Raw genomic sequence first — 55,309 nt, 5'->3', positions numbered from 1 at the left:
AGGATGGCGTCGTACTGTCCCCGCTCCGAGGTCTTCCGAAGGTACGTGTCCGCGCCGGCCGCGATGGCGGCGGCCTCGACATCGGTGCCGCGACAGGTGGTGTGAAACACGGCGGGCACGTCGCTTCCGGCACGCCGGACGTGTCCGAGGAGTTCGACGCCCGTCCCGTCGGGGAGGCGCTGTTCGGTCACGACGCAGTCGGCGTCCTCGACCGACTCCATCGCCGCCGTCACTCGGTCCACCGAGCGGACGACGAACCGATCCGGAGCCTGGTCGGCGAACGCCGCCAACAGCTCCGCCACGCGCGAACTCGGTTCGACGTGCAGGATCTCGATCGGATCGGTCTCCCCGCGACCTTGGGAGGCGGTGGCACGGTCGTCGGTCGGGGGTGAAGGCGGGTAGGTGGTCATTAGTGGGTGGGCGAAGCCACAGCGCGGCGCAAAATGACTGTGGACGTTGCTCTTACGTCGTCATATCGAAGAGGGGAGACGATAATAGTTGTGAGACGGCCGTTGTCACGCCCCACGACGGCTGTTCACGCGAACAGATCGCGTGCCTCGCCGACGGCCTCGACGAGGGCGTCGATCTCTGAGACGGTGTTGTACACGTAGAAGGACGCTCGCGCCGACGCGGAAATGCCCAGTTCGTCGTGAAGCGGCTGGGTGCAGTGGTCGCCCGCGCGGATCGCGACGCCGTAGTCGTTCAGGATGCTCGAGAGGTCGTGCGCGTGGACGCCCTCGACGTTGAACGCGACGAGCCCGCCGCGGTCGTCACCGGGCGGACCGTAGATCTCGACGCCGCCGAGCGCGGACAGTTCGTCGTGTGCGTACTCGGCGAGTAGGCTCTCGTGCGATTCGATCCGGTCCATTCCGATCTCGTCTAGGTAGTCGATCGCGGCCGCGAAGCCGATCCCCTGTGCGATGGAGGGCGTGCCGGCCTCGAACTTCCACGGGAGGTCCTCCCACGTGGAGTCCTCGAAGGAGACGCGCCGGATCATGTCGCCGCCGTAGAGGTACGGCTGCATCGAGTCGAGGAGCGCCTCGCGGCCGTACAGGGCACCGATCCCGGTCGGACCGCACATCTTGTGGCTCGAAAACGCGAGGAAGTCGACGTCGAGGTCCGCCACGTCGACCGGCCGGTTCGGCACCGACTGCGCGCCGTCGGCGAATATCAGCGCGTCGCGGTCGTGCGCGAGGTCCGCCAACTCGCGGATCGGGTTGATCGTCCCGAGCGCGTTCGAGACGTGGACGACGGAGACCATCTCGGTGTCGTCGTCGATCAGGGCCGCGGCGTGGTCCATGTCGAGTCGGCCCTCGTCGGTAACCTCGACGAACCGAACGTCCGCACCGGTCCGCTTTCCGATCTGTTGCCACGTCACGAGCGACGAGTGGTGTTCCATCTCGGTGAGGACGACGTTGTCGCCCGGACCGAGCTCTTCGAGTCCCCACGCGTACGCGACGAGGTTCATCGCCTCGGTCGCGTTCTTCGTGAAGACGATCTCCTCGCGGCCCGCGGCGCCGACGAAGTCGGCGACGGTGTCGTGGGCTTCCTCGTAGGCGACGGACGCCTCCTGACTCAGCTGGTGGATCCCGCGGTGGACGTTGGCGTTGTAGCCGCGGTAGTAGTCCGCGATCGTGTCGACGACGGGGTCGGGCGTGTGCGAGGTCGCCGCGTTGTCGAGGTAGACGAGCGGCGTGTCGTCGCCCTCGCCCTGGCCGGGCGTCTCCGGGTCACCGCCGACCTTCCGATCGAGGATCGGGAAGTCGTCCCGAACCGCCTCCACGTCGAACGGGTACTGTTCTTGGACTCCCATTGTCCGATATGGGGGCCCGAGCACTAACACACCTTCGGTCCGGTACGTGTTGCCCGTATCGGAGACGGACGCTCTCGGGCACGCGCCGGCGACGCCGACCGCCTCGACCGTATTCCGATCGCGGCCGGATTTCACGCGCCGCCCGCGGTCGGGCGTGACGGCCGAACTAGTGCCCTTTTGAACGCGGGGGACCTCCGTTCGGGTATGACCGAGACACTCAGGCTCGCCACCCGCGGGTCGGACCTGGCCCTCGAACAGGCCGGGACCGTCCGCGACGCCTTATCGAGCCGCCGCCTCGACGTGGAGATCCGGCGCGTCGAGACGCGCGGCGACCAGATCCCGGACGAACTGATCCACCGACTCGGCAGGACCGGCGCGTTCGTCCGCGCGCTCGACGAGGAGGTGCTCGCCGGCGACGCCGACCTCGCGGTCCATTCGCTGAAAGACGTTCCGACCGAGGGGATGGACGACGTGGTCGTCGCGGGCGTCCCCGAGCGCGCCCCCTCAGGCGACGTGCTCGTCCACCCAGACGGGCTCGGCATCGAGGACCTCCCGTCGGGGTCCGTCGTCGGGACGGGGTCGCTCCGACGGACCGCACAGATCACGGCCGCGCGGCCGGACGTGGTCGTCGAGCCGCTCCGCGGCAACGTCGATACCCGGATCGAGAAACTACTCGCGCCCGGACTGCAGGCGGAACACGAGCGCCGACTGATCGCCTCGGGCGAGGCGAGCGCGATGACGGCCGAAACGGGAGGAGACGGTGCCGCCGGCGAGGGGACTCCCGACGCCGACGAGCCAAACTGGGACGCCCTCGACGACGATGCGGCCGACGCAGTCGGTGACGACGCGGGTGAGAGCGAGGGAGACGCGGACGGCTCCGAGGAGGCGTTCGAGCGCACCGTCGAGGAGTGGTTCGACTCCCTCTCCGAGTTGGAACGCGCGGCGATGGAGCGCAAGGTCGAGACGGAGTACGACGCGATCGTCCTCGCCGAGGCGGGCCTCCGCCGCTCCGATCTGTTTTACGAGGTCGAGACCTCGCGACTCCCCCGCGAGGAGTTCGTTCCCGCCGCCGGACAGGGGGCGATCGCGGTTACGGCGACCGACCCCGACGTGGTCGAGGAGATTCGGTCCGCGATCGACCACCCGCGGACGCGGGTGGCGGTCACCGTCGAGCGGACGGTCCTCGGCGAACTCAACGGCGGCTGCGTCGCGCCGATCGGCGTCTCGGCGCTCGTGCAGGGCGAACACGTCCACACACGGGTCCGCGTTCTCTCGACGGACGGGACCGAGGAAGTCGCGGCGACCCGCGATCTGCCGATCCGATCGCACGCGAAGGCCGCCGAGTCGTTCGCGGCGGACCTGGCGGACCGGGGCGCGGACGACCTGATCGCGGCGGCGCGCGAGGAGACGGCGGTCGACGAGGAGGCGGCGGCGCGAGAGGAGGCGGACGATGAGTGACGGTTCGCCCCTCGGTACCGTCTACCTCGTCGGCTCCGGTCCGGGCGACCCGGAGCTGCTGACGGTGAAGGCGGCTCGGCTGATCGAGTCGGCCGACGTGGTGCTCCACGACAAACTGCCCGGCCCGGAGATCCTCGGCGAGATCCCCGAGGAGAAACGGGAGGACGTGGGCAAGCGCGCCGGCGGCGAGTGGACACCGCAGGAGTACACCAATCGCCGGCTGGTCGAACTGGCCCGCGAGGGGAAGTCCGTCGTCCGCCTCAAGGGCGGCGACCCGTTCGTCTTCGGTCGAGGCGGCGAGGAGGCCGAACACCTCGCCGACGCCGGCGTCCCCTTCGAGGTCGTTCCCGGCGTGACCTCCGCGATCGCCGGGCCCGCGGTCGCCGGAATTCCGGTGACTCACCGAGACCACGCCTCTTCCGTTTCCTTCGTCACCGGCCACGAGGACCCGACGAAAGACGAGTCCGCCGTCGACTGGGACGCGCTCGCGGCGACCGGCGGCACCATCGTCGTGCTGATGGGCGTCGGCAAGCTCCCGGGGTACGCCGCGGCGCTCCGCGAGGCCGGGCTCGACGGCGACACCCCCGTCGCGCTGGTCGAGCGCGCCACGTGGCCCGAGATGCGCGTGGCGACGGGCACGCTCGATTCGATCGTCGAGGTCCGCGACGAAGCCGGGATCGAGCCGCCGGCCGTCACCGTGATCGGCGACGTGGCCGCGACCCGCGACCGGGTGGTCGCGTTCCTGCGGAACGAACTCGACGACTCCGACGGGGGTGACGTGGCGTGAGCGGCGCGAACGCCGATGACGCGTCCGGAGGCGGTGACGCTTCCCGCCCCAGTGTCGCCGTGTTCCGGCCGGCCGACGACCGGATCGACGCCGCCGCCGCGTTCCTTGAGTCGCTCGGCGCGAACCCGGTCACGGACCCGATGCTCGCCGTCGAGCCGACGGGTACAGTCCCCCGAGACGCCCCGTTCGTAGTCCTCACGAGCAAGACCGGCGTCGAACTCGCGGACGAGGCGGGCTGGGACCCCGGCGACGCGACGCTCGCCGCGATCGGTCCCGCGACCGCCGGTGCGGCCCGAGACGCGGGGTGGACCGTCGACGTCGTCCCCGACGAGTACACGTCGGCGGGGCTCGTCGCGGCGCTCGAAGCGCGCGTGGCGGGCGAGCGCGTCGAGGTGGCGCGCTCGGACCACGGCAGCGACGTGCTCTTGGACGGACTCCGCGAGGCGGACGCGAGACCGACCGAGACGGTGTTGTACCGCCTGACGCGTCCCCCGGAGGCCGGTGATTCGGCCGAACTGGCCGCCGCCGGCGAACTCGACGCCGCGGCGTTCACCTCGTCACTCACGGTCGAGCACTTCCTCGACGCGGCCTCGGAGCGGGACCTCCGCGACGCGGCGGTCGCGGGACTGAATACGGCCACCGTGGGTGCAATCGGACCGCCGACCGCGGAGACGGCGGCAGAGCACGGAATCGACGTCGACGTCGTCCCCGACGACGCCGAGTTCGAAGCGCTCGCGACCGCCGTCGTCGAGACGGCGACCCAGCGCTGACCGAATCGGCCGAGACGGTATTCGGTCTTCCGCCTGTTCTCGGGAACGATACCACCGGGCGAACTGCCAGTCACTCGAATCCCGTCAAACCGCTGTGTTCGGGCCGGGTGAGGAGAAAAGGCGCGTTCAGTATCTCCTCCATCTAAATATCACTTCTGAAAATGAGGTGCACGGATTTATTATCCGATAGCTGGGAGATAATGGCATGGAATCGAGCGAGCGCTGGACGCTGCGGGTCGACGACGAGATGCTCGTCATCGAGTTTCCGCACGGAACGGGGTTGAGCCCCGATGACGGCGAGGCGCTGCTCGATCGATGGCGGACCGTCACCGCTGACCGTCCGATCGACGCCGTCGTGATCGTCGTGCGGACGAGCCGCCCGTGCTCGGATGCCGGCCGGCGCGCCCTCCGCGAATCCGCCCAGATCGCGGTCGCTCGCGGTGTGAAGCGGTTCGCCGTCGTCGGCGAGCGGTCGAAGCGTCAGTACCTCAAACGGACTATCAACATCGACGGGGTCACGGTCGAGTCGTTCAACGACCCCGAGACGGCGAGTGGGTGGGCGCGAACGCCCTCGGGACGGTCGCCGCAGGTGGATTCGACGATCTGAGCGGCCGTCGTCACGCGGACACACGACACGGCCCGTTCGCGACAGGCGCTCGTCAGGTCCTCTCGTCGACGTGCGGTCGCACCCCGCGCACGATCTCGTCGACATCGTACGCATCGTCGGTCGCGTCGAAGATCGTCTCTCCGTCGGCGCGAACGACGAACACGCCATCGTCGCCGGTCACCAACGCGACCTCGTCGATCGACTCGCCGAACTGCCGGAGAACGGCCTCGGAGACGTCTCGGGCCCGGTTCAACATACCGCACGGTACGCAGTACTCGATCTCGACGCGGGTCATGCACCCGGTTGGGTCCGAGACAGGTTAAACGCGGTGCCGGCCGCGTGTGCCCCGTAGCCGAACACGACGACAGGTCAGATCACCAGCGCGTCGAAGACGACGGCGAACAACAGGAGACCGAGGTAGGCGTTCGACGCGTGGAACGCGCGGAACGCCGCGGCCTCGGTCTGCTCGTAGTGCAGTCGAACGACGGTCCAGAGGAACACCGCGCCGAGCGCGACGCCGACGGCGGCGTACAGCGCGCCGAGCGGATCGGCGGCGGCCGCGAGCGCGACCGCGGCGACGAGCGTCGCGCCGAGGTACCAGACGATGTGTCGCCGCGTCGCCGTCTCGCCGCGGACGACGGGCATCATCGGGAAGCCGCCGCGTTCGTAGTCGTCTTTGTACGCCAGCGCGAGGTTGTAGAAGTGCGCGGGCGTCCACAGGAAGATCACGAGCGCGAGCAGCAGCCCGCCGCCGCCGACCGTGCCTGTCACCGCCGCCCAACCGATGAGCGCGGGAAGCGCGCCGGCGGCTCCGCCGATGACGGTGTTTTGCACGGTGTTCGGCTTGAGCACGAGGGTGTAGACGACGCTGTAAAACACGATCGCGACAAGTCCGAGCGCGGCGGTGAGCGGGTTCACGCTCCAGAAGAGGCCGAGAGAGACGGCCGCCAACGACACACCGAACGCGAACGCGTTGCGAACCGACACGAGGTCGGTGGCGAGCGGTCGGTCGCTCGTCCGCTGCATCCGCTTGTCGATGTCGCGCTCGAACACGTGGTTGAACGTCCCCGACGCGCCGATCGAGAGCGCGCCGCCGACGAGCGTCGCGCCGACGACGTACGGGGTGAACCCCCGCCCGCCGGCCAGCGCCATCGCCGCGGCGGCGACGAGACAGAGCAGCCACATCAGCCGCGGTTTCATGAGCCGGAAGTAGGCGGCTGCGGTCGCCCGCAGCCGCGGCAGGGTCGCCGTCGGAATCTCCGGCGCCGGCGCGTCTTCGACCGGCGGGAGGTCGTCCGTCCCCAGATCGAAGTCGACCGGCGCGTCGTCGTCTCCGGTCTCATCCTCTAACCGCCACGCGAGTCCGGCGAGGACCGCGCCGAAGATGATCACGCCGAGAAGCAAGTGAAGGGGACCGAGGGCGGCGGGGAGCGCGCCGACGGCGACGAGAGCGCCGATCGCCGCCTGAACCGGATACAACAGCAGCGCCCCGGCGAGCGCGAGGCGTATCCGACGGCTTGCGCCCTCGCGCCACGCGAGCGCGACAGATGTCACCACGAGAAACCCGACGACGACCGCGGTCAGACGGTGTCCGAGCGCGATCCACCCGTCCGGCGACGACGGGAGACCGGTGCCGCCGCTACAGGCGGGCCAGCCCCCGCAGGCCGCCGCGGCGTCGGTGAGCGACGTGGTCGCGCCGACGACGAGCAGGAGGTAAACGCCCATCGCCGTCGCGGCCAGAACCGCGGGGAATCGGTCGGGTATCGTCACGTAGCGGCGTTAGGAACCGATCCATATATGTCCCGCGCTTCGGCGGGTGACGAGCGAGTGGCGGCTCGCGGCCGAACGCGATCCGCGTCCGGACGTATCACGAGCGGTCGCCGGCCACGTCCCCGTTGTCGGCCACGTCCCCGTCGTCGGCCACGTCCACATCGCCGGCCGCGGTCCGTCGCCTGAGGATCCGATCGACGATGTCGCCGCTCGACAGCACCTCGTCGTCGTATCGGGGCTCGCGGCTGGTGGCGCGTTCGACTCGGCAGTCGATCCCGCGCTTGGCGAGCGCGTCTGCGATGGTCGCCTCGTCGTGGTGTTGATCGAATCCCAACACGATCACGTCCGGATCGAGCCGCTCGATGGGGACGAACACGTCCTCTGGATGCCCGAGATGGGCCTCGTCGACCGAATCGAGCGCGTCGACCATGTCGCGGCGCTGGCGAGCACACAGGATCGGGTTCGGCTTGTGCGTGACGTTCGTCTGTCGCGCGACGATGACGTGCAGTTCGTCGCCGTACGTCGCCGCGTCCGCGAGGTAGTGAACGTGCCCCGGATGCAACAGGTCGAAGGTCCCCTGTGCGACGACCCGAGTCATCGGAACCACGAGAGGAACCCGCTGTCGTCGCGCCGCTCGTCGACCAGTTCGCGGTCGATGTCTTCCTGCGTGAAATCGAAGAAGTGCTCGTCGGGCACCTCGACGTCGAGGACGTCGAGCGTCGTCTGTCTCCCGTCGTTGTCGAACGCCTTCCAGTCGCCCCAGCCGTAGGGCGCGCCGACGATGATGTGGACGCGTCCCTGTCCGAACGTCGAGAGGTCGGCGTCGCTCGGACGGAGCGCTCCGTTGGGATGCGAGTGAACAGAGCCGACCGCCCGCATGTCGTTCGGTTTCATGTGCGTGCGGACGCTGGCGCTGGTCGGGTTCGACTCCGTCCCGGGGATGACGAGCACGTCGGTGATGACCTGCCCGTCTCGGTCGACGTCGAGCTTGCGGGCGTCGTCCGCGCGGAGGAACCCCATGTACTCGTTGGGGTGGCTCTCCTCGCTCGCCTCGAGGATGAACTCCATGGTCTCTCGGGCGATGCCGAGGAGTTCGTCCGAGCGGAACAGTCGCATGCTCGAACGCAGTCGCCGTCGCCTCATAGGGATTCCGGACCGAGGGTCGATTCCGAACCGCCGGCCCGGTCGCGAGTGTCGTCCGGCAGCTCCGAGTCCACGGTGGAGACGCGAGAGAACAGGCTTAACCCGGGTCGCTTCCGATGAGCGCCCATGAGCGAGAACACCGCCGGGGATTCCGGCACGCGGGGCGATTCGAGCCTCGAACCCGACGCCGAGGCGGCGGAAGGGGCGGCCGACGACCGGCCGACCGTCTACGATCTGGCACCGGACTGCACGCTCGAAGACACCGATGTCGACGCGCTGTACCACGCCGAAGTCAACGGCATCGTCGATTACGGCGTCTTCGTCGACGTCTCCGACGCCGTGAGCGGGCTCGTCCACGAGTCGAACCTCGACGACGACTACGCCGTCGGCGACCGACTCGTCGTGCGGCTGACCGAGGTGAAGCCGAACGGCGACGTTGCGTTCGACGACGCGGATCTCGACGACTACCGAACCGAGACGATCGCCCACGAGCCCACGGTCTCGCGCGTTCACGGGCTCTCTCCCGGCGACGAGGTCACCGTCGAGGGCGAGGTCGTGCAGGCGAAACAGACCGGCGGCCCGACGATCTTCGCCGTCGCGGACGCCACCGGCGTCCTCTCCTGCGCCGCCTTCGAGGAGGCCGGCGTCCGGGCGTACCCCGAGGTGAGCGTCGGCGATATGGTCCACGTCTCGGGCACGGTCGAGACCCGCGAGAACGCGCTCCAGCTGGAGGTCGACTCCCTGAAACGGCTCTCCGACGAGCGCGCCGTGGAGGCGCGCGAGCGGTTCGAGGACGCGCTCGACGAGCGCGCGGAGCCCGCCGACGTCGACCCGCTCGTCGAGTGGGAGGCGTTCGAGCCGATCCACGACGACCTCCGCGAGCTCGCCCGGCTGCTGCGCCGGACCGTGCTCACCGGTCGCCCGATACGCGTCCGTCACCACGCCGACGGCGACGGGATGTGCGCGGCGATCCCGGTACAGCTCGCCTTAGAGAACGTCGTACGCGACGTCCACGGGGACCCCGACGCGGCTCGACACCTATTCAAGCGGCTCCCGAGCAAGGCCCCGTACTACGAGATGGAGGACGTGACGCGCGACCTCAACTTCGCGTTGGAGGGACGCGCCCGCCACGGACAGAAGCTCCCCTTCCTGCTCATGCTCGACAACGGGTCGACCGAGGAGGACGTTCCCGCCTACGAGAACCTCGCCCACTACGACATCCCGATCGCGGTCGTCGACCACCACCACCCCGATCCGGCGGCCGTCGAGCCCCTGCTCGACGCCCACGTGAACCCGTACCTCCACGACGAGGACTACCGGATCACGACGGGGATGATGTGCGTCGAACTCGCCCGGCTTATCGACCCGTCCATCACAGACGAACTGGAACACGTTCCCGCGGTCGCCGGGCTCTCCGACCGCTCTAAGGCGGAGGCGATGGACGACTACGTCGCGCTCGCCGACGAGGCCGGCTACGACGAGTCCGATCTGCTCGACATCGGCGAGGCGCTCGACTACGCCGCCCACTGGCTACGCTACTCGGAGGGGAAGACGCTCGTCAACGACGCGCTGAACGTCGGCTGCGACGACGAACAGCGCCACGAGGAACTCGTCGAGTTCCTCGCCGAGCGTGCCGAGCGCGACGTGGACCGACAGCTCGCCGCGCTGGACGACCACGTCGAGCACGAGCGGTTGGCCTCCGGCGCACACCTGTACCGGATCGATCTCGACGAGTACGCTCACCGGTTCACCTATCCCGCACCCGGAAAGACGACCGGAGAGCTTCACGACACGCGGGTCAAAGAGACGGGCGATCCCGTCATCACGATCGGTTACGGACCGGACTTCTGCGTGCTCCGCTCGGACGGGGTGCGGCTCGACATCCCGAACATGGTGACCGAACTGAACGAGGAGCTTCCCGAAGCCGGCGTCTCCGGCGGCGGCCACCTCGTCGTCGGCTCGATCAAGTTCGTGAAGGGCCGGCGCGGGGCGGTCATCGAGACGCTCGTCGAGAAGATGGCCGACGCGGAGATCGACGAGGCGCTCTCCTCGACGGCCGCGCTCGACGACTGACCGCGCCGGAACCCTCCGGCCGGCGGATATCGCTCACGCGAACCGCACCTCTCTGCGCGCCGCGGCTCTCGCCCCGATGATCGCGACGCCGAGTCCGGTGAGGAGTCCGACCGGGAGGTGTATCCCGCCGCCTCGCCAGTCGGCGGCGTACGCCCGGGCGTAGAAGTCGGCGACTCCCGCGTCGTCGACGGCGAGCAGCACCTCCCGATTCTCCGTCGCCGCCCCCTCGTTCCAGTTGAGACTGCCGACGATCGCCGCGTCGTCGACGACGAGTCCCTTCGCGTGGACCTTCCCGTACCGACCCCGCGGCTCCGAGACCGCGACCGCGATCGGCTCCGATTCGAGCGTCGCCGCCAACTCCCTGTTTCCGTCGCGGTCGTACCACGCGCCCGACAACAGCAGGTGAACGTCGACGCCGCGGTCGGCCGCCCGCCGGAGCGCGCGGACGATCCGATCGTTCGGGCCGCCGGTCCGAGGCACCACAGCGAGCACGCGGTCGTCCGCTGCGTCGATCCGGGCGACGATCCGATCGGCCGCGTTCCCCGGGGCGGTGAGAAGCGTCACGTCGGCACGGGCGGGCGCGGGCGGCTCGAACCGCGTGGGGTACGTGTCGTCCGCCCGCCCCGAGTCGTGGAATTCGGTGTCGGCCTTGAACTCCCGCCACGGACGGGCGTCGGCGGCCGCAGCGTCGTCACGGAACAGCGCCGCGAGGTCGTCGGCCGGAGAGGACGGGGAAGTCGATCCGGATCGGGACCCGGCGTTCGCCGTCGGCTCCGCGACGATGCCCCACCCGCGGTTGGTTCGCCCGCCCGTTCCGGACGCCTTCCAGTTCTCGGTGAGCACGACCGCGTGGTCGTCGGCGACCGCGTACTTTGCGTGGTGGAAGCGGAACCGCTCCGGATCAGCGTCGAGGATCCGGACCTCGACGTCGGCGGCGACGAGCCGGTCGACGAGGCGGGCGCTCCGCGCCGAGAAGCCGCCCACCGGCGAGCCTTCGAGGAGGACGCGGACCGCGACGCCGCGGTCGGCCGCCGAGACGAGGAGGTCAGCGATCCGGGTCGATTCGAGGGTGTACCCCGCGAGCAGCAGCCGCTCGTCCGTCCCACGCAGGGCGTTCGCAGGAACGTCCGGACTGTCCGGGAGGACGAACGGAGTCACGCTCGCGTTTCTGGTCGAGACCGGTTCTCTGGGGTCGTATCCGCGCGGTCTCCACTCGTCCCAGTCGGCCCGCCAGCGGTTCCCCTCGGTGACGCGACCGTACTCGATGACGTCGACGGGGGTGCCGTTCAGTCGGAGTTCGATCCGATCGCCGGAGGCCGACAGGGGGAAGTGACCGTCGAACTCGCGGAGTTCGACCGGCCCGCGATCGGCGGCAGCCGGGCCGTCGGCCAAGAACTCGGCGCTGTATCGGGGGGCCATCGACAGCGCGACGACGCCGCTCGCGTTCGCCGGGATCGACGCCTCGTGGTAACCGTCGGAGAGGGACCAGTTTCCCCGCGTCGGGAGGGAGACGACGAGGTACTCGCCGCGGTTCCCCTCGGTGGTCGGGTTCGGGTACAGCTCGACGATCCGCGGGTCGGTCGCAGTGGCGTTCGCGGAGTCGCCGGCGAGCGTGTCACCTCCGGCGGCTTCGACCGGCGCGGCCGCGACGGCGGTCGTCGCGGCGAGTCCGACGAGGAGGACGGCGAGCGCGACGACGAGGGATGAACCGGCCGCTGTTCGGTCTACGGGCGGTCGATCGACCGGCTGGTGGGCGGTCCGCACGCGGCTGACTGGCGCGGTATCCGGTAAAAGAGCCGGGACGGAGCGGGGCGGAACGCGAGACGATCGGACGGCCGACGTCGAGAGGGAGGACCGACTCCGGCGCTCTTAGGCCGTCGGAGCCGTCGCGTCGAGCGCGCGCTTCGCCTTCTCGGCCTCCGTCGAGACGATGAACGAGTGCTCGTCCGCGTGGTCGGCGACCGCGTCGAGCGCCTCTCGGGTGCCGATCTGCCGGAGCGCCCAGCCGGCGGCCGCGCGGAGGTCGTCGTCACGTCCGCCGTCGGCGAGCACGTCCGCGAGGGGATCGACCGCGCGGGCGTCGCCGATGAGACCGAGCGCCCGGGCGGCGAGGGGCCGGACGAGTTCGTCCGTGTCGCTGTCGGCAGAGAGCTGGTTGGCGAGGGGCTGAACGGCCTCGCGTGCGCCGATTTCGCCGAGCGACTTGAACGTCGCCTTCTGTAGCTGCGGGTTCGACTCCTCGGGGACGAACTCGACGAGCGTCTCGGTCGCCTCCGTCGCGGCCATCTTGCCGAGGATGCGGATGGCGAACTGATCGCGCTTCTCGGCGCGGCCGAGCAGTTCGTCGAGCGACGCCTCGGTCTTGCCGCGCTTGCCCATCCGTTCGAGCGCTTCGAGGCAGTGCCGCTCCATGAACTCGGAGGTGAGCGAATCAAGCGCGAGCAGTATCATGTCGACGTTGCCGCGCGCTTCGTGTTCCTTCAGCGCGGCCCACTCGACCGGGAAGTCCTTGTAGTGACCGAGCACGTCGTAGTACCCCTGTGCGCGGAGCTGCTCGTGGGTCTCTAGGTCGTCCCACTCCTCGGCGTCGTCGAGGCCGTCCGCGAGGTCGTCGGTCGCGGCCAGCAGCGCCGAGATGGTGTCTACGTCGTCGTCGGCATCGAGGTCCGCGTCGTCGACAGCGTCGGCGACCGAATCGAGCGCCGTCACCAGCGTCTCGATCGGGACGGCGTCGGCCGGCGCGTCGACGGCAGCCGTCCCTCCGGTCCCGGCCGCATCCTCGGCGTCGGCGGCGTCGAGAACCTCCTCTGCGTCGTCACCGCTCTCGACGTCGATCGCGTCGGCGCTGGCGTCGACGAAGGCTCGAACCGCGTCGGCGGCGTCGGCGTGGCCGGCGGCGGTCCACTCGGTGTCTTCGAGCGTCGCGGCCGCCGTCTCGATCGCCTCGACGATATCCGAGCCGTAGGGGCCGCGAGCGTCGTCGACGTCCTCGCGTAGCTCTGTGATCCGGGATTCGAGGTCGCCGCGCGGATCGTCGGCGTCCTCGTCGTCTTCGTCCGGATCCGGGAGGTCGGCCTCCTCGACGCCGGTCTCGGCGTCGTCGAGGAGCGCGTCGACGTCGTCGAGGTCGGGCTCGGTCTCGGCGCCGTCGAGGAGCGCCGCGATCTCGTCGAGATACTCGTTCAGGGACTCCTCGGTCGGTTCGTCGGGACGCGTCGGCGCGGCGGCCTCCGTCGACTCGCCGGCGTCCGCCGCCTCCTCCGCGTCGCCCGCGGCGTCGGCCTCTTCGGAGGCGTCGGCCGGGTCGTCGTCGCCGTTGCTCATACATCAGACTGCGCGCGTAGTCCATTAAGACGTTTCCCTTCGCGGGCGAGCCGAATTCGGTTCGATCCGAGAGTCGCGTCGTCACCGACGAGGATCGAACGGCGAGACTACGAGTCGCCTGCTGTCGAGGACGAAACGGTGAGGAGACGGTGAAAAGACAGCGAGGAGTGGCGAGGAGTGGTGAGGAGACGGTGAGGAGTAGTGAGGAGACGGCAGACGACGATGGTATCACCTTCAATTCTATTCCAGATATGTGAATTCTGTTTTCAATATTTTGAATATCTATTTTTGATATGAGAAGTATTAAGTGCGAAACGCGCGTACGTGTAGGTAGGCATGAGTACGCAAAAGCCGGCCCGTCAGCGATACGGAGAGGTTCACGAGAGCGAGGCGCTTCGCGTCCCCGAAGAGAAGGCAGAGCAGCTCGTCGACGCGCTCAATACCGACCTCGCGGCGACGTACGTGCTCTACCACCAGATCAAAAAGCACCACTGGCTCGTCGAGGGCGCTGAGTTCCTCGGAATCCACGAGTACCTCGGCGAGGTCGCCGCCGACCTCGAAGCGGGTGCAGACGCACTCGCGGAGCGAGCACAGGCCCTCGGCGGCGTGCCGCTCTCGGGCGGCGCGAACTACGAGGAGCACGCGCCGGTGACGCCCGAAGACGCGGACGCGTACGACATCCGAACGTCGCTGGAGAACGACCTCGAGATGTTCGGCGACATCACCGAACAGCTCCGTGAGCACGTCCAACTCGCCAACAGCCTCGGCGACTACGCCACCGAGGAACTCCTCCGCGAGATCCTCGAAGACGTCGAGGAGCACGGCCACCACGTCGAGCACTACCTCGAAGACGACACCCTCGTCACCGAGGGAGCACTCGAGTAACGCGCCGCTCTCCGTCTCGGCGTCCGGACTCCATTCTGTACTATTCTATGTACCGCCGATCAGCGACCGCGCCGCCGCACAGGCGACGCGTCAGTGTGCAACGGCCGCTCGCACCAGAGATACCACGACAGCCGCTCACACCAGAGATTCTACGACGGGGTGCGCGGCGGCGCTCGGCAACGTGACGGGCGAGACAGAACCGGCACAGCGCCTCCGTGGCCGTCAGGCGTCTCGCCGACGACGGAGCGCGTACGCCGCATAGCCGACGGCGACGAGGAGCCCGACCGACAGGAGGCTGCCGAACACCGCGGGCGAGGCGGTGACGTACTCGCCGAACGGATCTGTCAGCGCGAGGACGCCGACGGTGAGCACGGCGGCGATCAGGATGCCGACCGCGCCGAACACCTTGAACGCCGCGTCGAGTTTCGGCTGTGCCGCAGTGGTCGAGTGGCTCATACGCACACGTACGAGATCTGCATATATATCACCACCACGGGATTCTCACGGAGAGAAAACGACGACGGCCGCCGCACCGACGGTCACTCGGGGTGTCCCTCGACGATGGCGACGCCGGAGGACGCGCCGATCCGGGTCGCGCCGGCGTCGAGCATGGCCACCACGTCCTCGTAGGAATCGACGCCGCCCGAGGCCTTCACCGGGAGGTACTCGCTCATCAGCTCCACGTCGGGGACCGTCGCGCCGCCGTCGGCGAAGCCCGTCGAGGTCTTCACCATGTCGGCGTCGGCGGCGACGGCGGCCTCGCAGGCGCGGCGCTTCTCGGCGTCGGTCAGAAGCGCCGTCTCGATGATCACCTTCACCGGGATCGGCACCGCGGCGACGACGTCGGAGATCTCGGCCGCGATCGCGTCGTCCTCGCCCGACTTGAGCCGACCGACGTTGATCACCAGATCGATCTCGTCCGCGCCGTCGTTCCACGCCGCGACGGCCTCGTCGCGTTTCGTCTCCGGCGTGTGCTGGCCGTGCGGAAACCCGACCACCGTCGCGAGCGTCGCCGGCGCGTTCTCGTAATCGGCCGCCTCAGAGACGTAACAGGGCGGGATACACGCGTTCATGCCGTGGTCGGCCGCCTCGTCGAGGACGGTCTCGACGTCGCCCCACGTCGTCTCCGGGCCGAGCACGGTGTGGTCGATGCTGGCGGCGAACTCGTCGCGGTCCATGCGCCGACGGTGGGTGCGACGCGTGAAAGACGTGCGGGGTCGCCGTCGGTGCCGGTCCGAGGTGAGTGAGACGCGAAGGCGGGCGGCGGTTCCCGGCGTCTCGATCCCGGGAGAACCGCGGCCGACCGGTCAGCCCCGATTTCGATCTCGGTGCCGCTCACCGCGGCGTCGCCGACGAGGGCGGCGTCGGCGGCGACGGTGGCGACGTCGACGACGACGAGGGCGACGCCGCCGACGACCGAGAGCCGAACGGTTGGATTCAAGTCCGCCGCAGGGGAACCGGGTGGTATGCAACCGGGAGATCGCGTCCGCGTCGACCGCGGGGACGTCACGAACGAGGGCGTACTGCTCCCCTCGACGACTCGCGACCACCTCGTCGTCAAGCTCGACGGCGGGTACAACGTCGGCATCGACCGCGAGGCGGCCGACGTTGAGGTGCTCGAATCCGGTGCCCGCGACGTCGACGAGGGATCCGGCGCTGGCGGCGGCGAGGCCTCCGAGATCACCTTCGACTCGGACCTCCCCACGATCTCGCTCATCTCGACGGGAGGCACCATCGCGTCTACCGTCGACTACCGGACCGGCGCGGTCACCGCGCAGTTCGACGCCGAGGACGTGCTCCGGGCCGTCCCCGAACTCGCGGGGAGGGCGAACTACCGCGGGCGGGTCGTCGCGAACATCCTCTCCGAGAACATGGACCCGTCGATCTGGCGGGACCTCGCGGCGGCCGTCCGCGAGGAGATCGAATCGGGTGCCGACGGCGTCGTCGTGATGCACGGCACCGACACGATGCAGTTCTCCGCGTCCGCGCTCTCCTTTATGCTCGACTCGCCCGTTCCCGTCGTCTTCACCGGGAGTCAGCGCTCCGCGGACCGGCCGTCCTCTGACAACGTGATGAACGCGGTCTGTGCGGTCGAGGCCGCGAAGGCCGACCACGCAGAGACGCTGGTGTGCATGCACGCGACGCAGTCCGACGACGCCTGCGCGCTCCACCGCGGCACCCGCGTGCGCAAGAACCACACCTCGCGCCGGGACGCCTTCGAGACCGTCGGAGCCGAGCCGCTCGGCCTGATCGACTACGAGGCGGCCGCCGAGGCGGGCGCAGACGGCGACGCGGCCGACGGCGCGATCGAGTGGAACCGCGATCCACTCTCCCGCGGCGAGGACGACGCCGAGACCGTCGGGTTCGACCCCGACCTCGACGCCGACGTGGAACTCGTCAAGTTCACGCCGGGGATGGACCCGGCGGCATGGGACTACCTCGACGGGAAGAGCGGCGTCGTGATCGAGGGGACCGGGCTCGGCCACGTCCACACCGACCTCATCTCCCGGATCGAAGCGCTCGCGGAAGACGGCACGGTCGTCGCGATGACGAGCCAGTGTCTCGAAGGGCGAGTCTGCGACCGCGTGTACGACACCGGCCGCGACCTCCTCGACGCGGGCGTCGTCGAGGCGGGCGACACCCTTCCCGGGACCGCGAAGGTGAAGCTGATGTGGGCGCTCGCGAACGTCGGTGACGCCGCCGAGGCGATGGGGCGCGACCTCGCGGGCGAGTTGACCGAGGAGTCACGTCCCTGGCGATGACCGCGGACGCCGGGGAGACGGGCGAGAGCGGCGGGGCGGCCGGCGACACCGACCTCGTGGTCCGCGAGGCCCGCCCCGGCGACGCGGACGCGGTCGCGGCGTTCACCCGCGACACGTGGGGGGAGCGCTACACAGACTACGTCCCGCGCGTGTTCGCCGAGTGGGCTGGCAGCGACGCTCCCGACCGCGGCACGTTCGTCGCAGTCGCGCCGCCGGCGGCGGTCGATACCGAGGATATCGACGGGAGAGAACGAGACGACACGCTGGTGACGGGCGGGGGTGACGGCGCGTCGGCCGCCGGCGAGTCCGAGGCCGTCGTCGGGTGCATCCAGGGCGTGCTGCTCTCGGAGTGGGAGGCGTGGGCACAGGGGATCCGCGTCGATCCCGCCGCTCGCGACCACGGGGTCGGCACCGCGCTCGCGACGGCGGCCCTAGAGTGGGCGCGGGAGCGCGGCGCGACGGCGTGTCGCAACATGACATTTTCGTGGAACATCATGGGGCTCGGCCAGTCGCGCGCGGTCGGCTTCGAGCCCGCCACGGAGTTCCGATTCGCGGAGCCGGAGCCCGACGCGGCGGCGACGGCGGAGTCAGAAGTCGCGGGACGCCCGGACTCCGAGACGCGCACGCGGTCCCGCGTCGACGACCCCGACCCGAACGCGGCGTGGGCGTTCTGGACCGACAGCGACGCCCGCGACCACCTGCGTGGACTCGAGCTCGACCCCGGCGAGTCGTGGGCGTGCTCCGAGCTCACCCGCGACCGGCTCGCGGCCGCGGCCGCCGAGGGCCGGTTGATCGCGGTCGCAGACGACGCGCTCGCCGGGGTCACGGTCCGTACCCGCGTCGCCGACCGGCCGGGCGAGAGCGATGGCGACGCCGAGCGGATCGCAGAGTACGGCGTCGCTGCGTGGCGCGACGCCGACGCGGCCGGGGCGCTCTACGACGCCGTCGCCGCGGACGCCGCCTCCGCCGGCGCTGACGCCGCCCGCGTGTTGATCCCGGAGACCGCGGAGCACGTGAGCGACACCGGGGCGAACCGGGTCGCAGTCGCGGCCGAGCCCGACTTCGTGATGCGCGCGGACCTCACCGGCTCGGGCGGCGGGACGTAGCGCTCGACGGATTCAGCGGACTGGGGCGACTCGCCGGCTCCTGTCCGAACCGCCACGCTCTTTCCGACTCGCGGCGTCCGACCGCCATGGACCCGGCCCTCCTCCAGTTCGAGACGCTCCGTTCGCTGCTCTATTACGGGGCGGTCTACGGAATCGTGCTCGCGGTGGCCGTCTGGATCTACCGGGACGCCAAGGCCCGCGGGAGCGACCGTGCGCTGGCGTGGTTCCTCGCGACGCTCGTGTTCACGATCGTCCCCGTGCTGGCGTACCTGTACCTGAATCGCGACGCCGGGCCGGCCGGGAACTGAGCCGGTCCGGCCGCCGTGGTACCGAACGGCAGCGCCGACCGCGTCCACCCCCGACAGTTTATATACGGTGACGCGGAACGACCGGTGGATGCCCTCCACGAGACGCCTCCCCGCCGTGAGTCGGCTCGCTCGCGGTCGTCGGCTTCGCGCGCTCTCGATCGCCGCGGCCACCCTGATCCCACTCGTCGGCGTCGTCGCGCTCGGCTGGAACGCCGCCGCGCTCGTCACGCTCTACTGGTTCGAACTCGGGATCGCCTCGTTCTGGGCCGTCGTGCGCGGGCTGTTCGCCGGCCGTCCCTCCGAGTTCGAGGACGGGACGCTGATTGCGGGGCCGCTCGCCGAGCGTCGCGTCGCGCTGTCGATTCCCGGGACCGACGCACGGATCTGGCTCTCCTCGCTGCTCGTCCTCCCGGTCGCCGCGGCGGTCCTCGCCGTGGTTTGGGTCGTCGTCGGAACGCTCACCGTCGGGGTGGTCGTCGACGGCGGGCTCAGGCCGGCCGCGCTCGACACGGTGACGCTGGCGGCGGTCGGGCTCTTCGTCGGCGAGGCGGCGACGACAGTCGTGGAGTACGGGTATCGGGGCGAGTATCGCGAACACAGCGCGCAGACGGCGATCCAAGGCGTGTTCATGCACGGGCTGGCGATCTTCGCGGGCGCACTCGTCACCGTCACGCTCGTCGCCTCGGCGACCGTCGGACCCGACACCGAACTGAGCGCCGTCAATCCGGATGCGGTCGGTCTGCCGGTGCTCTGTGGCGTGATTGTCTTGAAGCTCGCCTTCGACATCGCCGGCCTGTACGGCGACCGATTGGCGGCGTTCGACGAGTCCTCCTCGATCGACCTGGGATTCGCGTACGACCCGCCGGAGCCGACTCCGGTCGACGATCCACTTCGCTCTCCCTCGCGTACGGTTCGGATATCGCGTCGCGGTCGCGTCGGCGGCGTGGTAGCCACGATCGGACGCCATCCCGGACTCTGGTATCTCGCCGCGCTCCCGGCGCTCGTCGGACTGCTGTTCGCGATCGGCGGGGCGTGGGCGACCGTCGCGCTCCTCGCGGGAGTCGCCGTCGCGGTCCCCCTCTCGCTCGCCGCGATCGACCACGAACTCCGGTACGGGCTCGTCGAGTACCGCGTCGGCGAGGACGCGCTCGTCGCGTACGACCGGCTGTTCGGAACGGTGCTGTGGCGGGTCGAACCGTGGGAAGAGAGGGGGCTCCGCGTCGATCGAACTCGACTCGACCGCCGGCTCGACACCGAGACCGTCGTGATCGACGTGGGCGACCGCGAGCGTTGGGTACCGTGGCTCGCCGACTCGGACCCGATCGTGGACGTGTTCGATCGGCGCGCAGGCCGAGCGGAGGGGTGAGCTAGCTCTCGTCAGCCCGGTACAGCGGGTGCGCGTCGCCGACCAACCGCTTGAACGCCCGAACGACGAGTTCGTGGAACGCGACGAGCACGAGCACGCTGAGGGCGATGACTCCGACTTCGACCGGAGTCGTGAGGAGCCCCAGCGAGACGATGAGCGTCGTCGCGCAGGCGGGCGGGTGGATCGCACCAGTCGCGATCATCGCCCAGCTTGTCGCCACGAGCGAGAGAGTCGCGCTGGCCGCGAGCCAGAGCCCGTCCGCGGAGAACGCCGGCGGCGGCGGCGTCAGGACCGCGCCGTCCGCGAGCAGCCGCCACGCCGCGAATCCGGCGACACCACCGATAAGGTGGCTCCCGACGATCCGGGCGGCTCGGTTCCGCTCTGCGCGCCGATCGAACGCGAGCGCGAACGCCGACGGACCGAGGCTCGGAAAGACGAACGGCTGGCCCGTGGCCCACGAGACCGCGGCGAGGACGGTGAAGAGGAGCCCGGCGTACAGGCTGGTGCCGACGCGGCGACGCATTGCCACCCGATCGGCGAGGGACTCACAAAGACCCGCCGGATCCGCACGGAGATATCGATCGCGATAGCCGAACCCGAACGCCTAATTGCGCCCGAACCGCCGGTGGTGACATGTTCGCGACGCTGCCGGACGCGCTCCGACTGCTCGTCGTCCCCGTCTTCGCGTGGGCGGCGCTCCGGGACGTCCGAACCCGACGACTCCCGAATCGGCTGTGGCCGCCGCTGTATCTCTTCGGAGCGCTGGTTCTGGTTTGGGAGACGGCAACGCTGTGGCCGCTCGCCGGAGTCGAGGGGCGGCTGTTCCTCGTTCGGGCGGCGATCAGCCTGATTTTCGTCGCGCCGCTCGGTTACGCGTTCTGGTATCTCGGGGCGTTCGGCGGCGCTGACGCGAAGGCGCTCATCGCGCTCGCGCTCGTCTTCCCCACGTTCCCGACCTACGAGATCGTGGGAACGACGTTCCCGCTCGTCGACACGCAACTCGGCGTCTTCTCGCTCACGATCCTCACGAACACGGTGCTGCTCGGACTGGCGTATCCGATCGGACTAGCGGCCGTCAACCTCGCTCGCGGTCACGTCTCTCCGACCATGTTCCTCGCGCGGCCCGTGAGCGTCTACTCGCTCTCCGATCGTCACGGACGGCTCTTCGAGGACGACGTGGGCACGACGCGGAGCGGACTCGATCTGGACGCACTCCGGATGTACCTCCGGTGGCGAGGGCTCACGCTGGGCGACCTGCGTGCCGACCCCGATCGCCTTCGTGACCCCGACAGCGTCGGCGAAACGTTCGAACCCACCGACGGGGGAACGCACGTCGGCCCGCGAACCGACGGCGACGTGGATGAGACGGGAGACGGGTCGACGGCGGGTGACCCCGCGCCGACTCACGACGATCCATGGGCGGCCGGGCGGTTCCTCGACGATATCGACCACGGCGCGTACGGCACCGATGCCGACACGCTTCGTGGGGGGTTGAGGGTCGTCACGCAGAAAGACCGGGTGCTGGTCTCGCCCGGAATGCCGTTCGTCGTCCCCATGGCGCTCGGACTTGTCGTTTCTCTGACGTACGGCGACGTGTTGTTCGCTGTGCTCGGTGCCCTCGGGACCGTGTGACGCGGTCCAGAGACGGGAACGGATGCCGCGAGCGTCCCACAAGCGAGGTGTCGTGGGGTGAGAGATGCACCACCGTCGGAGGCGAGAATGCAGGGCGTCTCGTGTTTCCACTGGGAACCCCGATACCGTCTCCGTAGGGAGGGCGCGAATCAGTAGCTTGAAAACCGCGCCGGACGGAGCCAGCGACATGGCGCTCGAAAAGGAGGTTGATTGTCCATCGTGTGGTGAGTCCCAGAAGTTCTACCGGACCGCGGCGATGACGCTTCATCTCGGCGAGAAGACGAAGTGGCGCTGTCCGGAGTGTAGCTACGGGTTCGTTGAGATCAACGGGATCGACACGCTCTCTGCGTAGAGGGCGGAGCGCGTTCGGATCGTCGACTCGCATTCTGTTGGCCGATATCGGACGAGCGTGTCCGACTACCCCACAGGAAGCCTCGGAGTCACTCCCCGAAGCGATTCACTCTTCGGTGAGATCGAGGTCGAACTGCTCGTTTTCGGAGACCGCGTTGAGCACGACGCTCGTGTTCGACTCGCGGATGTCGGCGTCGGTGAGGATCGACTTGATCTGGTCGTTCATCCCGTCCGTGTCGGTGAATTTCCCGATGGCGATCACGTCGTAGTCGCCGGTGACCTCGTAGACGCTCACCATCTGTTTCTCCTGTCTGAGCTTCTCCGTCACGTCGGGGAGCGCGCTCCCCTCTACCTTGAGCTGGAGCACCGCCGTTACGTCGTATCCGAGCTTGTCGTAATCGACGACGGGAGTGTACCCGCGGATCACGCCCTCGTCTTCGAGGTCGCGCAGGTGGTTCGAGACGGTGGTAACCGACACGTCGAGTTCGTCACCGAGACTTCTGAGGCTGGCGCGGCCGTTACTGAGAAGGGAATTGACGAGTTTCGCGTCGAGGTTTTCGTACGTCATCACACTTGAACACGCGTTCGGGGGTTTATAATTTTACGAACGTCCAGCATTTTTCCGCGAGTGGCGGTTCATGCGTCAAGCGATAAGGCCTTTATACTGGCAGATAACGAATGAACCGTCCAGAACATGACGGACGAACACGCAAAAACGGACGGCGGTCTAACGGCCAAAGAACAGGCGGTACTCGACGAAATAGAGGAGGAAAATGTCGATTTCCTGCGGCTCCAGTTCACTGACATCCTCGGCGTCGTGAAGAACGTCTCCGTGCCAGCCCATCAGGCGGAGAAGGCGTTCACCGAGGGCATCTACTTCGACGGCTCCTCCATCGAGGGATTCGTCCGCATCCAGGAATCGGACATGCGTCTCGTTCCCGATCCCGACACGTTCGCGGTGCTCCCGTGGCGGAGTGACGGTGACGGCGACTCCGCCGCCGCCCGACTCATCTGTGACATCGTCACCACGGAGGGGGAACCATTCGAGGGCGGTCCGCGCCAGGTACTGAAAAGCGTCCTCTCGAAGGCCGACGATATGGGATATACGGTCTCGATCGGGCCGGAACCGGAATTCTTCCTCTTCAAAACGGATGACGACGGCAACGCGACGACGATCCCCCACGATAACGGAGGGTACTTCGACCTCGCTCCGAAGGACCTCGCGAGCGACGTCCGCAAGGAGATCATCTTCACGTTGGAGGAGATGGGCTTCGAGATCGAGGCCTCCCACCACGAGGTCGCCGAGGGCCAACACGAGATCAACTTCAAGTACGACGACGCGCTTACGGCCGCGGACAACATCGCGACGTTCCGCGCCGTCGTCCGTGCGGTCGCCGCCCAGCACGACCTGCACGCGACGTTCATGCCCAAGCCGATCGCCGAGATCAACGGATCGGGGATGCACAGCCACATCTCGCTGTTCGACGAGGACGGCAACGCCTTCGCCGACGACGACGACGAGTTCAACCTGAGCGAGACGGCCTACCAGTTCATGGGCGGCATCCTGAACCACGCACAGGCGTTCACGGCCGTCACGAACCCAACGGTGAACTCCTACAAGCGGCTGGTGCCCGGCTACGAGGCACCGATCTACGTCGCGTGGTCCGACACGAACCGCTCGGCGCTGGTGCGCGTCCCCGACGCCGCGGGCGTCTCCGCGCGCTTCGAGGTCCGCAGCCCGGACCCGTCGTGTAACCCCTACCTCGGGCTGGCGTCGATGATCGCGGCCGGCCTCCACGGCATCGAGACAGACGCCGATCCCGGCGACCCGGTGCGCGAGGATATCTACGAGTTCGACGACGCGAAACGCGAGGAGTACGGCATCGACACGCTTCCGCCGAACCTCGGCAAGGCGGTCGAGGCCCTCGAAGACGACGACGTGATCCAAGACGCGCTCGGCCCCCACACCTCCGAGAAGTTCGCGGAAGCGAAGTCTCAGGAGTTCAGCGAGTACCTCACCCAGGTCTCGGCGTGGGAAGAGGACCGCTACCTGGAGACGTTCTGAGACGGCCACAACCCGTCGCTCCGCTGCTCCTCGACGGCGCGGTTTTTCTCAAAGTAGTTTTTTGACGGCGTGAGTTGGTAGTCGTCGCTCCCGGAATTGCGATCCCAGTAGAGCACGATACCCGATCAGGCCCGTTCGTGTCGGACCGCGTCGACGCCCCGGTGAGCGAAGGCCGGCAGCGCGACGACGGCCACGACCGCCGCGGTGGTCGCGACGAGCGTGACGGCGAGCGAGTTCGCGAGCGCGTACGTCCCGACCCAGAGCGCACCGGTGAGCGCCAGCGCCGGGACGACGACCCGGACCGGCACGGGTGGCTCGTCGCCGGTGACGAACAGCCACCCGACCGCGCCGCCAACGCCAGTGGCGATCCCGATTCCCGCCTCCACGACCTCGCCGGTGTGACCGGCGGTGACGGCGAGACCCGCAGCGACGACGGAGAGGGCCGCGGCCGACAGGAACGCCGGGGTGGGATTGAGTGCCGCGGTCGGGTCGTGCGGTGTGTCGCTCCCTCGTGAACGGAATCGCGGGTCACCCGCAAGCCAGAGTCCGCCGGCGACGACGCCCGCGCCCACGGCGACGCCGACGACCACGTCGACGAGGTAGTGGACCTCGATGACGACCCGAGAAGCGGCGACCGCCGCCGCGACGACGCCCGCGCCGAAGAGCCGTCGTCGACGCGTCCAGACGCGGTTGTACAGTAGCGCCAGCGTCCCGTACGCCGCCGCGCCGCCGGTCGCGTGGCCGCTCGGGAACCCGAACCCGTCGGAGAGCACCTGCGCCTCGAACCAGCCCGCGAGCAGCTCGGGAAGCCACGTCGGCACGTCGACCGGAGGCATCGCTCCCGGTGGCCGCGGCACCGCGAACCACGCCTTGCCGACCGCGACGACGGCGTACGCGCAGGTGACGACTGCGATAGCCGTCGCGCCAGCGCGCCGCGGGGAGCCGGCAGTCTCGTCGCCGGCGAACCAGTAGCCGACCGCGAGCAGACCGAAGAGGAACCACGGATCCGCGAGGTGGGTGACGGCCGCGAAGACGACGACCACGAACTCCGGGAGCGAGTCGACCGCGGCGGTCTCGCCGATCCCGCGCTCGGCCGGAACGAGTCCCGTCACGCCCGAATCCCCGTCCGACGGACAGTCACGGTGGTCATTTTCGGTCGCGTGCGTAATCGAGCGCCTTGCCCGGCGTCTCCAGCAGGTTCAGCCCGATGCCGACGACGATGAAGAGGGTGTACAGCCCGAGCGTCGACAGCCCGAGGATCACCATCGCGGCGATCGCGTAGAGCCCGTCGAGCAGTGAGAAGGCCCCGAGCGTCAGCACCGTTCCGTACAGCAACACGAGGTACGGACCCCAGCCGCGGGCGTGCCCGCGCCGCATGCGGTCGCGGACGTACCGCTTCAGCTCGGCCTCGACCGCGGGTTTGTCGACGGTTCGCTGCTCGACGTCGTCTTCGAAGTCGTCGAACTCCGCGCGGAGTTCGCTGAGTTCCTCCCGCAGCGCCGCGACGTCCGGGGCCCCGCGCGGGCGCTCCTCGTCGCCGGCACCTGAGGCGCCGTCCGACTCGCCGTTCATACCCGTGGGTCGACCGCGGTCGTGTTGTAACTGCCGGTCCGCGCCGTGGGGAACGGGGCCGCCGTCGCGGCTCGGTCCGTCTCCGCGACTCACGCGGTGGTCCCCCTCTCGGCCGGCCACCACGACGTTGACCACCCCGCCGACCACGACGACGATAGCGGCGAGGTACAGCCACGTGACGAGCAGCAGGATCCCACCGATGACACCGTACACCTGATACTGCGCGGCGCTCGCGGCGTACACCTGAAAGCCGGCCTGCAGGAGCGTCCATCCGATCGCCGTGAACACCGCACCGGGCAGCGCCTCTCGAACCCCGATGGCGGGCTGAGGGAGCAGGTAGTACATCGGGAAGAAGACGACTGCGAGAAACGCCGGCAGCACGAGGATGCTGGCGGCCTCGAGCGCCGGGACCGCGTCGGCGGCCGCGAGAAACGCGCCGACCACCACCATCACGCCGATCCCGACGCCGATCGCGAGGACGACCGCGACGGCGTCGATGACCTGCTTCAGGAAGTCCGGCGATCCGTCGACGCCGTACAGCGAGACGAACGCCGTGTCGAGTCCGCGGAACACCTTCAGCGTCGACCAGACGAGCACGCCCACCCCGAGCACGCCGGCACCGGTTCGCCCGCCCGCGGAGTAGATCGCGTCGGCGATGGCCTCCTCGCCGGCGGGAGTGAGGAAATCGCCGGCCGTCGCCACGAGCTCGCCGGCGATGACCTCGCCGAAGACGGCGGTCGCGACGACGACGAGCAGCAGGAGCGCGGGGATCAGCGAGACGAACGCGTAGTAGGCGATCGCGGCCGCGAGGAACGTCACCTGCCGGTCGATCGCGACGTCGGCGACGCGGCGAGCGGTGTCGACTGCGGCTGTCAGGTGGCTGGACACGCGTGTGGATTCGGGCGATCGCGACAAAAAGGGCGGGTCGTGAGACCGGAAGAGTGCGCCTCGGGGGCGAACGGGCGCCTTTCCCGAGGTGACCGGTCGGTCGGATCCCTCGACGGCGATTTCAGTGGTCCGCGTCGTCGCCGAGGATCGCCTCGCGCATCTCCGGGATCGACGCCGTGCTCTTGACTGCCGTGCCACGGTAGTGCGCGCGGCTCGCCTCGTGGCCGGCCGCGCGCAGTCGTTCGACGAACTCGGCCATGCCGATAGCGGGTTCGCCCCACTGCTTGTACAGTCGGTGCTGGTCGTAGTGCGTCGGCGTGTCGATCTCGCTCGCGACCGTATCGAGCAGCTTTCGCGCGCGCTTCGCCTCGCCCATGTCGTCGGTGACGCGGTCGCGGACAGCGCTCGCGAAGTCGGCGTCGGCGATGGAGCCGAGCCAGATTGGGCCGGCCGTGAGGACGCGGTCGCTCCCGCAGACCGGACAGGCGTCGACGGGGTCGGCGATCAGCCCCACGGTCGGCTCGCGCCAGAGGCAGTCCTCACAGCCGTCCACGTAGCCGAGCTGGTCGACACAGTCGTCCGCGACTCGCGCGCCGGACTCCAGTTCGAGGTACGTCCGCGCGTAGTGACGCGAGACGTGCGAGAGGATCGGCCGGGCCGCCTTGTCGTAGCGCGCCGCAGTCCGGACGAGCGCCGAGATCAGTGTCCGGAGCCCCATCTCGGGGTGGTAGTCGGTGTTTCGGGGGACGGCCCCGTACTTGCGGATCCCGCTGTTGAGGTGTGCGCCACAAAGCGGCGCGGTGTCGGTGGCCGTGACACAGACCAGGTTCCGCCCGTTCGCGAACGCGGCGTCGGCGAAGGGGATCGGCGTCCCGTAGGGATCGAGATCGACGACGTCGAACGGGCCGTCGTCGTACAGGAGAGCGTTCGCGTCTCGGCGGACGGTCTCGCCGTCGAGGCCGTTTTCGGCGAGGTTCTCGGCCGCGAGGTCGACGGCGTCAGGATCGACGTCGGCACAGGTCACGTCGTATCCCGCCGCGGCGGCGCGGACGCCCCGGATCCCGGAGGCCGCCATCGCGTCGAGGTACGACGCCGCACGCGGCTCGCGCTCGCGGTACGCGCGAAGCGCCGCGACGGTGACGTCGCGGTTCAGTTCCTGTGTGGGGTTGAAGAAGACCCCGCCGCCGGTCCCCTCGCTCGCCCCGTCGCGCGCCTCCGGAACGGAGACGGTGACGCCGCCCTCCTCGATGTCCATGCTCCGCGTTCGACCATCCGGCACAAAAGGACCGCGCTCCGCGAACGACCCGGAGAACCGACATGTCCGTCCGGCGTCACAGAAACACGGTGATTTTAGCCCGTCAGCGCGGATAGAGCATATATGACGACGAACACGCCGAAACGGCGAGTGGACACCGAGGGATCTCGACATCCGGGAGCGACAGGTCGAGACGCTGGTACGGAGGGGACGTGACGATGGTGAGTCCCGCCCGCGTGGACGCGATCACGGACATCGCGTACGGCGCGTTGATCGTGGTGTCTATCGCGCTCATTGCGACGTTCGAACCCAACAACGTCGGCGTCGCGTTCGGGGTGGGCGTGTTCGCGTCCTACGTCGTCCACGTCGTCTGGAAGATGGCCCGCTTCGACCCTGATTGGATGACTCGCGAAGTCGCAGATCAGGTCGGCAAGGAAGTGGAGAAGACCGTCGGCGACACGGTCAACAGGGAAGTGGAGAAGACCGTGGGCGACACCGTCGACAAGGAGGTGACCGGTAAAGTCGAGGAGACCGTCGGTGAGACGGTCGAGAAGACCGTGGAGAAGACCGTCGACGAGAAAGTCGGCGAAACCGTGGAGAAAACCGTCGGCGAAACGGTCGAAAAGACGGTCGGCGAGAAAGTCGAAGAGACAGTCGGCGAGAAGGTCGAGGAAACGGTCGGCGAGAAGGTCGAAGAAACGGTCGAGAAGACTGTCGGGGAATCCGTCGAGAAAACCGTCGAGGAAACGGTCGGCGAGAAAGTCGAAGAGACGGTCGAGAAGACCGTCGGGGAATCCGTCGAGAAAACCGTCGAGGAAACAGTCGGCGAGAAGGTCGAAGAAACGGTCGAAGAGACGGTCGGAGAGAAAGTCGAGGAGACGGTCGACGAGAAGGTAGAGAAAACCGTCGACGAGAAGGTCGAAGAAACCGTACAAAAAACAGATACGGATGACGAGCAGACGGACGGCGAGCAGACGGATGACGACGACGGGACCGACAGCGAAGCTGCGGACGGCCGATAACGGTAGGGCCGCTGGAGGCATCCAAAAACCGCGAGGTGGCGAGGAGAACGCTGGCGATTTATAAAAGGCGAGGCGAATACCCGCGTCTTCAGGCGCGGAAGGATGTCAACCGAGACGTTGTTCGCCGCCGGTCACGGATCGACGCGCGTGAGCCACGCCGCCGGATCGTCGATCTCGGCGTCTGTCGGTAGGTTCTGTGGACCGTTCCAGACGGCGCTCGCGGCCTCGATTCCGCGAGCGTCGGCGACGTACGAGAAGAAGGCCGCGCCGCGCTCGTACTGCCGGCGTTTGAGTCCGAGACCGAGCAGTCGGCGCGCGAGTCGCTGTACCGGTCCGCCACCTCCACGCCGGGCGTCGAGCTTCCGGCGCAGGTCGGCGTACTCGCCGTCGAACGCGCGGTCCATGAGCGTCTCCGCGTACCCCTCGACCGCCGTCATCGCCGTCTGAAGCTCCGCGAACGCGGCCGGATCGAAGCCGCCGGTCGAGAGCCCGTCGACGCCGCGTTCGACCCGAGATTCGAGATACTCGGGGAGCCACGGTGCCGCGCCGAACTCGGCCGCGTGCGTCACCTCGTGGAAGGCGATCCACCGCCTGAATCGAGGTGTCTCGACGTCCAGCATCGCCGCGACCCGGACGATGTTCGGGTGGACGAAGTACAGGCCGTGATCGGCGTCGGGCTCGTCGGCGAGCAACAGGGGGTCGTACTGCCCGAGCACGTTTCGCGCGAGGAACCCGAGCGCGAACGCCATCGATCCGGTGTTGGCGATCCGGGAGAGGTCACGCACCGGCTCCCACGTCCCACGGACTGCAGACGCGTCACCGAGTGCGACAGTCGACCGGCTCTCGGAATCGCTCGCACCCCGATCGGTCGTGGCCGAATCGGTCGCGGCCGCCTCGATCGGAGCCATCACCTGCCGGAAAGTGTCGACGCTCGCGTCGATCCAGTGGTGTCGGTTCTGCACCTCGATCGCCTCCGGCACGTCGAAGTCGATCCCCGCCACTTCGCGGAGACGAGCGTTCGCGTCGCGGACGTCGGCCGCGTATCCCCTCCGCTCCGCGGCGGTGAGTTCGAGCGGTCCGGGATCTGTGCTCGCCTTCGCGGCCGCGGCGGCCCGATCCCAGTCGACGACGCCGGAACCGGAAGCCTCGGAGACGGCCCGGACGCTTCGGAGGATATCCATACGGATCGGACGCGGACCCGCCTCAAATCCCTTGTGCCGGCGCCGTCGACGAGCGGCGACGGAGGTCTCTGATGCGAGTACTGACACCGGTCCGAATGTCGGATCCGGCGGTTTATTATTCGCACCACGACAGCCACACCCATGAACGAGCCACAGCGAGCGTTCCTCGACGACCTGCTCGCCACCGCCAGCCCGTCCGGATTCGAGACGGCGAGCCAGCGCGTCTGGACCGAGTACGTCCGCGGGTTCGCAGACGACGTGTCTACGGACGCCTACGGCAACGCGGTCGCCGTTCACGAGGGCGACCCCGATGCGCCGACGATCGCGTTCACGGGCCACGCCGACGAGATCGGCTTCATCGTCCGGGACGTCCTCGACGACGGCTACCTCCGGATCGGCCGGATCGGGGGTTCCGACCGCACCGTCTCGAAGGGGCAACACGTCACCGTCCACGCCGACGAGCCCGTCAACGGCGTGATCGGCCAGACCGCGATCCACCTCCGCGACACCAGCGACGACGAGTACGAGGACATCGCGGGGCAGTTCGTCGATATCGGCGCTGCGGACGCCGACGAGGCCCGCGCGAACGTCGAAATCGGCGACCCCGTCACGTTCTCGACCGCCGAAGCGGAGCTGGTCGGTGACCGGCTCGCCGCGCGCGGGGTCGACAACCGAGCCGGCACGTGGGCGGCCGCCGAGGGGCTCCGTCGCGCGGTCGACGCCGACGCGGACCCCACCGTCTACGCCGTTTCCACGGTACAAGAGGAGGTCGGGCTCCAAGGCGCGCGAATGGTCGGAGTCGACCTCGACGACGTGGACGCGTTCATCGCCGTCGACGTCACCCACGCCACCGACAATCCGGACATCGACCGCGAGCACCGCGGACCCGTCGAACTGGGGGCCGGACCGGTCGTCAGCCGCGGGAGCGCGAACCACCCCGCGCTCGTCGACCTCGCCACGGCCGCCGCGGCCGACGCCGGCATCGAGGTGCAACTGCAGGCGGCCGGATCGCGGACCGGCACCGACGCGGATGCCTTCTACACCGCTCGTGGCGGCGTCCCGTCGCTCACCCTCTCGATCCCGAACCGCTACATGCACACGCCCGTCGAAGTGATCGATACCGGCGACCTCGACGCGGTCGCAGACCTCCTCTCTGCGATCGCCGAAGACGCGTCCGACGCGACGCCGCTCGCCGTCGACGTGTGATCCGGTCCGACGACGACCGTCGCGACGCCGATGAACGCCGGTCTCTGTCACGCTAAACCGGGGCACGGAAGCGGCGAAACGGAACTGTTTTACAATCGCCTTTCATACCGAAGAATGCGTCAACGGACGTGCGCTCTGGTGGTGTAGTCCGGCCAATCATATTGCCCTCTCACGGCAATGACCTGGGTTCGAATCCCAGCCGGAGCATCTCTTTCCCCTCGCAGTCTTGTGTTTTTCGCTAGGGATACGTGAATGAACGTCACAGCCGAATCTACTTACGCGGTTTGAGTGGGCAGCCGTATAGCCGAGCACGGTACGGTGGTTTGGTGAGGAATCGGGCTGCGCGGTCCCTTTCCGTGTATGCTGACACCGAACGGCGACGGTTCCGGCGCACTTCGCACCCGACGATCGACTCACGCCTCACCACCGTGGCGAGGGCGGTGTCAAGCGCGTCACGGGTCGTCGCGAGCGCTTCTGGTATTCGTCAGTCAGCGTCGAACCGTCTGTCGTCAGTCGGGGGATTCTTGCTCCCCGGTGGCGATTGTGTATCGTCACCTATGCGCCAGCCCGCAGCCTGGATGGCACCTATGGATGATCGCATCCTTGAGGTGCTGAATGCGGGCCTCGTACTTTCTCCGACGATTATTGCTTACAACATCGATAAGAGTCGAGAAGCTGTTGGCAGAAGGCTCTCGGAATTATCCAAATCAGGGTTAGTTAAGCGAATCGAAAGAGATCGCTATGAGATTACTGAGCGTGGCTCCGCCTACCGCACGGGAGAACTCAATGTCGACGAACTAGAAGACGAATGAACATCGATCTAACTTCCTATTCGCCGGATTCGGCATTGTCGCGGTGGTCACACTTACCTCATGAAAGAAGTCAATCCCAATTGAGTGGACGATGTAGAACTTTTCCCTCGTAGAGTAGCCTTGTGTGATAGGTAGATTCTTTATTATTGTTACTCAGTGTGACGTATGGTGCTTGAACCCCTCTCGCAGATTTTCAGTTCAATCTCTGAAATCAATTCAGGAACTGTGGAGGTCTTCTTAGGAATGGATTCCCCTTATCAAACAGTCAGATGTCCTTGTGAGATCATACCAACACCCGATCGATCTTTGCTAGCCGGAATGACTATTGGAGTTCTCGGGAACCTTCGCAACGAGGGTATTGATCGACTCATTCAGTCTATCTCAATGGATCGGGAATTCTGGCAGTTCAATTAACTATGATGTTTCTAGGAATCTTCACCGTATTTAATATCGCACGCAAGATCCAAATAGAAACCTCAAAAATATGATTAACGAGTTTTCCTTAATTTTTCACATATCCCAAATTGATTTATCGGGTTTAGTCAAATCACTAAATGAAAATTCTGGAGCTGCCCAGTCCGTAGTGGCGGCTACATCTCTGCTCCATTCGTCTTTAGCTAAGACTCACACCTCGGTTGTGTAGCGGTAGCGAGCGTCTCTTGTAAGATCGGTCGTTGTTGATGGATCTTCTGAGCATCCTCGATGAGCCGCTCCAGCAACGGTGGTGGTGAGTAGCCGAGGTACTCACCGAGTTCGTGGAGAACAAGCTGGGCGTGCGACCGGAAGGTCGCCGCCCAGCGTTCCGGTGGAAACACAATCTCGTCGTCAGCCTGCTCGGTGACCAGATCCAACAACTCACGGCTCACTAGCAGCGACAGCAACGCCGCATACAGCAAAATCTCCACCACAACAGGGTTGCTCGTGTCGAACTCATCTAGTTCGTATTGCGTCTTCAACTCACGAAACAGCGTTTCTACCTCCCATCGACACCGATACAGCGTCCCTAGATCTGCTGGGAGAAACTCTTCTCTCGGTAGATTTGTGATATACAGATGGTAGTCGTCGGCGTCCTCGTCCCGGACGCCGACGACGCGGAACCGCTTCGTGTCTAGCGACCGTGTTCCCTCGTACTGACCCCGCTTGAACTCCGCTTCGACCTCTACGTCAATGTACTCCCGCGAGAGATCACCGACCACGTCGTGGATATTCTCCCCTTCCAAGGGAATGGCGCGGCCGCGCCATTCCCGTAGTTCCTCTGTTATCACCGGATTCGCGTTCTGCTTCAACCGGCTCACGAAGTAGCCGTCGTTCTCGTCGATCAGCGCAAAGCGGCGGTACTTGAAGTACGCTAGGTCGAACAAAACCAGCCGTCCATGCAGCCACGATCCCGTCTTGAACAGCGTGCTGTCGTGCGCTTTTTCATCGGTCACATCGATTCGTTCAATCGTCTGGTCGGTGGCATTGTGGAGCAGGTGGAGCTTCGCTCCAGCCTGCTCCTCGTGGCGAGCTTGGAACTCGTCGGAAAGGAACTCGTGCAACCGCAACACCGTTCCATCAGCGATCATCACGTCCCTGAATCGGTTGATATCAGCGTCAACAGCGTCGGGAACAGCGACCTCGTCGAGACCACGCTCGACGAGGTCGCGGAGATACTCTGCAAGTGACGGTGTCAACCGGTGATAGAAGCCACCGGGAGAGATCGTCTCATCGGCTGTAGAGTTGTAGCTGCGTCTAAATCCAGCGAGTGTTCGGCTCTCGCCTGCGGCGAAGCCGAACACAAGCGCCCACACGAGGACGGGAATCTGAAGCTTCCCCTCCCGTTCGACCACGCCGAGTTCCTCGGCGTGCTCTTCAAGGAACTCAGAGGGAAACAGTGTAGTGAGACGACGCAAGATTCTCGATGAGGAGGTCTCGTTGTACACACTCGACACCTCCTCATTCCTTCCGAAAAGTAGCCTCGATAAGCCGCTGCTGTCACGCGGTTCTTCGCTTAGCTAAAGACGGATGTGGTCTAGGGGTGATGACCCACGCCAACGTGTCCCCTAACGTTGAGGATTTCATTCGTGACTTCCCCGCATCTGGCAATTTCTACGACCGAAATGACGGATTCGAATACGATGACGAGAGCCGATATCTCGATATCTCCGAGGAACTGACCAGTATCGGACAAGAAATCAGAAATGAGACAATTCGCTTCGTCGACTCGGGTGCCTTCCTCAAGGAAGGATCTCAATTCGAATCCTACGAAGAACTGTTCAATCGATACGAAGCCATGGATGCCGATTATGGCATCATCATCGACAAGCTGAACAATTCCGATGAGACAGTCTCTGAGGCTATCGACGCTATGAACACCTACGAGGATTATAATTATAATTTCAATCTCGTAGGAGTCGCTCAGGGTACTGACGTAGACGAGTACTTGGACTGCTTCGACCAGCTTCAGGATCTGGGATATGATCACGTCGCCGTTGGAGGACTTCTAAAGAAGGCCGGTGAGAGGAGTGGCGCGTTCGCACACGTTGATAGCGATGAGTACATGGAAGCCGTTCTCCGGCGAATTCGGGAGCACTACGAGGACGAGTGGTTGTTCGCACTCGGTTGCTATCACCCTGAGCGTCACGAACTTTTCGAGGATCTCGATCTCTTCGGTGCGGATTACAAGGGCTGGGTCTACAAATACAAGAGCCAGTACAACAATCGACGAAAGGCTCGAGATTGGCGGTTCCGCAGCGTGAGGAGCTTCATCAAACACAACACGACGACGGGCACAAACAGTGCGGAAAATCTACTTATTCTCCCGTGCAGCAACGGTAAGATCAATTCGCCGGGGCGGCTACCTTCGGAGAAACGATATTGTGGTCAATTCTTCCAGACGTACGACAAATGGAGAGGCGAAACCAAGAATCCGAAAGAGCAAGTGGACCTACTAATCTACTCTGCAAAATACGGACTTATCCAAGGTGAGCATCTGATTCAGGATTACGATTCAGTACTATCCGGAGACCTATCCGAAGAGAAACTGGAGCAACTCGGCTGCGATCTCTACACCTATCTTAAGTATCGATCCTACAACGAAATCTTCTGCTGTGGAGGAGAAGACTATCGAAAACCAATAGAAAACGTCCTCAGAACTCTGAAATCGCGAGAAATAACAGATGCTCCAATCGTAACTGCGGAAGGCAAAATAGGAATACAACTGAGCAAGCTCAAGGAATGGCTGAATGACGAGCCATCTATTCAATCAGGGCGACGGAGTACGTTTGCAAGTGTAGACTAACAAGGCTAAATCTCCCAATCAGAAATCCTCCAACTCCATTCGATCATCTCAATCCTTCTCTCACGAGTGGCTATTCGTACGGGGATATTATCACACGGATCAACACGGTCTGCTCAAGGCAAATTATAAGCGACAGAAAGATCGAAAACAAATAAATTATCTCCGGGATTGGTTGGGCAAACGTACTTGGGAAACATTATTCCCTTTCGTTGTCGAGGACAATCTTGGTCAGCTAATTCAAAGATTGATCTCTAGACCTGTTACACAGGCAAAAATGTACCGTAATCCCTCAAGTAATCCTAATCATTATAGTCGGGCGACGTAGTCTTGGACACAAATTTATCAGCGGCAGTACAATGATTATCGTCAAAAGTAACATATCTCTACATTATGAATGAGAGCGAGGTGTTGGATGTCTTAACCAAGTGGTTTGAGGAGGAAGGGTTTCGATTCTTTGTACACATTGCTGGGGGGACGAGAAATGATCCAACCTATTGCGAGATCGCTTGCGTGGTATAACGCCCACATTTGAACACATTACTCATGGTGTTGTGACTTTCTGATGTCCGTTCCTTGCTGTGGTAGTGTGTTTAACCTGCCAGAGTATTTCACCGAACCCTATTTGAAACCACTATTGGGCCGGACTGGCTGTGTTGAATCGCTGTAAGGCGTAGAGATTCACTGTTTGACGAAGCGCTTGATGTTATAGACGACACACATCAGCGCGATCTCGCGGAACTCACGAAACCATGACCGCGCTCGCACGGCGAAGCCGAGCGAGCGCTTCACAGCCGAGTTCACAGTTTCGGTCATAGAGCGCTGATTGTAGCGGTTATCGTCGATTCTAGCGTTGTGGGCGTGATCGTACGAAGCGAAGATACGGTGCTTGATCAGCGGTCTGATCCCGATCTCACGTAATCCTTCACGAAGCGATTGCTTGTCATAGCCTTTATCGGCCGCGAGAGACCGCAGATCGCCCGCGTTCCGGCGGGCGATCTGCTCAGCAAGGTCTGCGTCGCTTCCTTCCCGATTCGTTGAGCAGTGAACGTCAAGGACGGCTTGAGACGCTGTATCGACGAGTTTTGTGACTTTGAGTTTTTGAACGCGGTAGCTGATTCGCTGGCAGTAGTGGCGGCTCGCTGGTGAGCGGTCGTAGAACGTGGCGTCAATCGCGGCGTGTTCAGAGAGATCGTGCAGCTGCGCCGACTGGCGCAGCAGCACTCGACAGACGCTCATGCTGATCCGATCGAACGCCTTACACAACGTGGACGGTGCGGGGAGATCGGCCGCGTTGAGGCCGATCTCCCCGGTTATTTGTGGCATCTCTTTGAGCAGGTCGATCGTCATGCGGTACGATGAATCGAGGTAAATCCGCAGACAGTGAAGGGAAACGAGTGCATAGTCGGCGAATCCGCCGCCACCGTCCGGGGCGGCGGATTCGCCTCCATCGCCAGTAACTCTTTGAGCAACCGGCACAACTTCCCCGATGAAGCGGGAGATTTGCGTCATAGACAACCGCATTCTCCCGCTTCAGCTCCTTTGATTTAGCGGCCTATCTCGCTGCTGTATGGCGATTCAACACAGCCGCCGGACTTCTTCGACGGAAGCTGGTCTTGATGCGTCTGAAAGCTAAGGATTATATATTCTCACAGTATTCTCAAAGTATGTCTCAAAGAATATCTACGAAGGGGGCATTGTCGGCGGCCGAACTTGATGCCAACCAACGGATCCTCCAAATTGGAAAGCACAAGCCCATTCGGATCAGTTCGGGACACCGTATCCTCGATCATGACGGGAAGTGTTCGCGGCCACACGGCCACAATTACGAGATTACTGTCGAGGTGACCGGCAAGCTCACCGAGGAGGGATGGGTCGTCGACAAAGGCGACGTGATTGATGTCATCGATGCGTGGGATCACCGATTCCTCGTCGAAGAGGGTGATCCGCTCGTCGATGCATTCGAGATGTCGGGGGACGGTGACGCCCTCGTCGTCCTCGATCAGCCGCCAACGGCGGAAGTGATGAGCGTGCTGCTTGAACAACGCATGCTTGACGCGTTCCCGGATACCGTTTCAAATGTCTCAGTGGCAGTCAGTGAAACCCGCGAGCTCTGTGCGACGTACTGATGCCGGTCGCTAGTGACGTGGAAGAACCCACAACAGACGCTGAGGCGGCTGCTGAGGGTCTCCCGATCAACGAAGTGTTCTACTCGTTACAGGGCGAGGGAATGCTTGTCGGCGTGCCCTCAATGTTTGTGAGAACCTCCGGGTGTAACCTGCGCTGTTGGTTCTGTGATTCGTACCACACGTCATGGGAGCCGACCGGTGCGTGGCGCGATGTTGATTCCATTGTCGCAGAAGTACAGTCACACGATCAGGCGAACCACGTCGTCCTCACTGGCGGGGAACCACTCATTCACGAGGAGTCTGTAGATCTCCTCGAACGGCTCGCCGCAGACGGGTATCATACGACAGTGGAGACAAACGGGACCATCTACCGGGATGCACCGATCGACATCGCAAGCATCAGTCCGAAGCTGGCGAGCAGCACGCCGACGCCGGACCGTGATCCGAAAGGCGACGGGGAGTGGGAAAAAAAGCACGAAGAGAATCGGATCGATATGGATGCACTCTCCCAGATGGTTGATGAATACGAAACGCAACTCAAGTTTGTCGTAACCGATGAGTCAGATCTCCCAGAAATCACGGACCTCGTTGAGCGGGTGCGGACGGCGACGGCGTCGACGTTGGCGGACGAGGACGTGTTGTTGATGCCGGAAGGCATGATGCGTGAGAAACTCGATAGGACGCGAAGCCGCGTGGCAGAACTAGCGATGGAGCATGGGTACCGATACACGCCACGACTCCACGTGGATCTGTGGAACGACGCCCCAGGGACATGAACGTCTCACTAGAACACGTGAATCGGGGGTATGCCGTGATACAAGTGCAACCTGATGGACAGAGCGAAGACGAATTCGATACAACAGCAAACTCATGAGTACTGAAAGTGCGGTGGTCCTGGTGTCTGGGGGGATGGATAGTGCGACGGCCGTGTACGAGGCGATGGAGCAAGGGTACGAACCGTACTTTCTCCACACTTCGTACGGGCAACGCACGGAAGCCAAAGAGTTCGAGTGCGCGGAGGCACTCGCTGGCGAGGTTGACGCAGCAGACTTTCTCCATATCGAAACGGGCCACCTCGTGCAGATCGGTGGGTCGAGTCTGACTGACGAAGAGATGGACGTGGCTGACGCGGACCTAGAGAGTGACGAGATCCCGACATCATATGTCCCGTTCCGGAACGCGAACCTGTTGTCGATGGCGACCTCGTACGCGGAAGCAACCGACTCCTCGACACTGTTCATCGGCGCGCACTCGGAGGATTTCTCCGGGTATCCAGACTGTCGGCCGGCCTTTTTCGACGCGTTTCAGCAAGTGATCGACGTTGGGACGAAGCCGGAGACGGAGATTGATTTGAAAGCGCCGTTCGTCGAGTGGTCAAAATCGGACATCGCTGAGCGCGGCTTAGAGCTCGGTGTCCCGTACGAGATGACCTGGTCGTGTTACCGGGAGCAGGAGCCGGCGTGTGGAACGTGTGATGCTTGTGCGTTCCGGCTGGAGGCGTTTCGAAATGCCGGGTCACGCGACCCGATCGCGTACGCTAAGCGGCCGAAGTTCTCGTAACACCCCTGTGCAAAACAAGGCCGCTTTGGCTCGGTCAGGTCAGGATCCAGTGCCCGGATCGCCTGTAAGTACAGCGAAGCCTGGCGCTACTGCAGAGTCCATCGTCTGTACTGCTGATCGAATAACCTATCGAGGCTGAGTCGGTAACTGGTAGATGTGCTACATCCAATACGGGTAGTGGGAGTCACCGTGAAATAAGAGCCCAACAGAGCCGAGAAAATAGACTTAGTGACCGTTCTCGTCTTGGTTCACATCCCCTCCGGCTCGAAGTTCATCACGAGCCGCTCCTTCGCGTCCTTCGAGGACCCGCGCTTCCCGTTGTTGATGAATCGCTTCTCGTCGCGATCGAGCACGTACACGTCTTCGAACCCGTCCGGAAGATACTCGTCCGCGCAGATCCAGTCACCCTCCAACCCCGCGAGCCCGTCGACGAGCGCCTCGTGGTCGATCGTGTTCACGAGGTAGTAGTCCTCATAGCCGACGTACGGCGGGTCGCAATAGAACACGGTGTCCGCGCTGTCGTACTTCTCGAAGACCTCGGCCCAGTCGGGGTTCTCGATGACTACGTCTGCGAACCGGTCGGCGAACTCATCGAGGCGGTCGACCTTGTTCGTGTACGACTGGGCCTGACTCCGGACCTTCGAGGTCCCGAACCCGGCGATGCTGTCGTACGTCGCGCCCCACTGCGTGTACCGGAGGTAGAAGAACTGGCCGGCGCGCTCGATCGGGTCGGCTGGCCGGTAGCCGTGGAAGAACTTGTGCGCCCACTCGTCGTAGATTTCGCGCGAGTACGGCGTCCGATCAAGCCACTCGACCAGCTCCTCGCAGCGGTCGCGGAGCACCTCAAAGAACTGCACCAGGTCGCCGTCGCGGTCGTTGTACACCTCGACGTCGCTCGTGTCCGAGTCCTTGTTCGCGAGGACGCCGGCCGCACCCCCGAACACTTCCACGAAGCAGGTGTGCTCGGGCGTCTGGTCGAGGATCCACGACGCGAAGCGGCTCTTCCCGCCCGGGAAAGGAAAGACGGCGTCCGCCATCAGGTACCTCCGTCGAGTCGCTCGCCGACCACCTTGGCGACGCGCCTGACCCAGTCCGGCACGTCGGCGTCGTGGACGCTGTCTCCCTCACAGAAGATCCGCGTGATGTCGAGCGAGCCGTTCACCGCCTCGATCTCGACGCGAAGCGTGGAGTTCGCGTCGACGCTGACTGCGCGAGCGTGGTAGGGACTGTGACCGCGACTCCCGTCCGCGATGAGGTCGATATCGAACTCTGTCGTCTGTGTGCTACCGCCGTGGACCGGCTATTTCGAAGCCAGGCTGCTCGCTGATCGTCGATACCGGTTTAGTGTGACCGTAGGTGCCGGATAGTCACGAATCGCAGGACAGCGAGGACTGCCGGCTTAATTCTTGCCCGGACAAGGCACGCCAGCGGTACCTCTAGCGGTGTAGAACGACGAAATTGGGTGGCTGGGGAGTCCCAGCCCACCAATTCATTCGGGCGAGGCCCGAATTCAATTAAGGTGGGCCAACACGGATTTGAACCGTGGACCTCCCGGTTATCAGCCGAGCGCTCAACCTGACTGAGCTATTGGCCCAGGTGAGCGCATTCAGTGGTTGCGCGGGTAGGATTTTAAGGGTTTCCTTTCGATCGTCGCGTCGCCGTCTCGCGATTTCGATCAGAAGCGCCGGCCGTCTTTCGCTGTCGAACGGTCAGTCAGTCCGCTTCGACTCGTCGTCCTCGACGGTGTAGTCCACGTCGACGACATCGTCTGCGTCGTCGCTTCCCCCCCAATCCTCGGCGGAAGTAGCCGAATCGCTACCGGCCGTGTCGCGCTCAGTCGAGTCGTTCGATCGTCCGACGTCGTCGGTGCCGTCGAATCCGCCTCCGAAACTCCCGCCCATCGTGAATCCGCCGCCGTCACCGGGGAACCCACCCACGTAGACGTTCCCGGTAGTGAAGCCCCCGGTCTCGCTGTCGAGGTACGGGACCACGACGTACTTCTTGAGCGCGACCCGGATCGGAACCCGTGAGAGCGGGAACGCGAACAGGAAGCCGACCGCGTCGGTGACGAGCCCCGGCGTGAGCAGGAACGCGCCGGCGGCGATGAGCAGCCCGCCGTCGAGCAGTTCGTCCGTCGGTGGCTCACCGCGGGCGAGCTTCCGTTGGACCCGTGCGAGCGTCGCGCGCCCCTCGGCGCGGAGCAGCAGCATCCCGAGCACCGCCGTCAGCACGACCAGTGCGACGGTGGTCGGCCAGCCTAACCGCTCCGCGACCACGATCAGGAAGAGCGCGTCCACGAGGGGGACGACGAGCAGCAGCGCGAGCAGCGTTCGCGGGCGCATACCACCGAGTTTCCGCCGGGGACTCATAGCCCTTTTCGTCCCGATCCTCCGCGACCGCCACGGCTTTGACTGACGGGTCCGACCCGAGGGTATGGACATCGCCGGCGCGCTCGGGCGTGACCCTCCGGACAGCGAGTCGTTGCCCCGGTGGCTCGCGCCTCTTCCGACGGCGCTCGAAGACATCGCCTTCCGGTTCGTCTGGGTCATCGTCGCGATCAACCTCGCCGGTACCGCGTTCGGCTTCTGGTACTATCGGTCTCAGTTCCGAGCGCTCCCGGCCGAGATGTGGCTGTTCATCCCCGACAGCCCCGGTGCGACGCTGCTCATCGCGCTCGCGCTCGCGGCGTGGGCGGTTGGTCGGTCGAGCGACACCCTCGCCGCGTTCGCCTTCTTCGGGAACGTCAAACTCGGACTATGGACCCCGTACGTGCTCGCGGTATTTTACCCGCAGTTCCTCGCGAACTCGGGGCCCGTCATGTACGCGTTCCTCTTCGTGAGCCACCTCGGAATGGTCGTGCAGGCGTTCGTGCTCCACCGAATCACCGACTTCCCGCTGAAGGCGGTCGGCGTCGCGACACTGTGGTACACGATAGATCTCCTCATGGACTACTTCGTCCCCGTGACCGGCGACGTGACCCATACGTGGCTGCCGTACGCCGATTCTGCCCCGTGGTTCACGACTACCGTCCTGCAGGTCGCGGCCGCCGGCGCGGTCGCGTTGACCGTCGTGCCGCTGTACTGGACGCTGGCGACGCGGGTCGCGACGCTGCGGCAGCGGGCGGCGTCACGGAACGGAGACGAGTCTCTCTGAACTCCGTCCACCGATCCCCGTTTAAGTTCGTCCGGACCGTCGGGGACGACATGAGCGTCTACGAGCGGGTCGCCGATCTGTCGGTCACGATCGAGTCGGTCGGACGACGGCGGTACGTCAGTGAGACGACGAGCGGTTTCGAGCGGACGACCACGGAGTTCCGGCTCTCGGGCGACGGCGTCGTCGGCCGCGGCGAGGACGTGACCTACGAGACCGCGGACCACAACGCGCTCGCGGAGACAGACCCGATCGACCTCGAAGGCGAATGGACGATCGCGGAGCTGTCTACACACCTCGACGGCATCGATCTCTTTTCGGCGCGACCGCCGACTCAGGCGCACTTTCGGCACTACCGACGATGGGCGGTCGAGAGCGCCGCACTCGATCTGGCCCTGCGTCAGCGCGGGGAGTCGCTCGGCGAGTTTCTCGGGATCGAGGCGGATCCCGTCCGGTTCGTCGTGTCGACCCGGCTCGGCGACCCGCCGACGACCGATCGCGTCGAGGAGCTGTTGGCGCTCGACGACGACCTGGAGTTCAAACTCGACCCGACGCCGGACTGGCCCGACGAGGCGTTCGTCACCCTCCGTGAGACGGACGCCGTGCGGATCCTCGACCTGAAGGGCTGGTACGAGGGGACCGACGTCGACGTCGAGGCCGACCCGGAACTGTACCGCGACGTGTTCGCCGCGTTCCCGGCCGCCGTCGTCGAAGACGCCGCCGTGACGCCGGAGACGCGAGCTCTCGTGGAGCCGCAGGCCGAGCGACTCTCCTTCGACTATCCGATCGACGGCGTCGAGAGCCTGCGCGAACTGCCGGTCGAGCCGGGATGGTGTAACATCAAGCCCTCGCGGTTCGGCACGCTCGAATCGCTATTCGAGACGATATCGTACTGCCGAGAGAACGGGATCCGGCTGTACGGCGGCGGCCAGTTCGAGCTGGCGAGCGGGCGGACCGCGATCCAGACGCTGGCCGCACTGTGTTACCCCGACGCGCCGAACGACGTCGCGCCCGGAGCGTTCAACGACCCGACGGCGTCGCCGCCGTACCCGACGAGTCCGCTCACGCCGCGGTCCGACGCCGTCGGATTCGAGTTCTGATGCGAGACGACGGCTGGCGGGAGTCGGTCCGTCAGTGGGGGGTCGTTCCGGTCAGTCGTCGTCCGCGGCTGCGCCGCCCGTCGCCGTGTTGTCCCCGGATCCGTCGCCGTCGGTTCCCGTCGCGGTCGCCGCGTCGTCCTCGATGCTCGGCGGGTACTGTCCCCGATCGAGTGTGAGGTCGGACTGCGGCCGCGCCATGCAGGTGAGCGCGTACTCTTCCGCCTCCTCGTCGGTGAGTCCGCGTGCGGCCGGTTGCGTCACCTCGCCCTCTACTATCTCCGCGGAACAGGCCAGACACATCCCGACGCGACAGGAGTACTCCTGCGCGATCCCCTCCTCGATGCAGGGCTGGAGGATCGTCTCGGTGTCGGCCACCTCGATCGTCTCTCCGGTGCCGACGAACTCGACGGTGTACTCGGTCATAGCGCGGAGTACCCGCCGACCCGTCAAAAATGGATCCCCTCGATCGCGTCGGCGTCGAGGGGACGGAAGCGACAGCCGCCGGCGGATATCGGCCCGGCTTCGTCACTGCAGTACCGAGATCGGTCACCGCGATCCGGACCCGCTCGTCTGACTCACGAGCCGCGTCGCCGTCGCCTTCCATCGGATCAACACCTCGTCGCCGACGGCCAGATCCAACCGCGCAGCGCTGTCGCTCGTGATCAACACGCGGAACGTCACCCCGTCTACCCCGATCTGCACCGTCGACACCGTCTCGCCGGACTCGATCGCGACCACCTCGGCGTGGAGTCGATTCCGCGCGCTCGTCGCGTTCGGGTCCGCGCGCTCGTCGCTCGCGTACACGGTCACCGCGTCCGCGCCGATGCGGACCTGCACCGCGTCGCCGACGCCCACGCCGTCGTGGAGTCCGCGAACGTCGCCGACCGCGGTGTCGACCGTCGCCAGTTCACCGTCGACGCGTCGCACGGTCCCGTCGAGCACCGTCTCCGGAACGGTCGCGGTCGCCGCGAGCACCGCTTGGAGCCGGTCGTAGCGGTTCAAAAGCCGTCTGCCGGCCGGCGACAGTTGACTCCCGCCGCCGCCCGATCCGCCCCGCGTGCGCTCGACGAGGACGCCGAACGCGTCCTCCAACGTCTCGATCCGCGAGAGCGCACGCGCCCGTGAGCGTCCCAGATCCGACGCGGCCGCCGCGACGGAGCCCGTCTCGTGGATCGCGTCGAGCAGCGCGGCGTCACGGCCGTCGAACTCGGTGTCGCCCTCGATGAGTGCCGCCTGCCCCCGGCCGGTCGTCCCGTCCATGAGAGAAGCGTCGCTCCGCGGGGTGTTGGCGTTTTCCCTCCGTCTGCTCAGTCGTCGAGTTCCTCGGTGACCGAATCGGGCGGGGAGTCGAACTCGGCGGCTGCATCGGGATTCGACGCGACTGCGCCGAGACGGTCTGGGAGGGTGTCGAACTCGGGATCGAACAGGCGGAGCGCCGTTCGGATGGTCTCCCAGTCGTCCTCGCCGGCGGCGTCGCGCAGCGACCGAGTTGGGGCCGCGAGCAACTGCCCGACCAGCGCGTCGGCCATGTCCTCGACGGTCTCGCGTTGCGCCTCGGTGAGGTCGCCCTGCGACTCCAGCTTCGAGACGGCGCGATCGACCTCGCGGGCCTTCACCCGGTCCGCACCCGCGTACATGGCCGAAATCGCGTCGTCGGCGCGCTTGCGCTTGTACGCCTGAAGGATCCGGTCGAGCTCCTCGTCGATGATCGACTCGACCGTCCGCGCCTCCTCCTCGCGGCTCTCGCGAGTGCGCCGGGTGACGTCTTCGAGCGCGTCGATGTCGTAGAGCGTCACGCCCGAGCTGTCGGCCGCCGCGGGATCGATATCGCGAGGCTGTGCGATGTCGATACAGACGATCTGGTCCGCGTCCGCGACGTGGTCGGGATCGACGACCGGATCCGTGCTACCCGTCGCCGAGATCACGAGGTCGGCGTCGGGTATCACAGCCGGAAGGTCGCCGAGCGACACCGCCTCCGCGGGCGTATCGACCTCCTCGGCGACGAACTCCGCGTTCGGCACCGTTCGGTTCGCCACCACGATGTCCGAGACCGGCGTGTCGTCGAGCGTCCGGGCCGCGAGCATCCCCATCTCGCCGGCGCCGATCACGACGGCGAACCCGTCCGTCAGGTCGATCTCGGTGGCGGCCAGCCGGACCGCGGCCGAGCCGAGCGAGACGACGCCCTCGTTGATCGACGTCTCGTTGCGGGCGCGTTCGCCGACGTGGAGCGCCTTCGTCACCGCGTCCTTCAGCACGGGGCCGATGCCGCCGGCGGACTTGGACTCCTCGTACGCCTCGCGGAGCTGCCCGATGATCTGGTCTTCCCCCAGCACGAGCGATTCGAGACCCGACGCGACGCGCATCAGGTGTTCCAAGCTCTCCTCGTGGTCGAGGCGACGGACCGCGCCGCCACGAACCTCCGGCGCGAACGACTCCAGCGCGACCGCTCCGTCGATGGTCCGATCGGTGACGACGAACGCCTCCGAGCGGTTGCACGTCTGGAGCGCGAACGCCTCCTCGACGCCGTCGCGGGCGAGCAGGTCCGAGACGGTGGCGCGGACGCCGTCGCCGCCCGCGGCCTCGATCTCGTCGACAGTCGCGCGGGAGTGGGCGACGCTGACACCGGTGATGGCCCCCGTCTCGTTCATCGGGTGAGTACCTCCTCGATCACGGAATCTGCCTCACTTCGGCCGTAGGATCTCCCCTTTTGTAAAGCCTTCCAAACCCCCTCGGATCGCACGACTCGACGGATCGCCTCGCGCCTCGCTTCGGGAGGAACGCCCCGATCTTTCAGCTCCGCGCGCAGATCGCCGGAGAGTGACGCCATTGCCCCCGCCCCCTCGATCTCGTCTGCGATGCGCTCGCGGAGGGCCTTCGCGAGCGCCGGGCTCACACCGCCGGTCGAGAGGGCGACCCGAACCGGGTCGTCGTCGACCGTCGCCGGGACGACCACGCTCTCCGCGGCGCGGCCGTCGGGGCGATCCGCAGTCGAAACGTCCGTGCGGTTGACGAGGATCCCGCGCTCTGTCGCGGCCGCCTCGGCCGCCGCGTTGACGACCGCGTCGTCCGTGGCGGCGACGACGAGCGCCGGTGCGAGCCGGTCGATCCAGTCGCGGACTGCGGCGGCGTCTGGCGCGGCGCGAACGAGCTCGACGCCGGGGCGATCCGCATCGGCGGTACCCGTCGCGAGGTCGGCCAATCGATCGGTGAACGCGGGGCTCACGACGACGACTCGCGCCTCGTCGGCGAACCGCGACGCCTTCCGCGCGCCGACGCCGCCGCCGCCGATCACCAACACCGTCTCGCCGGTGAAGTCGTGATACAGCGGGATCACGGTGCGATCACGCCGTGTTGCTCTCCGCACGGTCGGCGATGCGGATCCCCGTCTTCTTCAGGATTCGAGTGGAGAACAACGTGTCCCAATCGCTCTCGCCCACGTCCCAGTACTCCGCCATCAGGTCTCTGACCTCCGCGATCCGGCGTTCGCTCTCCGCCTCCGTCCGTCCGTGCGTCATCGCGAAGAAGTTGTACTCCCAGACGCCGGCGTGGCGCGGGCGCTCGTAGCAGTGTGTGACGAAGGAGAGATCCGCGACCGCGGGCCCGACCTCGTCGAGCGCGTCCTCGGGCACGTCCCAGACGGTCATCCCGTTTTCCGTGTACCCGAGCGCGTAGTGGTTCGGAATGACGCCGACCCGGCGGACCTTCCCCTCCAGCTCGAACCGTCGTATCGTCTCTATCACCCACGCGACATCGGCGTCGATCGCGGCCGCCACGTCGGCGTACGGCGTCTCTGTGATCGGCAGCCCCCCTTGAATCTCGACGACGAGGTCGCGCTCGGCCGGGGTCAACGTCGACCGATCGGTCGGCGACGCGTCGTGACCGAGGTCCGACAGGTCGACGTCGCCGTCGGGGACCGGCCCGTCGACGAGGAACGTCGCGCCGACGTGGAACTCCCGGAGCTTCGGCAGGTTGTACGTCTCCTGACCCGTCGCCGCCTCGATATCTGCAAGGACTTCCTCGACCCGGTCGCTCCCGTCTTTGTCCGGGTCCGGGTGGTCCGCGACGCTCACCACGAACCAGACGTTGAGGTGCGGGTGCTCCCGCTCGTAGTTGTGCGCGACCTCGGTGAACCCGTTGACCGTCTCCACGACGGCGTCGAAGCGGTCCTCCGGCGCGTGCATCGCGACGAGCGACGCCGCGCCGCCGATCGCCTCGGCGTTGACGAGCGCGCCGAATCGAGACAAGATCCCCTCAGCGTCGAGTTCGCGAACGCGCTCGCACAGCTCCGAGCCGGTGACGTCGACGCCGCGCTCTCGAAGCGCCGCCGCGGCCGGCTCGAACGGCCGTTCAGTCACCGGAAACCCGCCCTGAAAGGCGTTTATGATCCCGCGGTCGAGCGTCGTCAGATCCGCGTCGACCTCTCTCATGTGCTCGGATCGGAGCCGAGCGAGAATAAGCGATCCGACCGGCGGACCCGATTCACCCGTCGAGGTCCCGCGCGATATCCGACAGCGACGATCGGGGGCCGCGGTTCGCGTCGTAGATGGCGCGGTCTCCTGGAATCCGGAGACCGTACAGCTCTCCGGGGACGACAACGTCGAGGACGACGCTCTCGTCCGGGTCTCGGCCGGCGGCATCGAGCCACGCGACAAGCCGGTTGTCGCCCTCGCCGGGCTCGCGCGCGAGCCGCCGGTTGTCGTACGCGCCGCGGATCAGTCGTCCGCGGCCGTCCGCCCGCACGAGCGCGTGGTGCTCCTCGCGGTCGAAGACGAGGCGGACGACGTCGCCCTCGGAGAGCCCGAGCGACTCGCACGTGCCGGACTCGACGCGTCCGGCGAGCGCGTCGTCGTCTGGGAGGCGGACGCAGGGACGGCGAGTGCCGCCGCTGCGCGCGAGAGAGACGCGTATCGAAGCGACGCCCTCGTCGTCGGAGGGAACGCGGGGCATCGAAACGGGGGTTACTCCTCGTCGGACTCGTCGGACTCGTCGGCGTCGTCGCCCTCGCCGAACGCGGCGGCGACGTCGTCGCCCTCGACGACCGAGACGTTGATCTGTGCGACGTCATCGTCGATCTCGCGGCCGCGGACCGTGATACGCTTGCGCTCGCCCTCTCGCGACGGCTTGAAGCCGACGCCGTCCTCCAAGAGCAGTTCCTTCAGGCGGGTCCCGGAGACGTCCTCGCGCATCGGGCGACCGGTCTCGTCGGAGCCGCCGGTGATCTCGACCGTGTGGTCCGAGAGTCCGAGGGCGTCGCCGCCGATCTCGTCGCCGATCTCGCGCCCGAGGAATCGGTTCGCGTCCTGTCCGTCGATCTCGCGCTGAAACGTCTCGCCGGTCTCGGGGTCGGCGACGACGACTTTGAATTCGGCCATGCGCGATCGGAGACTCCCGCGAATAAAAAGCACGTCGAAACCGTAATCGGCGGCCGAACGCCCCGATAGCGGAGCGATCGCCCCGCCAACGGACGATCACGCTCGCGGGAGGACGTCACGCGTCGTCCCCGACTCGGTCGATTCGACGCCGACCGTTACCCCACGGACCGTCGACGAACGCGTCCTCGACGGCCCGCGCAACGCGTTCGGGATCGGACGGACCGCCGGCGGCCGCGACGCTGCCGACGGTCGTCGGATCGAAGGGAACCGCGAGCGCCTCGTAAACCGGATCCGTGATGGTCGCGATCGCTCGCGCGTCGGCTCGAGTGACGACGAGACACCCTGCGACGAGCGCGGCGTCCGCGCGGACTCGCTGAGCGAGTCCAGCGACTTTCCCGCCGGCGGCGACGCGGAGCGAGTGATCGCCCGGACAGAACGACGCGGGCGGTTCGCCGGCGACGACGTCCGCACCGAGCCCTCGAAGCGCGTCGGCGACCGTCGCCGTTGCTCGGTCGTACCGATCGGCGATCGACGCCGAGGCGTCGGTCAGCGGAACCGCGTGTTCGAACGCCAGCGCGTCGCCCGGATACGCGACGGCTCGCCCGCCGACATCGCGTTCGAGCGGCTCGAACCCCCGGTCTTCGGCGATCCGCACTGCGCGATCGAACCCGGGATCGCGGGCGTCGCGACGGCCGAACGCCATCACGCCCGGCGGACGCCACACGCGGATCGCCGGCGTTCCGTCGGCCGCGCTCGCGAGCAGGCATTCTGTCCGCGAGCGCGTCAGCGGCGACTCGTCGGCACGGTCTCGAAACACGCGCATACCGGCCGGACGCCCCGATACGTGAAACCCGTTGCGGGGGAGACACGGTATACGCAAGGGTTTTGCGGGGTCGGACGAGTCACGAACTGATGAGTGACCTCGGCGCGCTACCGGTGCAGGCGTACCTCGTCGCCTGCCTGCTCGCCGGGGTCATCGGTCTGTGGCTCGGGCGCGTCGCGTGGCGCGATCGCACCGTGCCGGGCGGGACCGAAGTCGCGCTCTACCTGTTCTGTGGCGGCGGGATATCCCTCCTGTACGCCGTGCGCGTCGCGAGCGGAAGCGAACTGGCGATGGCGGTCGCGCTCAACCTCGCGACCCCGTTCGTCGCCGCGGTTCCCGGGATATGGATGGCGTTCGTCCTCGCATTTTCGGGACGCGACCGCTGGCGAACCGAAGAGCGGGTCGTCGCGCTCGCGGCACCGGCGTTCATCTGGGTGTTGACCGCGTGGTCGAGTGCGACACACGGGCTCTCTCGGCAGTCCCTACGCCCCGTCGTCGAGGGGCCGTTCACCCTCCTGTCCTTCGGACTCGGTCCCGCGGACTGGGCGTTCGTGGTGTACGCTTACGGGTTGTGTCTCGCCGGCGCGCTCGTCGTGATCGACCTGTACCACCGGACGGGCAACCGCTACCGGCTCCAGACGTTCGTCATCCTGCTCGGCACCCTGTTCCCGTTTCTCGCGGGTATCATCACGATCGTCGACTTCGGGAGCTACGCGGCCCTCGCGTGGTATCCGGCGGCGCTCGTGGTTCACGGCGTCTTCCTGTACGGCACCGTCTTCTGGCTCGGCACCCTCGACGCCGCCGTCGTCGCCCGCGACACGGCCGTGGAAGTCATGCAAGACCCCGTGATCGTCGCCGGTTCTGACGGTCGGATCCGCGATCTCAACCCGGCTGCAGAGAGCCTCCTCTCAGACGACGCGGTCGGCGCGTCGCTGTCGGCGGTGTTCCCGCGGCTGGAGGTCGGCGTCGAACACCCGATCGCGATCGACGGGCGACAGTTCGACATCCAGGAGGATCCGATCACGGACCCCCGTGGAACCGACCGAGGACACGTCTTCTTGTTGCGGGACGTGACCGAGCGCGAGCGGCGACAGGCGGAGTTGGAGCAGCGCGAGACGGAGCTGGAGCGACAGAACGAGCGGCTAGAGGATTTCGCGGGAGTAGTCTCACACGACCTCCGGAATCCGCTCGCGGCGGCGACAGCGGCCGTGGAACTCGCCAGACACGGCGACGACGGCGAGGAGGCGCTCGACCGCGCGGCGGACGCGCACGAACGAATGGACGACCTGATCGAGGGACTGCTGTCGCTCGCGACCGCTGGGAAGGCCGTCGACTCCTTCGATCGCGTGTCGCTCGACGCCGCGGTCCGACGGGTCTGGTCCCGGCTCGAAACCGCGGCGGCGACGCTGACGGTCGAGGGACCGGACCCGACGGTGCTTGCCGACCGCGACCGGCTCGAACAGCTCCTCGCCAACCTGTTCCGAAACGCGATCGAACACGGCGGCGACGACGTCGCCGTGCACGTCGCGATCGAATCCCGAGACGACGGCGTGGCGCTGGCCGTCGGCGACGACGGGCCCGGAGTGCCGCCCGATCGGCGCGATCAGGTGACTGAACGCGGCGTCTCGCTCGGTGGCGGCACGGGTCTCGGGCTCGCCATCGTCGGCGACATCGCCGACGCGCACGGCTGGGACCTCTCAGTCGAGGCGTCGGCGGCGGGCGGAGCCCGCTTCGTGATCACGGGGATGGAGCCGGCGGACGACGACTGATCCGGCCTAGAGCGAGGCCGGACGGCGGCCGAACCGGTGCCGCGATCGAAGTTCCGACGCGTACTTGCCCCCGGAGCCCCACGTCGAAACGACGATGCCAGTCGCGATCCCGTCGGCTGTGCTCGGCCGATATCGGCGGTTCTCTCGGTTCAACTCCCCGTACCGCGCACACGACGACGGCAGCGCGATCGACCTCTATCCCTCCGGATCGACCGGGCCGTCTCCCGTCTCCGGCGTCGTGCGCGAGACGCGGACCGTCGGCTGTCCGGACCGTCCGTACGCGGCCGACGAGGATCACCTGATCGTCGTCGACCTCGACGAGGCGTGGTGCCGACGAACGGGCGCACCGCCCGGAACCGTCGCGCGGCTTCTCCATGTGGTCCCCGCGGTCGAGGCGGGCGACCGCGTCGCCGTCGGCGACACGCTCGGGGAGCTGACGCGGTCGGGCTTCTTCGGACGGTGGGTAGACGACCACGTCCACCTCGGCTTCCGGCCGCCGGAGACGGACCCGATCAGGGCGAGCGGGTCGCTCCCGGTGACGGCCGCAGTCGACGTGGAGGCGGTGGAGTGGGACGGGACCGGCACGGTCGTGGAACGCGGACCAACACACGTGGTCCTCGACGCACCGTCACATCCCGCACCCGGCGAGCGGTTCGCGGCGCTCGCGAGCGACGAGGGAGTCCCGCTCGACGGCGGACTGACGCACTACGCGGGCGGCGGGACGTTCCGGGAGCGGCCGCTCGACGACGGGACGGCGTTGTCTCTCTGGGGCAGTCGCGTCGGCGTCGCTCGCGGGAGGAGTATCCGGTGGGACGACGCGGCGGTGGTCGCGAACGGCGAGCGCGTGACGGGGCTGTCGCTGTTCGGCGCGCGCGACGGCGTGGGAGCGAAGGTCGTCTGGCGGGAACCGGCCGTCGACGTGGGCGACGAGGTGCGCATCGGCGTCACACCGGACGACGATCCGATCCAACTCGGCAACCGATGATGGCGAACAGCCGGCGCGGCCGCTGTCTCGCGGCGGTGCGCCGGGCGACGGCCTCGGTCGCCGCGAGCGGGGCGTCAGGTCACGGCGGGCGTGGGCGCGGTATCGAATATAACTCGCCGGATCGCCGGCCATCGAGCGCTTCGGTGTCGTCGCCGATCAGAGATCGGGCGAGCGGTCCCACGAGTAGCCGACCAGCGATCCGACCGGGTCATCCGCGCCGGGATCGTCCAGAAGTGCCGCGAGCTCCCGCACCGCGTCGCGGTCGACGCGGTCGGGCGCGGCGCGGACCGTCACGGACTGCTCGCCGAGAGAAACGAACCCGCAGCCCAGCCGCTCCGCGGTTTCCCGGAGTCCGAGTCCCGCGTCGGCGTCGCCCGCGGTCACCCGCCTGACGGGGCTCTCGAAGGCGCGGACCGTGCGTTCATACCCGTCGATCCGCGCCGTGAGATCCGACTTCGAGACCGACCGACGCTCCGCGAGTCGGTCGAGCGCGTCGTCGAGGCTCCGTCGGAGTCCGGAGTCGGGCGGACGGTTCACGAACCGGAGGTCGCTCTCGACGAGCGAGGAGAGGCCGTCGACGGACGCGGGGTTTCCCTCGGGGACGACGAGTCCCCACTCGCGGGACCAGCCGCCGAGGACAACGGAGTCCACGTCGCGGCTCGTCGGCCCGGCGACCACGGCCACGTCGGGGACGCCGTCTCGGAGCCGGCGCAATCCCTCTCTGGACCCGACCGGGAGGTACCGCGGCGCGGCGAGGCGGTCGAGCAGTCGGTTGAACGCCGGGTCGTCCTCGCCCGCGCCGAGCAGCGACGGCGGGCGGACGTCGGGCGAGAACAGTTGGACCTCGACGGTCTCGCCCGCGTCGAGAACCTCGGTGTCGGGATCGACTGCGACGACGCCGTCGGCCTCGACGAGGCTCGTCGTCGCGCCCGATCCCTTGTCCACCGGATACACGAGCGGCGGCCGCTCCGTACCCGAGTCGAGGTCGAGCAGCCCGACCGGCATCAGCCGGAGGCGGCCCTCGCCGTAGCGCTCCGTGACGGCCATCCGCCCCTCGACCGTCGACGTGGCGGGTTCGGGCTGGCCGGCTGCCTCGCGGACCGCGGGCGCGACGAACGTCCGGAATATCGTGAGCGCCGAGACTGGGTATCCGGGAAGCCCGATGTACGCGGATTCGCCGGCGTCTGATCCGGATTCGCCGGCGTCTGATCCGGACTCGTCGGGGTCCGAACCCCGCCGGTCGAGCCGACCGATCAGCATCGGCTTGCCGGGTTTAACCGCGACGCCGTGAAGGAGCAGGTCGCCGCGCTCCTCGATCACGCGGTAGATCACGTCGACCGCGCTGGCCGAGGTCGACCCCGAGGAGAGGACGAGGTCGCACTCGTCGGCCGCCCGTCGGAGGAGCCGCTCCATCTCGTCGTAGTCGTCGCCGGCGTGGGGGTAGAAGACGGGCTCGCCGCCGGCCTCTTCGACGCCCGCGGCGATCGTCGTCGAGTTCACGTCGTAGATCTCGCCGCGCGCGGGGTCGAGGTCGTCGCCGGGGCGGACGAGCTCGTCGCCCGTCGAGACGATCCCGACCCGCGGCGTCCCCTCGACCGGAACCTCGTCGATCCCGAGCGCCGACAACAGGCCGATCTCACGGGGTGTCAGCCGCGTTCCCGGGCCGAGCGCGCGCCCGCCGGCCGCGATGTCCGCGCCGGCGCTCATCACGTGGTCGCCCGGGGCGACCGCGGTTCGGATCGCGATCCGGTCCGGGCGGTCGCCGTCACCCACCTCGTCGGTCCGCTCGACCATCACCACGGCGTCGGTCCCGTCGGGCATCACCGCTCCCGTGGATATCTCCGCGCACGTTCCGGGTTCGACGGTCACGTCGGGGGCGGCCCCTGCGTGGACCGCACCGACGAGGTCCAGCTCGACGGGGTCGGCCTCGTCCGCGCCGAAGGTGTCGCGGCCGCGGACCGCGTACCCGTCCATCGACGCCCGGTCGAACCCCGGCACGTCGATCGCGGCGTCGATCCGCTCGGCGAGGACCCGGCCGCGAGCGTCCGCCAGCGGGACCGTCTCCGGGTCGGGCGCGAGATCGAGCGATGCGATCGCCTCGCGGGCGGCGTCGGGGGTCGCGAGGTCGCGGAACTCCCGGCGGTCGGTCACGGCGTCACCTCCCACAGTTCCACGTCGACGACCGCCCCCGCCTCGATCCCCTCTCGGGGTTCGGGGACGACGACCCAGCCGTCAGCGAGCGCGACGCTCGAGAGGATCCCCGACCCGCTCGCGCGAGTCGGCGTCGCGGCGGGAAGGTCGGCGTCGCCCTCGCCGCCGTCCGGACCGTCGTCGCTGTCCTCGATCGACACCCGCGCGAACGTCCGCGTTCCGGGCTCGCTCGGTACCTTCCGTGCGAGGCGCGCGCGCCGCGTCGGAAACGGGTCCGCCGTCGTCCCGCCGCTCCGCTTTTGCGCCGGCCGGAGGAACTGCGCGGCGTTGACGATGCAGGCGACCGGGTACCCCGGCAGCGACACGATCGGCGTGTCGTCCGCCCGCCCGAGACAGACGGGGTGACCGGGTTTGAGCGCGACGCCGTGAACGAGCACCTCGCCGATGTCGGCGACGACCTCCGGCAGCAGGTCGCGCTCGCCGACCGACGACCCACCCGTCGTGACGACGACGTCGGCGTCGAGGTCGCGTTCGATGGCGGCCGCGAGTGCCGCCGCGTCGTCGGTGACGACGTCGCGGTACCGCGCCTCGCCGCCCCAGCGTTCGACGAGTCGCGAGACGGTGAGCCCGTTCGTCTCGATCACCTCGCCGGGCACCGGGTCCGACTGGACCAGCTCCTCGCCCGTCGGGATCACGGCGACGGTCGGCCGCTCGTACACGGGGACCGAATCGAGCCCTACCGACTTCAGCAGCCCCAGATCGGAGGGTCGGAGGACGTGACCGGGATCGAAGAGCCGCTGGCCGGCGGCGACGTCCTCGCCGGTCGCACCGACGTTC

Annotated in this window: 55 protein-coding genes and 2 tRNA genes (2 of these 57 cut by a window edge); 25 read left to right on the top strand and 32 right to left on the bottom strand. The window is 66.9% G+C overall.

Annotated elements, in window-relative coordinates; translation table 11 throughout:
- Together ACZ45C_RS05335 and ACZ45C_RS05330 are read right to left on the bottom strand one after the other, a co-directional pair.
- Positions 1–410 carry the 5' portion of a response regulator gene (locus ACZ45C_RS05335; protein WP_460560444.1) on the bottom strand. 91 nt of this gene lie to the left of the window's left edge, so 410 of the gene's 501 nt are visible here — the first part of the coding sequence; the start codon lies at positions 408–410; its stop codon lies beyond the left edge, outside the window.
- A 125-nt stretch (positions 411–535) separates the two neighbouring features.
- Positions 536–1,813 (bottom strand): aminotransferase class V-fold PLP-dependent enzyme, encoded by a 1,278-nt coding sequence (locus ACZ45C_RS05330; RefSeq protein ID WP_460560446.1) that lies wholly within the window; start codon positions 1,811–1,813, stop codon positions 536–538.
- 204 nt (positions 1,814–2,017) lie between these two features.
- Between ACZ45C_RS05330 and hemC the strand changes: the two genes are divergently transcribed.
- The 4 genes from hemC to ACZ45C_RS05310 all read left to right on the top strand — a co-directional run bounded on the left by hemC (position 2,018) and on the right by ACZ45C_RS05310 (position 5,435).
- On the top strand, positions 2,018–3,271 hold the full coding sequence (gene hemC, locus ACZ45C_RS05325) for a hydroxymethylbilane synthase (RefSeq protein ID WP_460560448.1): 1,254 nt from the start codon (positions 2,018–2,020) through the stop codon (positions 3,269–3,271).
- A complete protein-coding gene (cobA, locus tag ACZ45C_RS05320; protein WP_460560450.1) occupies positions 3,264–4,058 on the top strand; it encodes a uroporphyrinogen-III C-methyltransferase in 795 nt (264 codons plus the stop codon). Before hemC ends, cobA begins: the two co-directional genes overlap by 8 nt.
- The gene (locus ACZ45C_RS05315) at positions 4,055–4,828 is read left to right on the top strand and encodes a uroporphyrinogen-III synthase (protein ID WP_460560452.1); all 774 of its coding nucleotides are present in this window, start codon (positions 4,055–4,057) and stop codon (positions 4,826–4,828) included. Before cobA ends, ACZ45C_RS05315 begins: the two co-directional genes overlap by 4 nt.
- A 205-nt stretch (positions 4,829–5,033) precedes the next feature.
- The gene (locus ACZ45C_RS05310) at positions 5,034–5,435 is read left to right on the top strand and encodes a hypothetical protein (protein ID WP_460560454.1); all 402 of its coding nucleotides are present in this window, start codon (positions 5,034–5,036) and stop codon (positions 5,433–5,435) included.
- A gap of 52 nt (positions 5,436–5,487) precedes the next feature.
- Here the strand turns inward: ACZ45C_RS05310 and ACZ45C_RS05305 are convergent, their stop codons facing one another.
- The 4 genes from ACZ45C_RS05305 to ACZ45C_RS05290 form a co-directional block, all read right to left on the bottom strand.
- Complete coding sequence (locus ACZ45C_RS05305) at positions 5,488–5,730, bottom strand: Rdx family protein (protein ID WP_460560456.1); 243 nt, start codon at positions 5,728–5,730, stop codon at positions 5,488–5,490.
- Between the two features lie 74 nt (positions 5,731–5,804).
- The gene (locus ACZ45C_RS05300) at positions 5,805–7,205 is read right to left on the bottom strand and encodes a heme o synthase (protein WP_460560458.1); all 1,401 of its coding nucleotides are present in this window, start codon (positions 7,203–7,205) and stop codon (positions 5,805–5,807) included.
- 97 nt (positions 7,206–7,302) lie between these two features.
- A complete protein-coding gene (locus ACZ45C_RS05295) occupies positions 7,303–7,803 on the bottom strand; it encodes an FAD synthase family protein (RefSeq protein ID WP_460560460.1) in 501 nt (166 codons plus the stop codon).
- Positions 7,800–8,321, bottom strand: coding sequence for a Mov34/MPN/PAD-1 family protein (locus ACZ45C_RS05290; RefSeq protein ID WP_460560462.1), 522 nt, complete (start codon positions 8,319–8,321; stop codon positions 7,800–7,802). Before ACZ45C_RS05290 ends, ACZ45C_RS05295 begins: the two co-directional genes overlap by 4 nt.
- 153 nt (positions 8,322–8,474) lie before the next feature.
- On the opposite strand from ACZ45C_RS05290, the gene ACZ45C_RS05285 reads away from it, so the two are divergent.
- Positions 8,475–10,421: a DHH family phosphoesterase gene (locus ACZ45C_RS05285; protein WP_460560464.1), complete on the top strand. Its 1,947-nt coding sequence runs from the start codon at positions 8,475–8,477 to the stop codon at positions 10,419–10,421.
- Between the two features lie 33 nt (positions 10,422–10,454).
- Here the strand turns inward: ACZ45C_RS05285 and ACZ45C_RS05280 are convergent, their stop codons facing one another.
- Both ACZ45C_RS05280 and ACZ45C_RS05275 read right to left on the bottom strand, forming a co-directional pair.
- Positions 10,455–12,185, bottom strand: coding sequence for a phospholipase D-like domain-containing protein (locus ACZ45C_RS05280; RefSeq protein WP_460560466.1), 1,731 nt, complete (start codon positions 12,183–12,185; stop codon positions 10,455–10,457).
- A gap of 105 nt (positions 12,186–12,290) precedes the next feature.
- On the bottom strand, positions 12,291–13,745 hold the full coding sequence (locus ACZ45C_RS05275) for a HEAT repeat domain-containing protein (RefSeq protein ID WP_460560468.1): 1,455 nt from the start codon (positions 13,743–13,745) through the stop codon (positions 12,291–12,293).
- Positions 13,746–14,081: 336 nt separating this feature from the next.
- On the opposite strand from ACZ45C_RS05275, the gene dpsA reads away from it, so the two are divergent.
- A complete protein-coding gene (dpsA, locus tag ACZ45C_RS05270; RefSeq protein ID WP_460560470.1) occupies positions 14,082–14,630 on the top strand; it encodes a DNA starvation/stationary phase protection protein DpsA in 549 nt (182 codons plus the stop codon).
- A 222-nt stretch (positions 14,631–14,852) separates the two neighbouring features.
- On the opposite strand, the gene ACZ45C_RS05265 is transcribed toward dpsA, so the two are convergent.
- A complete protein-coding gene (locus tag ACZ45C_RS05265; RefSeq protein ID WP_460560472.1) occupies positions 14,853–15,086 on the bottom strand; it encodes a hypothetical protein in 234 nt (77 codons plus the stop codon).
- Between the two features lie 83 nt (positions 15,087–15,169).
- Positions 15,170–15,808 carry a deoxyribose-phosphate aldolase gene (gene deoC / locus ACZ45C_RS05260; protein ID WP_460560474.1) on the bottom strand — a complete coding sequence of 213 codons (639 nt, stop codon included), beginning with the start codon at positions 15,806–15,808 and terminating at the stop codon, positions 15,170–15,172.
- 288 nt (positions 15,809–16,096) lie between these two features.
- On the opposite strand from deoC, the gene gatD reads away from it, so the two are divergent.
- The 4 genes from gatD (at position 16,097) to ACZ45C_RS05240 (ending at position 20,172) form a co-directional block, all read left to right on the top strand.
- Complete coding sequence (gene gatD, locus ACZ45C_RS05255; protein WP_460560476.1) at positions 16,097–17,392, top strand: Glu-tRNA(Gln) amidotransferase subunit GatD; 1,296 nt, start codon at positions 16,097–16,099, stop codon at positions 17,390–17,392.
- On the top strand, positions 17,389–18,498 hold the full coding sequence (locus tag ACZ45C_RS05250; protein ID WP_460560478.1) for a GNAT family N-acetyltransferase: 1,110 nt from the start codon (positions 17,389–17,391) through the stop codon (positions 18,496–18,498). Before gatD ends, ACZ45C_RS05250 begins: the two co-directional genes overlap by 4 nt.
- An 86-nt stretch (positions 18,499–18,584) precedes the next feature.
- Complete coding sequence (locus ACZ45C_RS05245; RefSeq protein ID WP_460560480.1) at positions 18,585–18,806, top strand: hypothetical protein; 222 nt, start codon at positions 18,585–18,587, stop codon at positions 18,804–18,806.
- Between the two features lie 88 nt (positions 18,807–18,894).
- On the top strand, positions 18,895–20,172 hold the full coding sequence (locus ACZ45C_RS05240) for a DUF6498-containing protein (RefSeq protein ID WP_460560482.1): 1,278 nt from the start codon (positions 18,895–18,897) through the stop codon (positions 20,170–20,172).
- A gap of 1 nt (position 20,173) precedes the next feature.
- Here the strand turns inward: ACZ45C_RS05240 and ACZ45C_RS05235 are convergent, their stop codons facing one another.
- Positions 20,174–20,695: an HPP family protein gene (locus ACZ45C_RS05235; protein ID WP_460560484.1), complete on the bottom strand. Its 522-nt coding sequence runs from the start codon at positions 20,693–20,695 to the stop codon at positions 20,174–20,176.
- Positions 20,696–20,805: 110 nt separating this feature from the next.
- On the opposite strand from ACZ45C_RS05235, the gene ACZ45C_RS05230 reads away from it, so the two are divergent.
- Complete coding sequence (locus tag ACZ45C_RS05230) at positions 20,806–21,804, top strand: A24 family peptidase (RefSeq protein ID WP_460560486.1); 999 nt, start codon at positions 20,806–20,808, stop codon at positions 21,802–21,804.
- Positions 21,805–21,991: 187 nt separating this feature from the next.
- Positions 21,992–22,156: a DUF7838 family putative zinc beta-ribbon protein gene (locus ACZ45C_RS05225; RefSeq protein WP_460560488.1), complete on the top strand. Its 165-nt coding sequence runs from the start codon at positions 21,992–21,994 to the stop codon at positions 22,154–22,156.
- A 105-nt stretch (positions 22,157–22,261) separates the two neighbouring features.
- Here ACZ45C_RS05225 and lrp read toward each other — a convergent pair whose 3' ends face one another.
- Positions 22,262–22,723, bottom strand: a complete 462-nt coding sequence (lrp, locus tag ACZ45C_RS05220; RefSeq protein WP_460560490.1) for an HTH-type transcriptional regulator Lrp — start codon at positions 22,721–22,723, stop codon at positions 22,262–22,264.
- A 126-nt stretch (positions 22,724–22,849) separates the two neighbouring features.
- On the opposite strand from lrp, the gene glnA reads away from it, so the two are divergent.
- Positions 22,850–24,220 carry a type I glutamate--ammonia ligase gene (gene glnA, locus ACZ45C_RS05215; RefSeq protein WP_460560492.1) on the top strand — a complete coding sequence of 457 codons (1,371 nt, stop codon included), beginning with the start codon at positions 22,850–22,852 and terminating at the stop codon, positions 24,218–24,220.
- Positions 24,221–24,345: 125 nt separating this feature from the next.
- Here the strand turns inward: glnA and ACZ45C_RS05210 are convergent, their stop codons facing one another.
- From ACZ45C_RS05210 to ACZ45C_RS05200, 3 genes are all read right to left on the bottom strand, one after another.
- Positions 24,346–25,332: a phosphatase PAP2 family protein gene (locus ACZ45C_RS05210; protein WP_460560494.1), complete on the bottom strand. Its 987-nt coding sequence runs from the start codon at positions 25,330–25,332 to the stop codon at positions 24,346–24,348.
- Positions 25,333–25,366: 34 nt separating this feature from the next.
- Positions 25,367–26,680: a YihY/virulence factor BrkB family protein gene (locus ACZ45C_RS05205; protein WP_460560496.1), complete on the bottom strand. Its 1,314-nt coding sequence runs from the start codon at positions 26,678–26,680 to the stop codon at positions 25,367–25,369.
- Between the two features lie 121 nt (positions 26,681–26,801).
- Positions 26,802–27,935 (bottom strand): tRNA (guanine(26)-N(2))-dimethyltransferase, encoded by a 1,134-nt coding sequence (locus ACZ45C_RS05200; RefSeq protein ID WP_460560498.1) that lies wholly within the window; start codon positions 27,933–27,935, stop codon positions 26,802–26,804.
- Between the two features lie 218 nt (positions 27,936–28,153).
- Between ACZ45C_RS05200 and ACZ45C_RS05195 the strand changes: the two genes are divergently transcribed.
- Positions 28,154–28,957, top strand: coding sequence for a hypothetical protein (locus tag ACZ45C_RS05195; RefSeq protein WP_460560500.1), 804 nt, complete (start codon positions 28,154–28,156; stop codon positions 28,955–28,957).
- A gap of 131 nt (positions 28,958–29,088) precedes the next feature.
- Here the strand turns inward: ACZ45C_RS05195 and ACZ45C_RS05190 are convergent, their stop codons facing one another.
- Positions 29,089–30,138, bottom strand: coding sequence for a zinc-dependent metalloprotease (locus tag ACZ45C_RS05190; protein ID WP_460560502.1), 1,050 nt, complete (start codon positions 30,136–30,138; stop codon positions 29,089–29,091).
- A 141-nt stretch (positions 30,139–30,279) separates the two neighbouring features.
- Between ACZ45C_RS05190 and ACZ45C_RS05185 the strand changes: the two genes are divergently transcribed.
- The 3 genes from ACZ45C_RS05185 to ACZ45C_RS05175 all read left to right on the top strand — a co-directional run bounded on the left by ACZ45C_RS05185 (position 30,280) and on the right by ACZ45C_RS05175 (position 32,156).
- The gene (locus tag ACZ45C_RS05185; protein WP_460560504.1) at positions 30,280–31,344 is read left to right on the top strand and encodes a zinc-binding metallopeptidase family protein; all 1,065 of its coding nucleotides are present in this window, start codon (positions 30,280–30,282) and stop codon (positions 31,342–31,344) included.
- A gap of 132 nt (positions 31,345–31,476) precedes the next feature.
- Positions 31,477–31,551: transfer RNA gene (locus ACZ45C_RS05180), tRNA-Glu, on the top strand.
- A 380-nt stretch (positions 31,552–31,931) separates the two neighbouring features.
- Positions 31,932–32,156: a transcriptional regulator gene (locus ACZ45C_RS05175; protein WP_460560506.1), complete on the top strand. Its 225-nt coding sequence runs from the start codon at positions 31,932–31,934 to the stop codon at positions 32,154–32,156.
- 617 nt (positions 32,157–32,773) lie between these two features.
- On the opposite strand, the gene ACZ45C_RS05170 is transcribed toward ACZ45C_RS05175, so the two are convergent.
- Complete coding sequence (locus ACZ45C_RS05170; protein WP_128906734.1) at positions 32,774–34,048, bottom strand: IS4 family transposase; 1,275 nt, start codon at positions 34,046–34,048, stop codon at positions 32,774–32,776.
- Between the two features lie 128 nt (positions 34,049–34,176).
- On the opposite strand from ACZ45C_RS05170, the gene ACZ45C_RS05165 reads away from it, so the two are divergent.
- A complete protein-coding gene (locus tag ACZ45C_RS05165; RefSeq protein ID WP_464374331.1) occupies positions 34,177–35,436 on the top strand; it encodes a DUF6884 domain-containing protein in 1,260 nt (419 codons plus the stop codon).
- Between the two features lie 678 nt (positions 35,437–36,114).
- Here the strand turns inward: ACZ45C_RS05165 and ACZ45C_RS05160 are convergent.
- A complete protein-coding gene (locus ACZ45C_RS05160; protein ID WP_200532188.1) occupies positions 36,115–36,945 on the bottom strand; it encodes an IS5 family transposase in 831 nt (276 codons plus the stop codon).
- 155 nt (positions 36,946–37,100) lie between these two features.
- Here ACZ45C_RS05160 and ACZ45C_RS05155 point away from each other — a divergent pair, with 155 nt between their 5' ends.
- From ACZ45C_RS05155 to queC, 3 genes are all read left to right on the top strand, one after another.
- Entirely contained in the window at positions 37,101–37,562 is a 462-nt protein-coding gene (locus tag ACZ45C_RS05155) for a 6-pyruvoyl trahydropterin synthase family protein (RefSeq protein ID WP_460559609.1), read from the top strand.
- The gene (locus ACZ45C_RS05150) at positions 37,562–38,338 is read left to right on the top strand and encodes a 7-carboxy-7-deazaguanine synthase QueE (RefSeq protein WP_460559607.1); all 777 of its coding nucleotides are present in this window, start codon (positions 37,562–37,564) and stop codon (positions 38,336–38,338) included. The genes ACZ45C_RS05155 and ACZ45C_RS05150 overlap by 1 nt, the downstream gene beginning before the upstream one ends.
- Before the next feature lie 94 nt (positions 38,339–38,432).
- A complete protein-coding gene (gene queC / locus ACZ45C_RS05145) occupies positions 38,433–39,122 on the top strand; it encodes a 7-cyano-7-deazaguanine synthase QueC (protein WP_460559605.1) in 690 nt (229 codons plus the stop codon).
- Positions 39,123–39,370: 248 nt separating this feature from the next.
- Here the strand turns inward: queC and ACZ45C_RS05140 are convergent, their stop codons facing one another.
- The 4 genes from ACZ45C_RS05140 to ACZ45C_RS05125 all read right to left on the bottom strand — a co-directional run bounded on the left by ACZ45C_RS05140 (position 39,371) and on the right by ACZ45C_RS05125 (position 41,464).
- Positions 39,371–40,159, bottom strand: a complete 789-nt coding sequence (locus tag ACZ45C_RS05140; protein ID WP_460559603.1) for a DNA adenine methylase — start codon at positions 40,157–40,159, stop codon at positions 39,371–39,373.
- Positions 40,159–40,284 carry a hypothetical protein gene (locus ACZ45C_RS05135; protein ID WP_460559601.1) on the bottom strand — a complete coding sequence of 42 codons (126 nt, stop codon included), beginning with the start codon at positions 40,282–40,284 and terminating at the stop codon, positions 40,159–40,161. The genes ACZ45C_RS05140 and ACZ45C_RS05135 overlap by 1 nt, the downstream gene beginning before the upstream one ends.
- A 358-nt stretch (positions 40,285–40,642) precedes the next feature.
- A tRNA-Ile gene (locus ACZ45C_RS05130) sits at positions 40,643–40,716 on the bottom strand.
- A 115-nt stretch (positions 40,717–40,831) separates the two neighbouring features.
- Positions 40,832–41,464, bottom strand: coding sequence for an FxsA family protein (locus tag ACZ45C_RS05125; RefSeq protein WP_460559599.1), 633 nt, complete (start codon positions 41,462–41,464; stop codon positions 40,832–40,834).
- A 91-nt stretch (positions 41,465–41,555) separates the two neighbouring features.
- Here ACZ45C_RS05125 and ACZ45C_RS05120 point away from each other — a divergent pair, with 91 nt between their 5' ends.
- Together ACZ45C_RS05120 and ACZ45C_RS05115 are read left to right on the top strand one after the other, a co-directional pair.
- On the top strand, positions 41,556–42,275 hold the full coding sequence (locus ACZ45C_RS05120) for a DUF1405 domain-containing protein (protein ID WP_460559597.1): 720 nt from the start codon (positions 41,556–41,558) through the stop codon (positions 42,273–42,275).
- Positions 42,276–42,325: 50 nt separating this feature from the next.
- Positions 42,326–43,372: a hypothetical protein gene (locus ACZ45C_RS05115; RefSeq protein ID WP_460559595.1), complete on the top strand. Its 1,047-nt coding sequence runs from the start codon at positions 42,326–42,328 to the stop codon at positions 43,370–43,372.
- A gap of 51 nt (positions 43,373–43,423) precedes the next feature.
- On the opposite strand, the gene ACZ45C_RS05110 is transcribed toward ACZ45C_RS05115, so the two are convergent.
- The 8 genes from ACZ45C_RS05110 to ACZ45C_RS05075 all read right to left on the bottom strand — a co-directional run bounded on the left by ACZ45C_RS05110 (position 43,424) and on the right by ACZ45C_RS05075 (position 49,567).
- Positions 43,424–43,795, bottom strand: a complete 372-nt coding sequence (locus tag ACZ45C_RS05110; protein ID WP_460559593.1) for a 2Fe-2S iron-sulfur cluster-binding protein — start codon at positions 43,793–43,795, stop codon at positions 43,424–43,426.
- A gap of 123 nt (positions 43,796–43,918) precedes the next feature.
- Entirely contained in the window at positions 43,919–44,632 is a 714-nt protein-coding gene (locus ACZ45C_RS05105) for a TOBE domain-containing protein (RefSeq protein ID WP_460559591.1), read from the bottom strand.
- A 47-nt stretch (positions 44,633–44,679) separates the two neighbouring features.
- Positions 44,680–46,020 (bottom strand): glutamyl-tRNA reductase, encoded by a 1,341-nt coding sequence (gene hemA / locus ACZ45C_RS05100; protein ID WP_460559589.1) that lies wholly within the window; start codon positions 46,018–46,020, stop codon positions 44,680–44,682.
- Positions 46,017–46,706 carry a precorrin-2 dehydrogenase/sirohydrochlorin ferrochelatase family protein gene (locus tag ACZ45C_RS05095; protein WP_460559587.1) on the bottom strand — a complete coding sequence of 230 codons (690 nt, stop codon included), beginning with the start codon at positions 46,704–46,706 and terminating at the stop codon, positions 46,017–46,019. The genes hemA and ACZ45C_RS05095 overlap by 4 nt, the downstream gene beginning before the upstream one ends.
- 7 nt (positions 46,707–46,713) lie before the next feature.
- A complete protein-coding gene (gene ahbB, locus ACZ45C_RS05090; protein ID WP_460559585.1) occupies positions 46,714–47,799 on the bottom strand; it encodes a siroheme decarboxylase subunit beta in 1,086 nt (361 codons plus the stop codon).
- 52 nt (positions 47,800–47,851) lie between these two features.
- The gene (locus ACZ45C_RS05085; protein ID WP_460559583.1) at positions 47,852–48,319 is read right to left on the bottom strand and encodes a DUF7112 family protein; all 468 of its coding nucleotides are present in this window, start codon (positions 48,317–48,319) and stop codon (positions 47,852–47,854) included.
- Positions 48,320–48,330: 11 nt separating this feature from the next.
- Positions 48,331–48,744 (bottom strand): 30S ribosomal protein S6e, encoded by a 414-nt coding sequence (locus tag ACZ45C_RS05080; protein ID WP_460559581.1) that lies wholly within the window; start codon positions 48,742–48,744, stop codon positions 48,331–48,333.
- Between the two features lie 115 nt (positions 48,745–48,859).
- The gene (locus ACZ45C_RS05075) at positions 48,860–49,567 is read right to left on the bottom strand and encodes a lipoate--protein ligase family protein (protein WP_460559579.1); all 708 of its coding nucleotides are present in this window, start codon (positions 49,565–49,567) and stop codon (positions 48,860–48,862) included.
- A gap of 89 nt (positions 49,568–49,656) precedes the next feature.
- Between ACZ45C_RS05075 and ACZ45C_RS05070 the strand changes: the two genes are divergently transcribed.
- Together ACZ45C_RS05070 and ACZ45C_RS05065 are read left to right on the top strand one after the other, a co-directional pair.
- Positions 49,657–51,336 (top strand): sensor histidine kinase, encoded by a 1,680-nt coding sequence (locus ACZ45C_RS05070; RefSeq protein WP_460559576.1) that lies wholly within the window; start codon positions 49,657–49,659, stop codon positions 51,334–51,336.
- 94 nt (positions 51,337–51,430) lie between these two features.
- Complete coding sequence (locus ACZ45C_RS05065; RefSeq protein ID WP_460559574.1) at positions 51,431–52,321, top strand: DUF8155 domain-containing protein; 891 nt, start codon at positions 51,431–51,433, stop codon at positions 52,319–52,321.
- Positions 52,322–52,477: 156 nt separating this feature from the next.
- Here ACZ45C_RS05065 and ACZ45C_RS05060 read toward each other — a convergent pair whose 3' ends face one another.
- On the bottom strand, positions 52,478–54,472 hold the full coding sequence (locus ACZ45C_RS05060; protein ID WP_460559572.1) for a molybdopterin biosynthesis protein: 1,995 nt from the start codon (positions 54,470–54,472) through the stop codon (positions 52,478–52,480).
- A protein-coding gene (locus ACZ45C_RS05055; RefSeq protein ID WP_460559570.1) for a molybdopterin molybdotransferase MoeA crosses the window boundary here: on the bottom strand, positions 54,469–55,309 show its 3' portion. It continues 416 nt past the right edge of the window; only the last 841 of its 1,257 coding nucleotides appear in the window; its start codon lies off the right edge, out of view — the gene reads right to left on this strand; it ends in the stop codon at positions 54,469–54,471. Before ACZ45C_RS05055 ends, ACZ45C_RS05060 begins: the two co-directional genes overlap by 4 nt.

Source organism: Halorubrum pallidum, from assembly GCF_055380345.1.
Note: the sequence above shows the minus strand (reverse complement) of the source record. Positions and strands in the feature narration are given on the sequence as shown.

Coding starts and splice junctions, on each gene's coding strand:
- ACZ45C_RS05150 (WP_460559607.1), top strand. CDS start 37,562: ATGCCGGTCGCTAGTGACGTGGAAGAACCCACAACAGACGCTGAGGCG.
- ACZ45C_RS05295 (WP_460560460.1), bottom strand. CDS start 7,803: ATGACTCGGGTCGTCGCACAGGGGACCTTCGACCTGTTGCATCCGGGG.
- ACZ45C_RS05165 (WP_464374331.1), top strand. CDS start 34,177: ATGACCCACGCCAACGTGTCCCCTAACGTTGAGGATTTCATTCGTGAC.
- ACZ45C_RS05265 (WP_460560472.1), bottom strand. CDS start 15,086: ATGAGCCACTCGACCACTGCGGCACAGCCGAAACTCGACGCGGCGTTC.
- ACZ45C_RS05175 (WP_460560506.1), top strand. CDS start 31,932: ATGGATGATCGCATCCTTGAGGTGCTGAATGCGGGCCTCGTACTTTCT.
- ACZ45C_RS05155 (WP_460559609.1), top strand. CDS start 37,101: ATGTCTCAAAGAATATCTACGAAGGGGGCATTGTCGGCGGCCGAACTT.
- glnA (WP_460560492.1), top strand. CDS start 22,850: ATGACGGACGAACACGCAAAAACGGACGGCGGTCTAACGGCCAAAGAA.
- ACZ45C_RS05195 (WP_460560500.1), top strand. CDS start 28,154: ATGGTGAGTCCCGCCCGCGTGGACGCGATCACGGACATCGCGTACGGC.
- hemA (WP_460559589.1), bottom strand. CDS start 46,020: ATGAACGAGACGGGGGCCATCACCGGTGTCAGCGTCGCCCACTCCCGC.
- hemC (WP_460560448.1), top strand. CDS start 2,018: ATGACCGAGACACTCAGGCTCGCCACCCGCGGGTCGGACCTGGCCCTC.
- ACZ45C_RS05310 (WP_460560454.1), top strand. CDS start 5,034: ATGGAATCGAGCGAGCGCTGGACGCTGCGGGTCGACGACGAGATGCTC.
- ACZ45C_RS05105 (WP_460559591.1), bottom strand. CDS start 44,632: ATGGACGGGACGACCGGCCGGGGGCAGGCGGCACTCATCGAGGGCGAC.
- ACZ45C_RS05065 (WP_460559574.1), top strand. CDS start 51,431: ATGCCAGTCGCGATCCCGTCGGCTGTGCTCGGCCGATATCGGCGGTTC.
- ACZ45C_RS05305 (WP_460560456.1), bottom strand. CDS start 5,730: ATGACCCGCGTCGAGATCGAGTACTGCGTACCGTGCGGTATGTTGAAC.
- ACZ45C_RS05080 (WP_460559581.1), bottom strand. CDS start 48,744: ATGGCCGAATTCAAAGTCGTCGTCGCCGACCCCGAGACCGGCGAGACG.
- gatD (WP_460560476.1), top strand. CDS start 16,097: ATGCAACCGGGAGATCGCGTCCGCGTCGACCGCGGGGACGTCACGAAC.
- ACZ45C_RS05330 (WP_460560446.1), bottom strand. CDS start 1,813: ATGGGAGTCCAAGAACAGTACCCGTTCGACGTGGAGGCGGTTCGGGAC.
- ACZ45C_RS05115 (WP_460559595.1), top strand. CDS start 42,326: ATGAGCGTCTACGAGCGGGTCGCCGATCTGTCGGTCACGATCGAGTCG.
- ACZ45C_RS05240 (WP_460560482.1), top strand. CDS start 18,895: ATGCCCTCCACGAGACGCCTCCCCGCCGTGAGTCGGCTCGCTCGCGGT.
- ACZ45C_RS05085 (WP_460559583.1), bottom strand. CDS start 48,319: ATGCCCCGCGTTCCCTCCGACGACGAGGGCGTCGCTTCGATACGCGTC.
- ACZ45C_RS05125 (WP_460559599.1), bottom strand. CDS start 41,464: ATGCGCCCGCGAACGCTGCTCGCGCTGCTGCTCGTCGTCCCCCTCGTG.
- ACZ45C_RS05235 (WP_460560484.1), bottom strand. CDS start 20,695: ATGCGTCGCCGCGTCGGCACCAGCCTGTACGCCGGGCTCCTCTTCACC.
- ACZ45C_RS05075 (WP_460559579.1), bottom strand. CDS start 49,567: ATGCGCGTGTTTCGAGACCGTGCCGACGAGTCGCCGCTGACGCGCTCG.
- ACZ45C_RS05200 (WP_460560498.1), bottom strand. CDS start 27,935: ATGGACATCGAGGAGGGCGGCGTCACCGTCTCCGTTCCGGAGGCGCGC.
- ACZ45C_RS05275 (WP_460560468.1), bottom strand. CDS start 13,745: ATGAGCAACGGCGACGACGACCCGGCCGACGCCTCCGAAGAGGCCGAC.
- lrp (WP_460560490.1), bottom strand. CDS start 22,723: ATGACGTACGAAAACCTCGACGCGAAACTCGTCAATTCCCTTCTCAGT.
- ACZ45C_RS05230 (WP_460560486.1), top strand. CDS start 20,806: ATGTTCGCGACGCTGCCGGACGCGCTCCGACTGCTCGTCGTCCCCGTC.
- ACZ45C_RS05140 (WP_460559603.1), bottom strand. CDS start 40,159: ATGGCGGACGCCGTCTTTCCTTTCCCGGGCGGGAAGAGCCGCTTCGCG.
- ACZ45C_RS05160 (WP_200532188.1), bottom strand. CDS start 36,945: ATGACGCAAATCTCCCGCTTCATCGGGGAAGTTGTGCCGGTTGCTCAA.
- ACZ45C_RS05110 (WP_460559593.1), bottom strand. CDS start 43,795: ATGACCGAGTACACCGTCGAGTTCGTCGGCACCGGAGAGACGATCGAG.
- ACZ45C_RS05250 (WP_460560478.1), top strand. CDS start 17,389: ATGACCGCGGACGCCGGGGAGACGGGCGAGAGCGGCGGGGCGGCCGGC.
- ACZ45C_RS05185 (WP_460560504.1), top strand. CDS start 30,280: ATGAACGAGCCACAGCGAGCGTTCCTCGACGACCTGCTCGCCACCGCC.
- ACZ45C_RS05245 (WP_460560480.1), top strand. CDS start 18,585: ATGGACCCGGCCCTCCTCCAGTTCGAGACGCTCCGTTCGCTGCTCTAT.
- ACZ45C_RS05285 (WP_460560464.1), top strand. CDS start 8,475: ATGAGCGAGAACACCGCCGGGGATTCCGGCACGCGGGGCGATTCGAGC.
- cobA (WP_460560450.1), top strand. CDS start 3,264: ATGAGTGACGGTTCGCCCCTCGGTACCGTCTACCTCGTCGGCTCCGGT.
- ACZ45C_RS05190 (WP_460560502.1), bottom strand. CDS start 30,138: ATGGATATCCTCCGAAGCGTCCGGGCCGTCTCCGAGGCTTCCGGTTCC.
- ACZ45C_RS05225 (WP_460560488.1), top strand. CDS start 21,992: ATGGCGCTCGAAAAGGAGGTTGATTGTCCATCGTGTGGTGAGTCCCAG.
- queC (WP_460559605.1), top strand. CDS start 38,433: ATGAGTACTGAAAGTGCGGTGGTCCTGGTGTCTGGGGGGATGGATAGT.
- ACZ45C_RS05120 (WP_460559597.1), top strand. CDS start 41,556: ATGGACATCGCCGGCGCGCTCGGGCGTGACCCTCCGGACAGCGAGTCG.
- ACZ45C_RS05290 (WP_460560462.1), bottom strand. CDS start 8,321: ATGCGACTGTTCCGCTCGGACGAACTCCTCGGCATCGCCCGAGAGACC.
- ahbB (WP_460559585.1), bottom strand. CDS start 47,799: ATGAGAGAGGTCGACGCGGATCTGACGACGCTCGACCGCGGGATCATA.
- deoC (WP_460560474.1), bottom strand. CDS start 15,808: ATGGACCGCGACGAGTTCGCCGCCAGCATCGACCACACCGTGCTCGGC.
- ACZ45C_RS05070 (WP_460559576.1), top strand. CDS start 49,657: ATGAGTGACCTCGGCGCGCTACCGGTGCAGGCGTACCTCGTCGCCTGC.
- dpsA (WP_460560470.1), top strand. CDS start 14,082: ATGAGTACGCAAAAGCCGGCCCGTCAGCGATACGGAGAGGTTCACGAG.